We start from the raw sequence: 57,671 nt of genomic DNA, 5'->3' as shown, positions 1-57,671 counted from the left end.
TAAGAACAGCAAACACTTTTTCAACATTGTTGAATTGCATTTGTTTATCTGCTTTTGGATCGATATTTAAACGAGAAATAGCAATTTTACCAATTATAGCAACGACAACTGCTACAGCTATTGCTAAGGCGTACCCTTCGGCTGCACCTAAATCAACACCAACATGCTTTAAGCCTTTTTTAATTGTAACCAAGGCCATTATAAAACCTGCTAAACCCATATAAAGTGGTACATAGCGTTTAGCATTTTTTAGTGGTGCATCTGTATTAAAAATAAGTTTTTGTGCACTCATAAATATTAAGTATGCAATAAAGCCTGATATGGCGGGCGTTATAATCCAACTACCAACAATACCACCTACTTTATCCCATTGAATCGCCTCAGTACCAACAGCAACTAACGCAAAACCAATGATTGCACCAATGATTGAGTGAGTCGTTGATACTGGCCAACCCAAGAACGAGGCCATTAATAACCAAGCACCCGCTGCAAATAAAGACGAAATCATACCCAGAACCATAAGTTCAGGAATGTCTGCAAATGGTGCGGCATCGATAATTCCTTTACGAATTGTTGATGTAACCTCACCACCTGCTAAGTAAGCGCCTGCAAATTCAAAAATCATCGCTATAAAAATAGCTTGTTTGATTGTTAGCGCTTTTGAACCTACAGATGTGCCCATGGCGTTCGCTACGTCGTTCGCGCCAATACCATAAGCCATAAAAAAGCCGACTGCTGCGGCAATTAAAATTAATACCGTGCCGTAAGATGCAATGATATCCATTGTAAAACCTTAATCTTTCGTGTTTGAACTGATTTTAAATTAACGAGCTAACATCAGCTCAAGACGTGATCCTACGCGCTCTGCAATATCTGCAAGCTCGCCAACCCATTCAATGATTTTGTACAAAAACATAACATCAATTGGATTTAACTCACCCTCTACATCACGTAGCTGGCGGCGTACTTTTATCTGCATTTCGTCCGTGTCTTGTTCTATGGCATCCAATTCAACTAACATTTTTTCTACTAAGGTGACTTCTCGACCTTTAAAACCCGTTTCTAGCAATTCTTCTAATTCGTTAATTGCTTTAGATGCTTGTTTAGTCGCATCTACACAACGGGTTAAGTAAGCTAAGAAATCAGCTTGCATAACTTTTGGAATGGTCATTTCACGACCAATCACTCGCCCTGCAATATCTTTTGCTTTATTGGCAATTTTATCTTGTTGAGTTACTAGTTCGAGAAGATCTGTACGCTCTACCGGCATGAATAAACCACGCGGTAATTGTAAACGTATATCTCTTTTCATATCATCAGCTTCACGTTCTAAATTGCGAATAGTGATGCGAAGCTCTTCTGCTTGTACCCACTCTTCTTTAAATACGTGATTAAAAAAAGGTATCAAAGCTTTACTTGCTTGATGAACCTTCTTGATGTGTTCTTCCATTGGTTTGATAGGAGATTTTGCAAATACTCCTAAAAACGCGTTTGTAGGCATAACTGACCCTTTAATCAAATTGATATGCTTTGCAGCATGAATTTTACAGTATTAACCAAGATTGTGAACGCTTTTTATTACTTCACTAAAGCTTGCAATACACAAAGCGACACTAAGCCGCTTTAATAGAAAAGCATGATGGGTAAAAAATCATAGTGATTTTTCTATATCTTCTTGAGATGTATGGCGAATATCTTTGCCATTAACAAAATAAATAATGTATTCAGCAATGTTCTGACAGCGATCACCAATACGCTCTAATGAGCGAACAGACCAGACTAAGTCCATGATTTTAGGTATTGAGCGTGGATCTTCCATCATGTAAGTCATTATTTGACGTGTGATGGCTTCATATTCGCGGTCAACTTTTGCATCTTCTTTATGTACTTGAAATGCACGTTGCACATCCATACGCGCAAATGCATCTAGTACGTCGTGTAGCATTTTTAAAACCTGGCGGCCCATGTTTTCAATATTTACTAATAAATCTTGCTGATCTTTGGTAAATGAGTCTAGTGCAACTTTAGCAATTCGCTCAGCTTCATCGCCAATACGTTCTAAATCAGCAATTGTTTTAGCAATTGCAATCACTAAACGCAGGTCACTTGCTGCAGGCTGACGACGAGCAATAATACGCGTACACTCTTCATCAATGCTTACTTCCATTGCATTCACTTTATAATCGTTCTGACGTACCTTTTGAGCAAGCTCTGCATCGTTACGACTCACCGCATCAAGCGCACTGTTTAACTGCTGCTCAACTAAGCCACCCATACTTAATACATGATTACGTACATTTTCTAGTTCTTGGTTAAAACGCCCAGAAATATGTTTATTAATATTATGTTCCATAGTTACCTTCTCTCTTAATCTTGCACAACACGCTACAACGGGCTAATTAACCGTAACGACCGGTAATATAATCTTCGGTCTTTTTCTTCGTTGGTGTAGTAAATAAGGTATTTGTGTCTGAGTACTCAATCAATTCGCCCATATACATAAAGGCTGTTTGATCAGATACACGTGCTGCTTGTTGCATGTTATGTGTAACAATAACAACGGTAAATTGGTTTTTTAAATCGTTTATTAGCTCTTCGATTACCAAAGTAGAAATAGGGTCAAGTGCTGATGTAGGTTCATCTAATAAAAGAACTTCTGGCTCAATTGCAATTGAGCGAGCAATCACTAAACGCTGTTGCTGACCACCCGATAAGCCAAACGCGCTATCGTGTAATCTATCTTTTACTTCATCCCATAAAGCAGCACCACGAAGTGATTGCTCTACCACTTCGTCTAACTTACGCTTCTCTTTAATGCCTTGTAAGCGTAGGCCATAAACCACATTTTCATAAATTGATTTAGGAAATGGGTTAGGACGCTGAAACACCATACCTACATTACGACGAAGTGCTGCTACATCTACGCTCTTATCGTAAATATTTTGACCGTGAAGTAATATTTCACCTTCAATACGACAAATATCTACCAAATCGTTCATGCGGTTAATACAACGTAATAGAGTTGATTTACCACAGCCCGATGGTCCTATAAACGCAGTTACTTGGCCTTTTGGAATGTTCATATTTACTTTATTAAGCGCTTGCTTATCACCGTAGTAAAGATCGAGATCTTTAATCTCTAGCGCTTTTTGGTCATCCGTTAAATTTTCTAGGTCTAACTTCTGGCCTATATTAGCTTGGTTTACTTTTGGAGCGACTGTAATCATTTTTGTTACCTATAAAATCTTTACTAATTAGTGTTCAAGCGATCTGTACTTTTCACGTAAATGGTTACGTATACCAATGGCCGTTATGTTTAGGGTAATAATCACCGACACCAATAAAAAGGCCGTTGCGTATACCAGCGGGCGTGCCGCTTCAACATTAGGGCTTTGGAAGCCAACATCGTATATATGAAAGCCTAAGTGCATGAACTTTCTATCTAAGTGAAAATACGGGAAGTTGCCATCAAGTGGTAATGTAGGGGCCATTTTTACAACGCCTACTAGCATTAACGGTGCAACTTCACCTGCAGCACGTGCAACTGCCAGTATTAAACCTGTCATAATTGCAGGGCTTGCCATTGGAATAATTATGCGCCATAACGTTTCAACTTTTGTTGCGCCAAGCGCTAGTGAACCATCACGTACGGTACTTGGAATACGAGATAAACCTTCTTCAGTCGATACAATAACAACTGGCAGCGTTAGTATGGCGAGCGTTAATGCAGACCACATTACACCTGGCGTACCAAATACTGGCGTTGGCGACGATTCTGGATAAAATAATTGGTCTAAGCTACCACCTAACATGTATACAAAAAAGCCGAGGCCAAATACACCGTATACAATTGAAGGAACACCGGCCAAGTTAATCACTGCGATACGAATCATTTTAGTGATTGCATTTTTTGCGGCGTACTCGTGTAAGTAAATTGCAGCAACAACGCCAAACGGCGTCACAATTACAGCCATCAGCATAACCATAAATACAGTACCAAATATAGCAGGGAAAACACCGCCTTCTGTATTTGCTTCACGTGGATCATCGGATACAAACTTACCTAGTTGCACAAAGTAGTGGCCTAGCTTTGCAAAAAAGCCCATATCGTTTGGAAACCAAACATCAAGTACTTGATACATAGGAATTGTAACAACTTCACCGCGCATATCTTTTACAGTTACGTGGTCACGTTTAGCTTGTTTGCGTAGTGCAAATAAATCTTTTTCAAGTACACCATACTCTGCACGTAATTCAGCACGTGCTTGAGCAAGCCCAGCAACACGTTCATCAGTGAGAGCGTTATCAAGTAAGTAGCCTTTTTCTTTTAAACGTAAGCGTTCAAGTGCGTAGTTAATATGCCCAATGTCGCCATTTTGTAAATCAAGTGCTTCGTCGTTCAAATCAACCGCACGCTCAACAAGCTCATGTAGTGCTTCTATTTTGTCGCCATTAACCGGTTGACCGTCTTTAATAACGTTTTGCACATAACCATAAAAGTTACCGTTTTTACTACGCTCAAATACTGCAAGCGCCGCTGGTGCTGTTTTATTTGTTATGTCGGTTTCTAATATCCAACGAAAATCTAAATCTACATATTCGCGGTTACCTGTTTTAATAAGTAAGCGCTCTATTTCTTCTTTTTCAAACCCGCTAACATCAATACCTGTCGCGGCTAAACGTGTTTTTGGTACTAATTCACGGTCGTAAACTTCGCCAATAACGGTTTGCTTTGCAATCGACCCTTCAAGTTCAAACTGTACAACTTCTGAAGGCCAGAAAAAGCTTAACCCTTTCCAGGCTATCATTGCTAATAAGCCTAAAACTGAAATCAAACTGATGCTCACTGCACCACCGGTCATCCAAATCCAAGGAGAACCAGACTTAAACCACTGCTTTACCATGTCATGTCTCTCCGCTTACATTGAGCTGTATTTTTCACGCAGTTGCTGGCGAACAAACTCAGCGACTGTGTTAAAAATGAATGTGAATATGAATAATACAAAGGCTGCTAAGAATAATATTCTATAGTGCGAACTACCTACTTCTGACTCTGGCATTTCAACTGCAATATTTGCTGCAAGCGTACGCATACCTTGGAAAATGCTCCAATCCATAATCGGTGTATTACCGGTTGCCATAAGTACAATCATGGTTTCACCAACTGCTCGGCCAAGTCCCATCATTACCGCAGAGAAAATACCTGGGCTTGCTGTTAGTAATACAACACGTATTAGTGTTTGCCACTGCGTTGCACCTAATGCTAATGAGCCATTTGATAAATGCTTTGGAACACTAAATACCGCGTCTTCTGCAATTGAGAATATAGTAGGAATAACCGCAAAACCCATCGCAATACCAACAACAAGCGAGTTACGTTGATCGAATGTCATACCTAGCTCATTTGTTAAATACTGACGTACATTGCCGTCAAACATCCAAAGTTCAACAAATTCGCTCATAGCAAACGAAAACCAACCAATAAGTAAAACGACCGGAATAAGGATGATTGAATGCGAACCATCAGGAATTCTATGGCGTATTTTTGTTGGTAATTTAGTCCAGGCTAAACCTGTCGCTAACATACCTAAAGGTAATAATATGAGTAACCCAACAATGGCAGGTAAGTGCTCTTCTATTAATGGGGCTAACCAAAGACCCGCTAAAAAACCTAAAATAACGGTTGGTAATGCTTCCATTATTTCAACGGTAGGCTTAACCACTTTACGTAATTTGCTCGACATAAAGTATGCCGTGTAAATAGCCGCCGAAAGCGCGATTGGTACAGCAAACAACATCGCATAAAGTGCTGCTTTTAATGTACCGAACGAAATTGGCACAAGTGAAAACTTAGATTCAAAGTCGTCACTGGCTGATGTTGACTGCCAAATATAACCTGGCTCTGGGTAACCTTCGTACCACACTTCTTGCCAAAGTGCTGACCACGTAACTTCTGGGTGCTCGTTATGAATGTCTAATACTGTTAGCTTATTATCCGCTAAAATTAACGCAGCATTTGAACGTGGTGCAATTGCAAAGTTTTCTATTGCGCCTTCACTTACTTTCCCCTGCCAAAGTTTTGCTTCGCTGGTTGTGTAGTACACACCTAGCTCACCATTATTGCCGGTAGTAAAAAAAGTACGACGGTAAAACTCAGTAAATACATTTAATTTACTTTGCTTAGTTGTTTCAAATGAGCGAATTTTTTGATATTCACGGCCTGTGTCAGTGTTTACTTCAAACCACTGCGAAACCTCACCGTTATCATTAGCAAGCATGAGTGAGTTTGCGCCCGCTAGCAGTTGTGCAGATACAATATTTGCATTTTCTTCGTTAGCCGAAAGCAACTGAATTTGCTCTACATCACTTGGGTCACGCGTATCGTATACATACACTTGATTAGCAGAACGTACAAAAGTACGTGTTGTATCTGGCGACATTAATAATTCGTCTACACGTCCATTAACATCAAGTTCTGTACGCTCAACAACCCACTCTACTTCACCGGTAAACATATTCTCTTCAGCAATAAAGCTGCTAAATAATACACGCTTATCTTCTGTAAGAGCTACAACCGCTGTTTTGTCTTCATAGTGACTAAATGCAAAGCGTTTAATAGCTGCACCTTGTTCATCTACTTCTAAAGCCATTTCCCCTAGAGGAAAACCTAAGCGAGGTGTTAATTTACGCTCGTTGTTTGGAAAGGTAACTAAAAATTTAGGTGCAACAACCATTACGGTGCCATCTTCTAAACCAAACGCATAATGCCCTTGAAAAGGCGCGCTTGTTGCAAAGCTTGTTGCATCACTTGGTAAATCTGCATTAAGTGTTTTGAGTTTTTTACCAAAACTACCTGACTCAACACTGTAAAAATCAACCTGACCTTGCTGACTTAGTAAATAAGCAACTTCAGTTTGCTCTTCTACACCTAAGCCTGCTACTTGCTGTGAATTAGCAACATGAAAGCTATCGCGTTTTTCTACTTTTGCTGATTCAAAAATTGGCTGTACTACATAAAGAAGGTAAAAGAATATTAATAGCAGTGCTACCAATACCATTATCCCACCTGCGGTTATGCCAAACTTGGCAAACCGATCTTTAAATAGACGGCTTCGATCCGTATTAAAAGTCGGCTTATTCGGATTTGAAGTCATCAAAACACCCTTAAATCTTAACGTTGCATAAATTATATTTCATCAAGATGACAGTAATGTTACAGCAGTAATAATAAGCACTCCAAAACAGCTTTAAATAAAACTAACGAGGGAAAAGTCTAAATTAGCTTCAAATAGGTGATTTATAAGTGAACTAAATTATAAAATAATTGGACAAAGTATTTATCGAGGTCAATACTAAAAGAGTACTTAGTAAATAATAATGACTATTAATACTGCGTATAGTCAACACAACTATATTCATTTTTTTAATTTATAATCAAAGATTTATAAAAAAGTGCAACAACACACAATTTAAATTAGACAACATACTTAATGCCTATGCATTTACTTTCTTTGGGCTTAAAAAGAGAATTATTTATGAAGCAGTTGGTTATAACTATTTTAGGGAAAGATCGCCCTGGTTTAGTAGAGAGCATCTCATCAGTCGTATTACAGAATCATGGCAACTGGCTAAGCAGTAACTTAAGCCATTTATTAGGTCATTTTGCAGGTATTATTCAACTTGAAGTTGCTGAGGAGCATTTTCAATCATTACAAAGTGCTTTAAATAAGTTACCTAAGTTAGACGTTCGTATTGAAACCGGAAACACAGAGATTGAACCATCAACACTAGAGCAAATTAATCTAGTTATAACAGGTAACGACCGTCCTGGTATTGTTCAAGAACTGGCAAGTGTAATACGTCATAAAGGCGCGAATATTACTCACTTAAATTCAAGACAACAAAGTGCACCTAATTGGGGAGTGCCTATTTTTAGCGCTGTTGCTACCGTTACTTTGCCAAATGGTATGGATAAAGACGAAGTTATTGAAGCATTGGAATCAATTACAAGTGATTTAATTGTAGATACGGAAGAAGTTTAACCTCCATTTATGCGTGCCATACAACTGACACGCATACCATTTTAGTCCATCAAAATGCTCTGCAGATTATTTAACGCAGACATAAAATAAGCCGATGCAAGCATCAGCTATTTTAAATAATCACCTTAAAGCTAATAAGAGCGAGATAAACTCAGTAATCCCGCTCTTTTGTAAAGCTACATATCCATATGACGATTAGTACTTTGCATCATTTGCTTTATACCTTGCTTTTCAAGCTCCAGTATTTGCTGAAGCTTTTCTTGCCCACTTTGAGTTTCGGCGCGTTCAAGTAAGTATTCATATAACTCAACCACTTTTTGATGTTGCTGTGCTAAATAGCCTTGAATGACTTCTTCATCGAATTGCTGATCTTTACTAATGTCTTCAAAAGTAATTAGCTCGGGATTTTTAGCAAAGTATTCATAACTGTACGTATCGAGCGTATTTATTTCAGTTATCGCTTTAAACCCGACTAAATCTTCGGCGAGTTTTTTTTCGTAATTTAGGTAGTAGTCCACCAGCATTGCATTATGTTCATCGAGTAAATCCTTTACGCTATAAAAATTAGCCGCCATTTGCGTATGAAACAAAACGGTCCAATCGTATACCTCTTTAATTGTTTTAACTTGCATGTGCATTCCTTACTTAGTTGACTGTATAGGTAATACACTGCGTAAAGCGTGCCAATTAAAAAGCCATTTAAAAACAGTTAGTTAATTTAAATATGAGTAATAACTAGCTATTTAATAGAACAACTTACAAATTATAGGTAATTTTTATAGAGCAATGCGTGAGTAGTAACAGCATTGCTCTATCGTCTTGTTGTTTTATATTATTTAAGTCCTTGTTTGCGCCACAGCAAGTAAACAGCAGGAATAACAAGTAAGGTGAGTACAATTGCACTGCCCATACCGCCAACCATAGGCGCTGCTATTCGGCTCATTACTTCGCTTCCGGTGCCTGTACCATAAAGTACAGGTAATAAACCGATAATAATTGTCGCGACAGTCATCATAACCGGGCGTACTCGAAGCCCTGCTCCTTCAATAATAGCTTGCTGTAATTGCACTAAGCTAAGCGGTTTTCCGGCTTGCTCTGCTTCGAGGCATTTTTCTTGATAGGCTTGGTTTAAATACACCAACATAATGACCCCTATTTCTACCGCAACACCGGCTAAGGCAATAAAGCCCACACCTACTGCAACTGAAAAGTTAAAGCCCTCTAAATACATTAGCCATACGCCACCAATCATTGCCAGTGGCAACGTAGCCATAATAATAGTGACCTCAGCAAAGCTTCTAAAATTAAGGTAAAGCAATACAATAATAATCGCTAATGTAAGAGGTAATACATAAGTCAGTTTGTCTTTAGCGCGCTGCATGTATTCATACTGCCCAGCCCACGTAATTGAGTAGCCAGCAGGTAGTATTAGGTCTTTATCGAGCACTTGCTGAGCGTGCTCAACGTAAGTACCAATATCAACGCCATCTATATCAATAAAACTCCAACCGTTTAAACGTGCATTTTCGCTTTTTATACCAGGCGGTCCATCTTCAATAAATACATCGGCTACATCACCAAGTGCTATACGCTGCCCTGTAGGCGTTACAATAGGTAACAACATTAACTCTTCTGGCGAGTCTCTGTATGCTTGCGGATAACGTAAATTAACAGGGTAACGCTCTTGCCCTTCTACCGTTTGTGTTACGTTTGTACCACCTATTGCTGTAGATACAACCTGCTGTACGTCGCTAATGTTTAAACTATAACGCGCAGCTTTTTCACGATTTATATCTACTTTTATATAACGTCCACCGGCTACTCGCTCTGAGTAAACCGATGCGGTGCCTTGAACATCTTTTAAAAGCACTTCTATTTGTTGACCAATTTTTTGAATTTCACTCAACTTTGGTCCCGCAACTTTAATGCCCACGGGAGTTTTAATACCGGTTGCGAGCATATCAATACGCGTTTTAATTGGCATTACCCACGCATTTGTAAGCCCAGGAAACTTAACCAAACCGTCGAGTTCTTTTTTAAGCTTTTCAAGAGTCATACCCTCGCGCCATTCGTCTTTTGGCTTTAGCTGAATAAATGTCTCTATCATTGTAAGAGGTGCAGGATCTGTTGCAGTTTCTGCTCGCCCAACTTTACCAAATACTGTTTTAACCTCGGGTACTGTGGCAATTAACTTGTCGGTTTGCTGTAGTATTTCGCGCGCTTTACCTACCGATAAACCAGGATACGTTGTGGGCATATACATTAAATCGCCCTCATCGAGTGGCGGAATAAATTCACTGCCTATTTTATTTACCGGGTAAAAGCCAATAACAGAAACAACCACCGCGAGTACCAATGTCATTTTTGGAAATTTAAGCACCCAGTTAAGTAGTGGACGATACGCTGCGACGAGAAATCGGTTAACTGGATTTTTTTGCTCCGAAATGACCTTACCTCTAATAAAGTAACCCATCAATACCGGCACTAAGGTAATCGCAAGCCCAGCAGACGCTGCCATAGCATAGGTTTTAGTGTAAGCCAGTGGCGCAAACATACGTCCTTCTTGCGCTTCTAAAATAAATACCGGCATAAAGCTGACGGTAATAATTAATAAACTAAAAAATAATGCAGGACCCACTTCACTCGCCGATTTAGCCACAACTTCCCAGCGGTTTTCGTTGGTAAGGGGGGTTTTTTCCATATGTTTATGCATATTTTCAATCATGACGATAGCACCGTCAGTCATTGCGCCTATCGCTATTGCAATTCCTCCTAAAGACATAATATTGGCGTTAATCCCCTGCCAATACATAATTATAAATGCCGTTAAAATTCCAAGCGGTAATGTAATAATCGCCACCAGCGATGAGCGCACATGAAACAAAAACACCACACACACTAAGGCAACTACAATAAGCTCTTCAATTAGCTTACTTGTTAAATTATCTACCGCGTTATTTATTAAGTTGGAGCGATCGTACACAGGGACTATTTCAACGCCCTCTGGCAATCCCTTTTTAAGCGATTCTAATTTTGCTTTTACGAGCTCAATGGTTTTTTGTGCATTTTCGCCATAGCGCATAATAACAATACCGCCGGTTACCTCGCCTTCACCATTTAGCTCTGCAATACCACGGCGCATTTGCGGCCCGACTCTAATATCGGCTACATCACGCAATTGCAGCGCAGTACCGTTGGCGTTTACACCAAGCGGAATAGCTTCCAGGTCGGCAACACTCTTAATGTAGCCTGTGCTTGTTACCATGTATTCTGCTTCAGCCATTTCAACTACTGAGGCGCCCATCTCTTGGTTGCCTTGTTGAATAGCGGTTTGAATGAGGCTAAGCGGAATACCATATGCACGTAATTTATCGGGCTCTACATTGACTTGGTATTGCTTAACCATGCCACCAACAGCAGCCACTTCAGATACACCGGGCACAGTTTGTAGCTCAAACTTTAAAAACCAATCTTGTAAGCTTCGTAGCTGACTAATATCGTGTTTATTTGTTTTATCAATTAGTGCGTATAAGTAAATCCAACCTACGCCTGTTGCATCAGGACCAAGCTCTGGCGTAGCGCTATCGGGTAATCTACTCGCTACTTGGCTTAGGTATTCTTGTACTCGGCTACGCGCCCAATACAAATCGGTTTTTTCGTCAAAAATAACGTAAACGTACGAGTCACCAAAAAACGAAAAACCCCTTACAGTTTGTGCACCCGGCACAGAAAGCATTGCTGTGGTGAGCGGAAATGTAACTTGGTCTTGCACTACTTGCGGCGCTTGCCCCGGGTAAGTGGTTTTTATAATGACCTGAACATCAGATAAGTCAGGCAAGGCATCCACGGGAGTATTTTTTACAGCAAACAACCCTCCACCCAGTAAAATTAATGTAAGCAACAACACAAAAAAGCGATTGCCAACAGACCAGCGAATAATGGCAGTTATCATAATGGCTCCTAGTGAGAACTGTGTTGCATAGGTTGCATAGTAGAATGATCAATCGGCTCTGCGTTTTGCGCTTTAGTGATTACAAATTCATCATTAATAATGCTAAAAGTAAAATTAATATACTGGGCATTTTCAAACTTAGTAATATCAATATCTGGCGCTAATACAAAGTCCATTGTGGCGGGTTCTCGATTCCATTTTTCAATGGCTTCTCGGCTAATATTAATAATGCGATTTTGTATATCTATGGCATTAATAGTGCCGTTAACCGTGGCGTTTTGTGGCTGCATATCCATGTTCATATTTGAGTCTGAACCAGAATCCGAACTCATACCTGAGCTAATACTAGAACTAGGCATTTCCATTCGTTTAAAGTCGGAGCTTTTACTCGACTCAGAGTCTATTAAAAATTGCGCTGAAGTCACTACCGTGTCACCTGTCATTACACCTGACAAAATGACCGCTTCATTACTATTAATTTGCCCAACTTCAACTTCTACCGATTTAAAACGACCCTCACCTAATGCAATAACCACACGGTTTTGATGCTGTGTGCGGATTACCGCTTCTTTAGGGACTGTAAATTGCGCCTTACTCGCTTTAGCGTGAATGCTCACTTGTGCAAACATATTTGGTTTTAACCGATGATCTGCATTTTCAAACCTAAGCCTTACACGCAGAGTCCGGTTTTTAGCATCAAGCGCGGGGTAAATGTAATCAACCTTACCTTCCCACTTTTGACCTTTTAAGTAATCAAGCGTCATTGTAACGGGCAACCCAACACTCACTTGTTCTGATTGGCGCTCGAACACTTCCGCCTCTACCCAAATTTCATCAAGCTGGGCAATACTCATCATGGATGTGCCTGGTTTAACGTAAAAGCCTTCTCGTACTGTTAGCTCATCTACCACACCACTTTGCTTTGCGTAAAAAGTAATATTTTGCATTATCTTTTTATTTTTTTGTAAGCGCTCGATAAATCCATCAGACACATTTAACGACTCTAAACGCGCCTTTGCAGCGCGAATTAACACGGTATTATTACGATTAACTGCCAATAAAAGCTCTTCCTGTGCGTTCACCAATTGTGGTGAATACAATGTATATAAAGGCTCACCGGCTTTAACTTCTGCGCCTTGTGCTTTAACATATAAACTTTCAATCCAGCCTTCTACACGCGGATGAATGTGAATAAGTTGGTCTTGGTTATATTGCACATAACCCACAGTATTTATATCGCTGTGAAGTGTTTTAAGCTCTACTTTGGCAGTTCTTACACCAAAGTTATTAACGACTGCAGGCGAAATAGTTACAGCACCTGGTCCATCCTGAGCTTTGCTAGCGTTTTCATACACAGGTACTAAATCCATTCCCATTGGCGAAAGCCCTGGCGCGTCACGCCTGTAATTACTATCCATAGGGGCTACCCAATATAAGGGCTGTTTGTCAGCGATTTGTTGTTCATTCATTGCCGAGTTGCTAGGTAAAAACTGCATTACTAAGCCGCCTATTAACCCAAAGGCGCCTGCGCCAACTAAGGCGGCAACAAGTAACTTTAAATTAGTATTCATTGTGTAATTCTCCAGTTTGCTCGCTCATTACTTGGGGGTCTAAGCTACTTGCATAATAATTAAGGCGGGCGGTAATAATATGTTGATCTACTTGAATATTCAGTGCATCAATTTTGGCGTTAAGTTCACTAATACGCGCGCGCATCACGTCAGAAAAATCCCCGTCGTCGCGTGTATAAGCATTTAGTGTTGCCTGAGATTGCTCTGACATTTGCGGTAATAACGTATTTTGATAAAGCGCATCGCGTTTTTGCAAACGAGCGAGTTGGCTAAACTCCTTAAAGTACATGCCTTTGAGTTTTTGAAGCGCCACCAGCTTTTGTGTTTTAATAGCTTCTGCACTCGCAATAGCCGATTTAACTTGTTGATCTTGTCTGTTATCAGTAAACAATGGCAAATCAATGCTAAATCCTACAGAGAGTAAATCAGCTCGCGACTCACCCATCGGGGTATCATCTCGGTAACCATAACCCACATTAACGCCCATCTGAGGTTTGTAGCTTTGCTTAGCGAGTGCAACTTCGGTTTGCTTTGCCGTTACGGTTTTATCTATCGCAATAATTGCAGGATGCGCCATAAGCAACTGTATTAGCTCATTAAATTCAAGGCTCGCAAAATCAACCAGCCCTGCGGTTTTAGTAAACTCAGTATTTAAAGGCTGCATAAGCATATTTATAGGTAACCACTGTGCTAAACGGTTTTTAGCACTTTCAAATTGCTGCTCAAGCATAACCAGCTTATCTTCAAGACGGGTGAGCTCTAATTGCGCACGAATAATATCTTGCTGACGTGTTTTACCTAAGGTGCTTGCGTAGCTTGCTTCGGTAATGTCAATAAGTTGAGTAAATAGCCCTTTATCTTGCTCAATTAAAGCAATACTTCGCTGAGCACGATACGCGTTTAACCACGACTCAATCACAATTGCTTTTACTTGTGCCAAGCGATCGGTGCGCTGCCAAGGGTATTGTTGAGCAGACTGTGCTAATGCTTTTTGTCTAAGCGCTAAACTATTCCCTCGGCTAAACTTTTGGCTCAAATCAACTTTAAGCTGCGTCATCCCTTCTTGATCAAACGCATAACCGTTAGTAGGTAAGTTGAGTAAGCCAACCGTTAAAACAGGATCGGGTAAGGTGCCAGCGGCAATGCTTTGCGCTATTGCTGCATCTTCTTGGTAGCCACTCGCTTTTAGCCATGGCTCATGCGTTAGCGCATAATTAAGCGCTTGCGTTAAGCTAAGCGTTTGCTCATTACTAGTTTGCTTTAGTGTTTCGGTATTTAGGTTATTTTGATTGTTTTGCGCATTAACAGCTGTGCTAAATAACACAACACTACATAATACGACTTTAATACTTACAGCGTGGTTCATCACCTGCTCCATCTAAAAATAAAAGAAAATCTTAAATTAGGAAGCAAAAAAGGTGTTTAGGAGTTACCAATAAACGGGGTTACCGCAATTTTTACATACACCTATCCTGCTATTAAGCAGACATAGGAGGGCGGTAGAGTGAACGAGGTATATTAATTTGTGTAGTAAATACACGTACATTTACTTTTTCAGATTCAAGTAAAGTAACGCTAAATAAAGTATCAACATTAAGCATTGAGTTAGCAGCGCAGCCACTCATAGGGCATTTACAGTCATTTTGTGGCGTACTTTCGTCGTCGCAACAATCCATCTGCATCATATTTTCAGACATGCTAACGACAGCTGTTGCATCACTACTTTGTGTCATTGGCATTTGGGCATGCGTTGCTGTCTTAGTTGGCATATGTGGCATTTCGCATACCATAGCTACAGACGCAACTGCCTGACCCACAAAAGTGAGCAGTAAAGTTATCATGAGTAAACTAGAGTAAAAACGTTGCAACATTATGCCTTTTAATAAACTTTAAAATGATTGTAAGGTAACCTAACGGCAACCACAAATACTTTAATTATGTAGACTGTGGTTTAGCAGGTGTTTTAATTAAGTTACTCGCGATAATTGCAAATATACAATATGCGCTAAAATACCAAAACCCTTCACCAAATTGTGCATTCATAACAAGTAGCTCGCCACTTTTACCATGGGCGTTACCTGCTAAGTAAGTCACTATTAATGCAATAACAAATACATCAACCATGCTCCACTTACTTAATGCACAAATAACCAGACCGAGCTTTTGCTTAAACCCATTCAAAGGTAGGCAACAATAAAGCAATTGTAATAGCAGCTTTAAGCTTGGAATAACAATAGAAAACAACCCCACTAAAGCGGCTACAAATAAATTATTATTGCTAGCAAGCTCTTTAACTGTGCCTAAAATACTTTGTGTTTTGTTATAGGCGCTAATCTCACCTTCTAACTTATCAAGCCCTAGCATGTTCGAGAACATCATTAGCATACTGCGAGTTCGACCATCGCCCTCTTCAGCCAGCATTTCAATACCCGCTTGCGCTAGTTTTGATTTATCTATGTTGCCCTCTATTGTTAATACTGGTTTTGTAATACCAGGAAACAATAAACAAAGAGCAACCACTACACTTATAACCGACAACCAATTACGCATATTTATTCTACTATTGCCTCAATAATATCGTCACTGTATAAAACAGCATCCAGTAAAAAATTAAATATATCGCCAATGTGTAGCTCTGAGTTTATGTTGGCCAAATGGACCATAGCTTCATCTACATTATCTAATTCAAATTCTTTTATAAGCGATAAACAGTTTCCTAAAATGCCGCTCTCTAATAGTAACGCATCAGATATAGCTGCATCTAAGGTAAACTCTTTAACTATGTCTTTTAAATCAGCATCTAAAATAGCATCAAGCACCGAGAACAAACCCACTAGATACCCTTGCTCGGTCAGCTCTTTATTATTTTGCTCTAAAATAAGCGACATAAATTGAGCCCGCGTTAAAGCAAGCTTAGTTAATTCGGTTGGTTTTTCGACCCCCAACTCACTAATTGCTAATACACGAACAAATTGCCTTATTGTATCTTCACCTAAATAAATAACCGCTTGTGAAATAGAAGTAATAACTAAATTTGCTTTTCCTGAACGCGCGTTAGCCAGCTTTAAAACCCTGGCTGTTATGGCTACATCTCTGGCCACTCGTTGATGAACTTCTTTAAAGCAAAGTTTTTGTTTTGCTGTAAAACGCAATAGATCAAAAACAGTTAACTTTGAAGGCTCTACACCTTTATACGTAATCATTTCTGGGCGAGAGAAAAAGAACCCCTGAAATAAATCACAGCCTGCCAATTTTAATATATTAAATTGTTCATGCGTCTCTATTCGTTCAACAATTATTTTTGCATGTGGATTTGCGCGTTTTATTTTTTTAATGCGCATATTGGTTTTAATAACCGGATCATCTATCTCAATTTTTATGTAATCAACATGTGCTAATAGTGGCTCCCATTTTGGATCGCCATCGTAATCATCAAGTGCAAAAACATACCCTTCTTTTTTAAGTTCTTGCACACGCTCAGCAACCGCAGGAATATTGCCCGTGCGCTCTACTATTTCAATAACACTATTTTCTGGCAATAAAAGTTTGGGAAAGTTATCGAGAATAGTTTCTGATGACAAGTTTATAAAAGCTAAATGATGCGCGGTAAGTCTATCTAAACCTACCAACATTAATGCATTAAAAAACAGGCGGCTTGTCGCATGCACATCAGAAGTGCCCACAGGAAACGCATTGTTGACTGAGTCTCGATAAAGCAGTTCGTACGAGAAAACATTCTGGTCTATATCAAAAATAGGTTGCCGCGCGACAAACTGAGTTATTTTTTGTACCTCATCAGGTATGTTATTTAATTTCACTTGGCTCTAAACCTATAAATAAGAGATGGCAAAACAGCCAATAATATGTGTACTCTAATGCAACTCGCATAAGATAAACATAGTCGTCATTGCAAAAATGTTAAAATTACATAACACTAATATAAAAATATTAATATAAAAGGTGGAGATTTGGCTAACTTTATTCGGTTATTAGTACTGAGCCCTCTACTATTTGTATCTTTTAGCTATGCCAGCATTAACCCTACTCCCCTCAAATACAATGTTAGCGCGTCAGGTAGTCATTATCCATATTATACAAATGATCCAGAAAAGCCTGGTGTATTACCCGAAATTATTGAAAAAGCACTCGATGATGCAAATATTGCAGCTTCTCATATCGACCTACCCACAAAGCGTATTACCAAATATTTACAAGATGAAATAATCGATTTTGATGTTATTTCATTAGAATGGCTTCCAAAGGATGAGAGAAATGACTCTCGTTATGTTTTTTCAGAACCCCTTATTTATGCCACAGAAATGATTGTTACCTTGCCTCAAAATGCCCAGAACTGGCAAAGCGCTGATAGCTTAAAGGGCAAAAATATAGGAACGGTACTAGGTTACTATTACTTTAATGACAACACCTTTGAGCGTGTTGACTTTCCATCCGAGAAAGAACTTATGACCGCTCTATCAAGAAACCGTGTAGAAGCAGCGCTAATAGGTAAGTTAACTGCGCTCTATTGGGCAGAGCAGTTAGAGATAAACATTGCCTTTGGCGCACAGCATTCCCATGGTTTTTTAAGAATTCGCTTATTGAGCAAACATAAAGAATTATTGCCCCAAATAAACCTAGCAATTAAAAACCTTCACGCTCAAGGATATATAAAAAGTATTGAAGATAAGTATATGAGTAATATCCACACAAAATTAAGGGACTAATGGCGCAGAGCTCGTGTTTTGGAGTATAATAGCAGCAAATGTTAACTCGACCAGAATCAGAAAGAGCCCCATGAGTATTGAAAAAGCCTTAATCGAACGTAGTAATAATCAATGTGAATTGTGTGCAGCCACCGAGAACTTATCTGTTTATGAAGTACCACCGGTAACTGAAACCCACTCAGATAAATGTATTTACACGTGTCAAACATGTAAAGATCAAATCGAGAATAACAGCGAAATAACGCCTACACATTGGCACTGTTTAAACGATAGCATGTGGAGTCAAACTCCTGCAGTACAAGTTGTAGCTTACAGAATGCTTTCGCGTTTAGCGCCTGATAATGGCTGGGCACAAGATGCGCTAGACATGATTTACCTTGAAGAAGACACGCTAACCTGGGCTAAAAAAGCACTTGCCGAAGATGACGATTTAAAGCATGTAGATAGCAACGGTGTAGTACTTCAAGCAGGCGATACTGTTACCCTAATTAAAGACTTAGACGTTAAAGGCAGTAGCCTTACCGCTAAACGTGGAACAGCTGTTCGTAATATTGGCCTAACCAGCAACCCTGAACATATTGAAGGGCGAGTTGACGGCCAGCGCATTGTTATTTTAACTAAGTTTGTTAAAAAATAATCGTTTGTTTTTAATTATTAAAGGCGCTAATGCGCCTTTTTTTATGTTTAAAATAAGTTAAGGAATGATTAAGTAACTAGGTAATACACTAAGGACATAATATTGAGTAAGGATAACCAACATGGAAAAGCATCAAGCAGTATCTTCGCGTAAAAAGGCAGTTGCAGGGATTGGCTTATTGGCGCTTAGCGCTTTTGCAGTAACTGGCTGCGGTGAGCAAACTAAATCGACTGAAAACACAGGAATTGCAGAAGCAACAACCAGCCTAACTATCCAAGCTAGCTACAAAGATCGCAGTATGCTTCGCCCTGGCTCGCAATTAATAGTTACGCTTTCCAATGTATCTAAAATGGATGTAAAAGCCGATATAATCACACAAGAAGTGATTGATGTAACCCAAGCCCCGCCATTTACCGTTGAGCTAATTTATGATGCCAGCAAAATTAGCGATAAACATCGCTATAGCCTAAGCGCCAGAATTATAAATAAAGACAAAGTGCTTTACACAAGTACAACAAATCATGACCCGTTTGCAGAATCACAGTTAACTACCCCCTATAAAATTGAGCTTTCAAAAGTGTCGACTCAAAAACCCGATGTAACACTCACAAATACTTACTGGAAAGCAATAACAATAAATGCTCAAACTGTGAATGTTACAACTAAAGAACCATTCATTCAGTTCAATAAAGACCACCGCGTTAATGGCTTTTTAGGCTGTAATAATTTTAGCGGAAGCTATAGTACCGAGCAGCAAACAATTACACTTAGTCAGCTAGCAAGTACAAAAAAGATGTGCTCGGATAATATGAGCCAAGAAGCGGCTATGTCTGACGTACTTAGCAAAACTTCAAAGTGGGAAATAACAGGTGAATCACTAAAACTTAAAAACAGTCGCGGTAATACGCTTGCTACTTTTAGTGCGGTTTATTTTAATTAATATTTAGCTCCCTTATATATATTACCTAACACATTCGTATTGATTTTAAATAAAATGCCCAGCAAAGCTGGGCATTTTATTATTCGTTATAAGCGCTATTTAAAGTTACTCATCAACGAGTTGTTCACTTCTGTAAAAACCACTTGGCTCACTTAACAAACTAACAAGTTCAGGCATTATTGCATCCATTGTTTGCTTTAGCTTCCATGGAGGATTAATTACAATCATGCCCGATGCTGTCATACCGTGTACATCAGTATCGGCTTCAGTGCCTAATTCAAATAACTGAATGTTGCGCATTCCTGAATCAATTAAGCCCTGCTCCATATTATCAATGCGCTCTCTATCTACAACCGGATACCAAATCATGTAAGTACCTGTAGCAAAACGCTGATAAGCTTTAACTAAGGTTTTTACAACCGTTTCGTAGTCATCTTTAATTTCGTATGGAGGGTCAATTAACACACACGCTCTGCGAGATGCTGGTGGTAACAAACCAACTAAGCCTGCAAAACCATCCTCTCCACGTACACGAATAGATCGCTTACCTTGCATGTTTTCTTCAAGTAATAATAAATCGCGCGGGTGCAGTTCAAAAAACCAACCCTTATCTTGGCGGCGTAAGTAGTGCTCTGCAATTTTTGGTGAACCTGGATAAAACGCAAGTTCGTCAGTGTCGTTAAATGACTTAATTAATTCAATGTATTCATTAAGCTCAGCATGCTCACTTTTATGATGCCAAAGTTTTTCAATACCATCTTGATACTCTTGCGTTTTTTGCGCATCGGCAGCTGCAAGTTCAAAAAAGCCAGCACCTGAATGTGTGTCTATATAATCAAGCGGTTTATCTTTAATTGTTTGATAATTTAGCACTTGTGCCAGTACTAAGTGTTTAAGTACATCGGCAGGATTACCCGCATGAAATGAGTGTCTGTAACTAAGCATTATTTATTTTCGCCATACGCAATTTAATATCGTAAGTGAACCATAAGCACTAGGCTTTGGCAACTTACACCAAGATAAGAGAGTGTTTAAGTGAACCATTTCTGAATGAAAAAGCCCATATGCTGAATTATCCCTTAACGCAAAAGAAAAATCAGCTAAAACCACCGTAAATGCTGGCAAATCAACACACTTTGCTTTACATTTGCATGACATTAATTACAGTTATATGAGCGCCTTTATGAATAACACTACTCTTCAACAACTCGAACAACTGATCGATTCTTTAATCGAACGTAATAACCAATTACAAACAGATGTTGTTACTTTAAAAGAACAGAACACTAAACTAAGCGATGACAACGAATTGCTACAACTTGAAGCTTTAGAAAATGAAGAAAAGCAAAAAGATGCCAGCACTACTTTATCTGGTCTTCTTGATAAGTTACAAAGCGCACAACAGGCTAGCTAATGTCTGAGCTGCAAAACCAGCGGGTCACTGTTGAGTTGCTAGGTAAAGAGCAGCAATTTGCTTGCCCTGAAGGGCAGGAAGATGCATTAATAGCAGCAGCTAAAAATCTAAATGACTTAGTTGAGCAAATGAAGCAACGCTCAACCGTTAGAAACGATCAAAAAGCCCTACTAATGGCAGCATTAAACTTAAGCCACGAATTGCTAGAAGCAAAAACACAGGCTACAGTTGAGCAACAGCATCAAGACCAAATGATTGATAAACTCAGTCAGCATTTGGCAAATGACCCCAAACACCAAAAATAAAAAGCGCATACTGCGCTTTTTGTTTATTATTAAAGTAATTAAACATCAGCGTAGAGATAATAAATGAAGTTAAAACTTTCAAACATAGCCTCTTCATGTAAGCACTTACTATTAGCATGCACTTTATTATCAATAGTACCTAGCACCTATGCTGCCGTCACTTGGAATACAATAAACCCTCATATTCAGTTTTTAAAGCAACAAGACAAGCTTCGCTTTTACGACTCTAACCAAGTATTAATTGAAGGCGAAAAATGTGCCCTACTTGTTGATACGAGCGCCAATTTTGCTGCAGTTGAACAACTTGCTGAAGATTTAAAGAAACGCCTTAAAACACCCTTATGCTATTTAGTGGCTACCCACTACCATGACGATCACTTGCTAGGTATGGCGGTTATGCAAAATTTTTATCCTGATGCCAAGCTCATTGTTCATCAGCAGGTAAATAAAAATTTTAACCTTTATCAAACAGCATATACCGACAAGCTAGACACGTATGAAAAGAGCATTGAGCTGAGCTACCAACGATTAGCGAATGTGCCCAAAGAAGAGCAAGCTAAATGGCGAAATAAGTTAGAGCTTGCAAAAAAACGACTTTTTCGCTGGCAAGAATATCAACTTGGCGAACCAAAAATAATAATCGATAATCATAAAACTATCGACCTTGGTGGTTTTGAGATAACCATTGAGCCGCAGCAAGCCCATACTAACGGTGATTTAACTATTACTACTAATAATGGCAGTGTGCTGATTGGTGGCGATATCGTTGACTGGCTTCCTTACCCTGGGCACGGTGAACTTAAAAGTTGGCAAGCGTTGTTTAAGCAATATATTAACGACGAAAAGCTCACTATTATTTTACCTGGGCACGGCGGCACATTAACAAAAGAGCAGCTGAAACAGCCACTATCATTTTTAACAGCCATAACAGAGCACGTTAAAAACAATAAAGATCAAAGTATTGAGCAGTTAATGCTATCGTTTCCTGAATCAGTTATTGAGCCTTATAAACAAGAAGCGCTTAATATAAAATCGAGCAACTTCTTTTTACAAGCTGGCCTAAATCGCGCAAAAAGCGCAAAAAGCGCAAAAAGCGCAGAATAACTCAACACAACGGATTGTGTTAAAATAATAAAAGGAATTTACAAAAGTGATCACTATGCGCAGTTTGGTTTTATGTTGTTTGGGTATTTTGTTATTTGGTTGTCAATCAACGGAGCAAGAACCACAAGAAGCTCCACAAATATTTACTCATTTTGAGCCTGACTATTATACTTATGATATTGACGAGGAAGTAGCTCAAACGCCCCAAGTTAGTGAGCACGTTACGCCACTTCAATTCAAAAAAACAATCGTAAAAAAGCGCCCACCAAAAACCACCGATCTGTGGGTGCATATAGCCAACAATCTACACTTTACGGTTTATCAAAATCGCGCGTTAAAAAAGCGTATCAGCTGGTACGCAAAGCAACCTAACTACTTGCAAACTGTGAGTAAACGCGCAGCGCCTTACCTGTATCATATCGTAAAAAAAATTGAGCAAAAGCAACTACCTATGGAGCTCGCTTTACTACCATTTGTAGAAAGCGATTTTAGACCAACGATAGCCTCATCACAGCAAGCTGTTGGTGTTTGGCAGTTAGTTGGCGCAACGGCGCATCACTTTGGAGTTAAGTCAGACCAATGGTATGACGGGCGCCAAGACGTACTTGCTTCAACCGATGCTGCACTTGATTACTTAAGCTACTTACATAAACGCTTTGATGGTAATTGGCTACATGCTTTGGCTGCTTATAACAGCGGTGAGGGCCGCGTTAAACGAGCAATCGAAAAAAACAAAAAACGCGGTAAAAGCACCGATTACTGGTCACTCAGTCTGCCAAAAGAAACCGCCGACTACGTACCCAAGTTACTCGCTTTAAGCTATTTAGTTAAGCACCCACAAAAGGGCATAAAACGCCCAAAGCTTGCATATAAGCCATTTACAACACAGATGAATATAGGCCAGCAGTTCGATTTTTCGGTTATAGCTAAGCTCTCTGGTATAGGCTCAAAGCAGTTACACGCGATTAATCAGGGATATTTAAAAAATCAAAGCTCACCTAACGGGCCGCATACTTTACTGCTTCCTATAGGACAAGAGGCTTTATTAAAAAGTCAGTTTTTTAAATCAAACTTTGCTGGAGAGTACATCGTTAAACAAAACGACACGCTTTACGGTATTGCTAGACGTTTTAGTATGTCGGTAAAAGCTTTAAAACAACTTAATAACAAAAATAATAATTTAATAGGCGTTGGAGAAAAGTTATTAGTTGGACAACCTAAAACCCTGCCAAGCACATTAACAGTTGATTACAAAATTAGCCCTTATTTAGAACACCAAGAGATTGCGATTCCCACCATTGAAATAGATTACGAAGTTAAGTCGGGCGATAGCCTTTGGAGTATAAGTCAGCTTTACGATGTACCTCATAGCGACTTGGCAAAATGGAACAAACTCTCTGCATCAAGTATTTTAAAGCCTGGCACTCAATTAGTACTGTTTATACCACAAGCTGAAAAGCAAAAAGCAGCCCCAACAAAAAAAGATTTTCTGCTAAATTTACAAAAAACACTAAATCAGCCACGTTAAGTTTATAAACAAGTATATTTCGCGTAAAATTGCGCCCTAACATAGTTATTATTTGAAGAGACAAGCATGCAAATTAGCAAAAATTCAGCAGTTGAATTTCATTACACCCTTAGCGAAGCGGGCGAGCAAATTGAAAGTAGCACAAACGAAGCGCCACTTACTTACATTCATGGCAGCGAAGGCATGCTTCCTGGTTTAGAAAAAGCACTTGAAGGCAAAGAAGCTGGCGAAAAATTTAGTGTAACTCTAGAGCCAAGTGAATCATACGGCGAGCGTGTTGATGACTTAATTCAGCGTATCCCGCTTAAGCATCTACAAGGCGATGTTAAAGTATGGAAACCAGGTATGACAGCAATGGTTAGCTCTAACCAAGGTCGTCATCAGGTTACTATTGTTAAGGTTGGTCGTTTTAACGCAGATTGTGATTTAAACCACCCATTTGCTGGTAAAACGCTAACGTTTGACGTTGAAGTTATATCAGTACGTGAAGCAACAAGTGAAGAAGTTTCTCACGGACACGTGCACGCTGAAGGCGGCTGTGGTCACTCTCACTAGTTAGCAATAAAGGAAGTAAGTATGTCTAAAGTTGCAGTCGTTACAGGTGGTACAAAAGGTATTGGCTTAGCCGTAGTTAAGCGTTTGCTAAACAACGGCTATGAAGTACATAACCTTGATATAGAGCTGAGCGAAATCGGTATATTTCATCAGTGTGATGTAAGTGATGTATCGGCGGTACAAAGCTGTATCAACGCTATCTGTGAACAAAGCAAACGTATTGATGTACTTGTTTCTAATGCTGGAAAACACTTAAGCGCAAATATAGAAAGCACCGACGAGCAAACTCTCGATGCACTTTTTGCGCTTAATGTTAAAGGCGCTTATGCCGCAATACAAAGCGTATTGCCAAGCATGAAAGCGCAAAATGGCGGCGCTATTGTATTAGTCGCTTCCGATCAGGCAATTATAGGTAAGCAAAACTCTTTTGCGTATAACCTAACAAAACATGCCCTTGCCTCAATGGCTAAAACAACAGCGCTTGATTATGCGGGTTTTAATATTAGAGCAAATGCGGTATGCCCTGGCACAATAGAAACCCCGCTATTTCATAACGCGATAGATGCGTACTGCGCAAAAAGTGGCGCAAACAAAGCTGAAATAGTTGCCGAGGAAGCAAGTCTTCAACCGCTTAACCGATTAGGTCAAGCCGACGAAGTCGCGGCTCTTGTGAGCTTTTTAGCAAGCGATGATGCCAGCTTTATTACTGGCAGCCTACAAAGTATTGACGGTGGTTATACAGCGCAATGAATACTGCCCAATGAGTAATGTGCAATGAGCCTAAAAATTATTGACCCACACGTACACTTTTTTAATTTAGTAGAAGGTCAATACTCATGGCTACAAGGCGCTAACCCACCAGCGTGGCCAAATTTAGAAAAAATAAAACAGCCAGTAAGTGCACAGCAACTTGTTAAAAGTACTGACTTTGAGCTAGTAGGGCTTGTTCATATAGAAGCAGGGTTTGATAACACCTCTCCTATTAACGAGCTAAACTGGCTAAGCTCGCATTTAAAAAGCCTTTCATTTAAGGCTATTAGTTACACCCAAATTGACTCATCGGCTGATCAGTTTATAAACTCGTTGGAAGCTTTAGCTCATTCAAATTTATGTGGAATTAGGGATATAACCGAAGGCACTGACGCAAAGCGTTTATTAGATGCTAATAGCTTTAAAAACCTAACAACGTTATCAGATACCCAACTGCATTTTGAAGCTCAGTTTGATATTGAAAATAGCGAAATAACCAAACAAATAGCTTACTACGCTAAGCAGCTACCGCAACTTCAAATTATAATTAATCATGCAGGACTGCCAAGTAATTTAAATGATTGGCGACAAGGTGTTGAGTTACTTGCTCAGCATGACAACATAGCAATTAAATTCTCTGGTTTTGAATTACTACAGCTCACCAGTGAGCAACAAGCCGCGTGTTTTAATTTTCTTTTTAATCACTTTGGCCAGCAGCGTATTATGTTTGCTAGCAACTTCCCTGTGTGCCAAATAAATACAAGCTACAACAACCTATGGCACTGCCATAAGGCGCTATGCTCAAACGATAAGACATGGCATGACCTTAGCTATGCAAACGCTAAGCACTACTACCAAGTGTAAGTAAAACTAGTTATATTAAACTCTCTTTTTATGGTAATACGGCCAATTTATGAAAATGTACTTTTTACTAATCGTTGTATTTTCTGCGTTTTTTCTCAATGGCTGCATATCTCAAAATCCAGATCCGACACCTAAGCTGCAACATGCTCTACTGTCAAAGCCAAATAAGACAGCCGTTAGCAAAGCAATTAAAACACTTGTACATATACAAGAAACTCAATTAGCTGATAATGTATTTACTACCAGCAGCACAGTAACCCTTAGCAATGTGGATGGTAATAATATTATCGACACGCAAAGTCGCAATACACCCGATCAGTTTGAATTGATGATTAAAGGTAATCAGTGCTACATACGCCATCTCGATAGCAAAGCAACTATTGAACTTAAAGACGTAGAATGTAAAATTAACGAGTTATAACAAGCTTTACTTCCCCCTAAACAAGCAAAAGCCGGTAAGTGACTAATCACTTACCGGCTTTTTAATGCATGACCTAAAGTTAGGTTAAAAGGCTATTATTTTATTTCTACGCGTTGAGAACGCATAACAATCTCATCATTTAATTCAATACCCAACCCTGGCTCTTCTGACACTTCAAAGAAACCATTTTTAGGTTGTGGGTCTTGTAAACATAACTCGCGGTTCCACTTTTTAATCGCATAAGTGTGGTGCTCATGAATCAAAAAGTTAGGTATAGCCGTTTCTAAGTGCAGTGATGCTGCTGTTGCAACAGGCCCGCCACAGACGTGAGCTTGAATACGCACATCAAAAATATCAGCGTAATCACATACTTTTTTAGTTTCGGTAAAGCCACCACATAAACCAATATCAGGTTGTAGAACATCAATACTTTGATCTTCTAAGTACGGGCGCACACCCCAGCGATTATACAAACGCTCACCACCAGCAATTGGCACATTAACTTTATCTGCTACTTTTGCATGTAATGAATGGTTTAAATAGTTAACTGGCTCTTCAAAGTACATGCAGTCAAATTCTTCTGCAATTTCACCCAACTGAATAGCTGTTGTCACACCCGGTAAGCTGTGGCATTCAAAAATAATATCTACTTCGTCACCTACCGCTTCGCGAATAGCTTGCATACGTGCACGGTATAACTTCATTTCAGTACGTGAGATTATTTTTGTACGGTCATAATAAGTATTGCCGTCTTTATCGTACTGAATTGGATCTACTTTTACTGCATCGTAACCTTCGGCCATCGCTTTTAAAGCCGCTTCTGCATATTCTTGCGGTTGTACTAGCGCTTTAAATTCGCTATCCCAGTCAAACTGTAATTGCGAAGCGTAAGTGCGTAGTTTGTCGTTAACCTTACCGCCTAATAACTGGTATACAGGTAAACCAAGCGCTTTACCTTTTATATCCCAAAGTGCGGTATCAATTGCGCTCATTGCAGCATAAACAACAGGTCCGCCACCTAAGCCCCAAAAGCTCTCACGTAACATACGAGACCATAGTTTTTCTGTTTGAAACGGGTCGTGGCCGATTAAAAAGGCATCGGCCATTTCCTTAATCATAGCCGCTGCAGCACTGTGACCTAAATCGTATGCAAGGCCCGCTTCGCCAACACCACTAATACCTTCGTCAGTATGAATACGTACAAACACAGGTGTCCAAGAAGGTCTATCAGGACAGTGAATATCAAATACTTCAACGCGATTTACTTTCATTAAAATTCCTTATTAACCGCTATGGGTTATTTTGCAAAACTAGAGTCAAGTCGATACGCTTTACGTAACATCGCAGGCCACGCAAGTTGCCCGCCAGTGCTGCCACTGTGTACTACGTTTGCTTGATTATAAATATTGTCGATTATAGGTTGCGGTACTTCAATCACCTCTTGCGAGCTTGATTGTAGTGCTAATTGAATTTCACACGCTCGCTGTAAATCATAAAAGCGCATAAACGCATCGCCTACCGTTGGGCCTACTGTTAAGCCACCATGATTTACCAATAACATATGGTTAGTGCTGCCCAAATCATCTTGCAGCACTTTTCGCTCGTCGTCGTTTACTGCAAGCCCTTCGTAGCCATGATAAGAAAGCGATGGTAATGAAAACATTGAATATTGGCTAAGCGGTAATAAACCATTTTTTTGTGTAGCGACAGCGATTGTTTCTTTAGTATGAAGGTGAATAACACAATGAGCGTCTTCGCGTACCTCATGAATCGCACTGTGAATAGTAAAACCAGCTGGATTAATACTAAATGGCGTATCGTCAATAATGTTACCGTCTAAGTCGACCTTTACTAAATTAGACGCAGTTACTTCATCAAAGGTTAAACCAAAGGCATTCACTAAGTAATGATCGGTGCCAGGCAAACGTGCTGATAAATGCGTATAGATTAAATCCCCCCAACGAAAGTGCTCTACCAGTCTATAACACGCGGCTAAATCAATACGCAGTTGCCACTCTTGTGCCGATACTTTATTTTTTAAATCGAGTTGGGGTAAATCAAACATAATAAGCCTTTTAAAAACGTACATTATTAACCTGTACGAACAGATGTTTAGAAGTCTAAAGCAGTCTCTATTTTATAGCAAACACCAAACAAAACAGCCACACTATTGTGTGGCTGTTTATAAAACTAAAATACCAATTGCATTAAAATGGTATAGCTGCGTAAATTATTTTACGTTAGCTAGGTAATCTGCAATTGCTTCAAACTCTTCATCAGTTACCGTTGCAACCATTGCTTTCATAGCCATGGTCATACCGTTATTACGTGCACCTGATTTGATATCTTTCATTTGCGCTACTAAGTAGTCTTTGTTTTGACCGTTTAGTTTAGGGTACATACCCATAATTGGTGCTTTACCTTCAGCGCCATGACAAGTTTGACAATTCTTAGCGGTATAAAGTGCAGCGCCATCGGCAGCAGCTGCATTAAACGAGAAGCTTGCGGCTAAAGTAATACCCGCGCCTAATAGTAGTGTTTTCATCTTGCTCATTGTATTTACTCTTCTTTTTTGACGGTTAGAAAAACTGTTCTATTGATTGTAGTAAACAATCAAATAAAAAGCATACGTACGAAACGACGCTAGACGATCAACTTAACCAAAAACCGCTAACTCGTTTCTGTCTCACTTTTATATACTTTAGCAAATAAAAATGAGCTTACCCTTAATGGACTATTACCACACTATATCATCTGGTACTTCAAAGTCTGCGTACGGGTCATCTTCATCTTTTGGTTTGTTTTCTGGCTCTACATGAAAAACAATATACTTTTCGTCAACTTCAGCCACTTTGCGTGCTGGTTCGTCGTCTAATACGTAAAATTGCCCTTCTAGTACACAAATAGCTAAACGACCGCCCGATAACGCTTTTTGCGTTTTCTCGTTTACGTCGATATTTTTTACTTTATTTTGATAAGTAAAATTAAATGTGCGCTCACCACGAATAGCGTCTTGGTTGTGGTGCTCTAAAATTTGTTTAACACGCGCTTCTTGTTCACGCTGCTTTAAGCTCACTTGGCGTGTTTGGTTAAGCTCTTCAGCTTTTTTTTGCTGTTCTAGCTTGGTTTGTTGAATATGCTTTTGCAGATCACTTGGGTTGCTAGTAGCCCCTTTCTTTTGCTTTTTTTGTTGCTTACGCTTTTCTGATTTAGCAACTTTAGCATTATGCGATGTTGTTAATCCTGCTTGAAGCAATTGGTCTTGTAATGAACCCATGGCTTTGTTCCACTAAAAACTAATATTATCGCTATTTTAATCACCAACGAGTTCAAATAACAGCGCTATCGACATTAATCTAGCAAACTAGTTAAAACAAACCATGATATAGCGCAATGACTATGGTTTTAATTATGAATTAAAAGCAATTTTTAATACAATACCACGCAACCAATCAGCAAATGCACGAGCCATATAATGCGTTTACCTCATCTACTCGTTTGCTCGGTATTTATATTTTTTGTGCTTTATGCACCCCAACCCCTACTTAGCCTTTTTGCGAGCGAATTTAATGTAGCACCTGCGGTAGCTGGCAGCTTAATGACTGCAACTATGCTGCCCTTAGCCATTGCCCCGCTCGTTTATGGTTTATTTTTAGCAAAAATAAATCCACTACTTATATTACGTATTGCAATGGTGCTTTTAGGCCTTAGCTGCTTACTTTTTATTTATGTACCTAGCTTTGAGCTTTTATTATTAGTCAGATTTTTACAAGGTTTAACGCTCCCCGCAGCTTTAACAGCAATGACTAGCTATATAGGTATGAGCTATAGCGCTGATACACTTCAAAAAAACATGACCCTATATATTGGTAGCAGTATAGTTGGTGGTTACTTTGGTCGTGTGCTCGCAGCTTTGTTTAGCGACTTATGGAATTGGCAGAGCTTTTATTACGTAATTGCTTTTATGCTTATTTGCTTAGCTTTGACAATTAAGCATTCTCGCTTTACAAACCCAGCTACACCGTCGCAGCTCTCCCCTCTGGATTACATTAAACAACTTAAAGAAGGCGCTATCCTTAAAGTGTACGGTGCCGTCTTTTGTATGTTTTTTTGTTTTGCTGCACTACTTAATTACTTACCGTTTATATTACAAAACACGTTTTTAATTACCAATACTCGTGACATAGGTTTAGTTTACAGTGGTTATTTAATTGGTGCCCTCGCCTCTATTGCTGCACCTTGGTTACTTAAAAAAGTCCCTTCGCCTTGGCATTTATTAACTGCGATATTTAGTTTTTATAGTGTGAGTATTATTTTATTAATGAGCCACCAGCTTAGCTTATTTTTAATCGCATTTACTTTGTTTTGTGGTGCTATGTTTGTGATTCATTCAACTGCCGCACCACTCGTTAATAAAATAAGTAAAGCCCCGCCAAGTGTAACCAATGGCGGATATGTATCGTTTTATTACAGTGGCGGTGCATTGGGGTCGTTATTACCCGGTGTGGTATACCAACATCATGGGCAAACAGCGTTTATGTTTACGCTGCTTGCGGTTTGTTTATGTGGTTTATCGTTAATTATGTGGGCTTATTTTGAAGGTAAAAATACAACGCGCGGTTGATGCTTTGTGTGATTAAAAAATGTTTCTAAATCAGCTTTACTAAGCAACCATGTTTGGGTGTTTTCAAACGGATGACAATGAAACAAATCACCACCCCAAATATCTTGATCGACCCATAAGCTCACTTCGTTTTGCTTATCATTTAAAAGAGCCAACATAGATACACACCCAGGAGCCACTTTTAAATACGTTGCTAAGCGTTCACTCGATGCAAACCCTAAACGCGAAAGCCCTTGTTGCTTTGATAGTACCTTTAAATCGAGTTGCTTATTGTGCGCTGTAATAACTAAAAAGTGTCGCTTGCCTTCGTTATCGCGTAAAAACAGGTTTTTAAGACGAGTACCTGGGCGCTCAATCATAAACTCATCAGCCGCTAAGCTAGTATGTAGCGGCGGATGTTCTATTGCATCGTAAGTAATATCTAGGCCCGCTAAAAGCTCTGCTAACTTCGTTTTATCAGCCAACATATTACAAGCAACGCCCTCTTAGCTGTACACTCAAATCTCGCCATAAAACATCATTAACTTCATGTTTGTTATCGCAATATTTACGCTCTTTTAGCTCTTGGTTCAATAATTCAACTGCTTGGTCTTCTAGCTGTAACTTTAGAATGCTCGATTCTTCAAAATGCTCTTGTTCAATATACTGCTTAACCTCACCACGGCTTGGTCTCTTGTTAGGACCACGGTCAAGGTTAAAGTTTTCACGATGCTTAGCTTTTACCGAAACAACATAAGCAAAAAGCTTATTGCCTTGCTCATCTTGCTTTTCGTGAAACTGTTTATTATTTATTTCAAAAGGCGGCTCATCATTTGAGGCACAGCCAGCGAGTAAAACCATAAGCGCTAGAACACATTTTTTCATTGTTTTTTTATCGTTTTAGTTTTGAATTAAGCCGAGTCTAACAAAAATTGACGTAAACAGTGAAAATTTACGAAAAAATACTTGACCAAATTTATAAAAAAACTTAAAGTTCGTCCCGCTTGGAACTCAGCAGTCAAGCAGTTACATTATATGTAATTTAGGAATGTGGGGCTATAGCTCAGCTGGGAGAGCGCCTGCCTTGCACGCAGGAGGTCAGCAGTTCGATCCTGCTTAGCTCCACCACTTTCCTACTCCTTTTCAAATTCGCTCTACTCTTCTATTTTTCCATTGTTTTATTATTTTTTGATACCCTACTATTTTAATTTCTCATTCTATATAATTTTAAATTTATCCATTCAACTTGTGTCTTTACAAGTTCTTAGCTATACATAATGTCACACATTAGTACTTTAGGCTTAACATGGACAACCCTAAGCGTTCGACGCTAAAAAAGCTAGCTGCTATAGGTTTAACAGCTGGTGCAATAACACATGCGCCTTATGTTTTTGCCCGAAAAAAAGTCACATTAAGAGTGCTAGGTACGCATGTAACACTCCAAGAGGCTATCCGCAAACAAGCGATGAGTGACTTGGGTATTAATATAGAATTTACTCCCGCAGGCAGCGCTGCCGTTTTGCAAAAGGCATCAATGGACCCTAGCTCCTTTGATTTATACGAACAATGGTCAAACAGCATTAATGTGCTTTGGGATGCAGGTTCTATACAGCCAATAGAAAAAAAACGACTCACCTACTTTAACGAGATAAATCCACTTACTAAAACGGGAAAATTAACCGAAACTGCAAGTATTGGTGCAGGTGATGCTCCCTATAAATTATTAAATGTTCAACCCGATGGCACATTAAGCGCACAAGAAAGCGATCATATTAGCTTTTTACCTTATGTGCATAATGTTGACTCTTTTGGTTACAACACCGATTTTATTAAGCCCGGTATAGCATACGAAACCGAAAGCTGGAGTTGGCTGCTTGATGACGAGAACAGAGGTAAAGTAGCTATCGTAAATGCGCCTACCATTGGATTATTTGACCTAGCCCTAGCAGCGCAAAGTAAAGGGCTTATAAAATTTAAAAATATAGGTGCGATGACTCGCCCAGAACTTGATAGATTGTTTAGTATATTACTCGACTTTAAACGCCAAGGTCACTTTAGTGGCTATTGGAACTCGGTTCCTGAGTCGATTGAATTTATGAAAAGTAAACGAGCCCATATAGAAAGTATGTTTTCGCCTGCCGTGTCTGCATTAAACAGCCAAAATATTAATGTACGATTTGCCGCGCCAAAAGAAGGCTACCGAGGCTGGCATGGTGTTATGTGTTTATCGTCACAAACACAAAGTAGCGTAAAAGATGCAGCTTACGATTATATGAATTGGTGGCTTTCAGGCTGGCCTGGTGCATTTATTGCTCGCCAAGGTTATTACATTAGTAACCCACAACGCTCTAAACTACTCTTATCGCCGGCCGAATGGGATTACTGGTACGGTGGAAAAGCAACAAACATAGACTTATTAAATACAAATGGCGACGTAGCTATTAAAGCTGGTGCGCAACGTAATGGTGGTAGTTACTATAAACGCTTTAGCAATGTAGCAGTATGGAATACAGTTATGCCAACCTATGACTACAGTCTACAAAAATGGTATGAGTTGATTAGCCGATAATGATAATAAATTCAATTAAATCAAAAATAATATTAGCTTTGTGTTCGCTGATTGGATTACTTCTTTTACAAAGCTATTTGTTTAACTATTCGCAAACGTCCTTACTTAACTTGCAAAAGTCGCAGCATAACGCGCTTATTCAAAGTGAAGCTGTGAATCACTTAGAAAACGATATTATTTCCCTGCAAGGGCATGCAGTTTCATTTATTGACAATGCAAATGAAAATACGATTACCAAATTTAATTTTTATTTAAATAAGGCAAATCTAAATCTCGAGCAGCTAAAAACAAACACTCAAAACCAAACCCCTGAGTATCAAAACTCACTAATACGCCTTGGCGAGTATCTAAATAATTACCAAGATACATTTGGCCAAGTTGTCGTAAACAGACAAAAACGCGAACGCCTTTACACCACTCAGTTCAAACAACCTATTAATGACTTACAAGTAACAATTAGTGATTTAGAAGGGTCTTCGAACAATGATAATAAAGTTATTTTTAACGATGTTTTACTCACAATAAGTAATTTAAAACACGCAATTATAAGCTATCTCTATAAACCTAATTTTGATGAAGCACAAAATGTAAAACAAAACTTAAATCACTTACATAAAAAACTAACGAGCACCTCTGTAATAAATGAATCCCTCTCCAATAAAACAACAAGCTTAAAACAAGCTTATAACCAACTTGTATTACTCACCCGTAGCTACACTTTTTCTGTAAATGTAGTGCTTACAGGCATAGAAAACGAATTGCTGTATTTAACTAATGAAATTAAAAACATAGAAAAAAATAAACTAATCAAAACAGAAGAGCTACTAAGTAGCCACTTAACAAAAAATACAGAACAGGCAAATATATTTGCCGTTTTAATTATGTTAATCATTTTATTTTTAAGCTATTTTATTTTTAGATCGGTTATAAAACCAATTACTCAGCTCACTTTATTACTTAAAGATATGAATAGCGAAAAGCCAGTAACTATTTCAAATAACAGCCAAAATCAAACTGAAATAGCGTCGGTAATAAAAGCAGCTAATGCTTTATATTTAAAAAATAAGCAAACCAAAGAGCTACTCAACGAAACCCGCGTATTAAATTCCCAAATGGAAGCAATGAATGCCGACCTGACGAGTGCTATGGAGCAAACTGATAAAGCCAATAAAACAAAAATAGATTTTGTAGCCAATATGAGTCATGAACTTCGCACCCCAATGAATGGCATATTAGGTATGTTGCAACTCTTACAAAGCAGTGAGCTTCCCTCAAGGCAAAAACACTACGCAGATAAAGCTTTTTCAAGTGCTCAAAATTTATTGCAGATTTTAAATAATATTCTGGATTTTTCTAAACTAGAATCGGAAAAAGTTCAGTTAGAGCAAATCCCTTTTACCTTACATACTATAGTTTCTAACGTTCAAAATTTATTCTCAACAAATGCTAAGCAAAAAGGCTTGTTATTAAACTTTACTTTACACGTTGATGCAGGGCTTGAACTTATTGGCGACCCAATGCACTTAAGTCAAATAATAAATAACTGTGTAGGTAACGCAATTAAGTTTACTGAGCATGGTGAAATATCATTAATTATAGAAGCGACATCTCAACACGAAAAAACAATAAACCTACGCTTTAGTATAAAAGACACGGGTATTGGGATGACTGAAGAGCAATCAAAAATTATATTTCAGTCTTTCTCGCAAGGTGATTCAAGCACAACAAGAAAGTATGGTGGGACCGGTTTAGGACTCACTATAAGCAAACAATTAACTAAATTGCTGGGCGGAGATATACAAGTAAGGAGCACGATTAATCAAGGTAGCGAGTTTTTCTTTACTCTACCCTTTACTTTATCTGAGCAACAAAAGCTTAAAAAACACGCCTTATTAATTAGCCCCGATAATGAGCAAATTAAAAAATTAATGGACTTACTAAGTGATATAAATATAACGACAGAAACAACACAAGAACCATTAAGGGCCATTGCAAAAATGTCTCAGCCTAGTAGCCCATTTAGTATTGTAATAATGTCGATAGAAAAAAAAGAGCTCAACGATAACTTTATTTTACAACAACTGTACGCTCAAAATAAAAACGTTAATGAAAAATTGACACTGATTTTATTAATTACCGATGAAGAGTCTCCTGAGCCAATTGCAAGAAATGAAAATATAGACATTATAATTATTGGTAATAAAAATAGTGAAGTTGAAATTTTAAGAAAGCTTTCACCAAATAATTTTAAAGAAAAGCAATTAAAGCCTCACCCTAAATTCTCGGGTTTTAATGCATTAGTTGTTGATGATAATAGAATTAACCAAGAAATAGCCTCCGCCCTTTTAGCAAAATTAGATATGACCGTGATCATTGCTGATAATGGACATGATGCATTAGATAAAGTAGAGATAAATGACATCGATATTATTTTTATGGATGTTCAAATGCCAGTTATGGATGGGCTTGAAGCAACAAGCATATTAAGAGAGCGAGGCTACAAAACTCCCATAATTGCCATTACGGCAGCCGCAGATCCTAATGATAAAAAAGCAGCGTTTAGAGCGGGTATGGATGACTTTTTAGTAAAACCGATTATTTTTGATGCGCTTTACGAAAGTATAGAAAAGCATCTGCAAAGTAGCGAATCTCTGAGCACTATAAACCTGCCTTTAGCAAAAGAAAACCTAGAAAACAATGACGAATTGTTAGCTAAATTATTTACTCAGTTTGTCAACGATTACAATGACTTTTCGATTAAAGCTGATATATTAATCAAAAATGGAGAGTTAGAAAGCTTAATTCGACTAGTACATACACTCAAAGGCTTGGCCGGCACATTAGGCTTTGAGCTACTGCAACAAAGTGCGCAAAGTGTTGAGAAAAGCTTAATAGATAAGAAAAGTATTAATTTATCTCATTTTAATGAGCAATTAATACTTACACTTTTTGCTGTAAAACAATTTTTGATAGCTTACAGCTTTAAAAAAGAACATATACAGCAACATGAACTAGAAAACGAAGACTCGGTTATTGATAATATATACTCATTAGCATTAACGGCTCGCCCCGTACCTAGCAGTTTGATTAGACAGCTAGAAATGAATCAATATGAGAGAGGCCACTCTCTATTTAAGCTCAAAGAAGCAATTGATCATTTTAACTACGCGTTAGTAATTGAGCTTATTGATAAGTATAGAAACGATAATAAAAATTAGGCATAACCACTAACCTGAACTAGATTTAATATTGTAAAGAACGCAGAGAAGGACAGATAGTGCATTCAAATTACCTCGCAAGCAGTAATGGATTAACCACAGAACAAAAGCATAAACCTTTAATTCTTATTGTTGATGACGAACCTAGTAATTTACACGTATTAGTAGAAGGACTTTTAACTGACTACGATGTACGTATTTCTACTAGTGGTGAGCAGGCTTTGATCTTTATTGAGTCAACTCGGCCTGACTTGATTTTATTAGACATAATGATGCCTGGCATGGACGGCTACGAAGTATGTAATATACTCAAAGCGAAACAAAATACCAAAGGTATCCCCGTCATATTTGTAACTGCGCTTACCGAAGAAGAGTCTGAAGAAAAAGGCTTTGCTATGGGCGCAATTGACTACATACACAAACCTTACAAGCTAGCGCTCGTTAGAGCACGCATTCGCACTCATATTACCGCTCAAGGCATGCTAGATAGGCTTATCGAAAAAAACTTTGACCTGCACGACAAGCTACTTGAAATAGAATCACTAATACAAGAGCTAAGCCAGCGAGAAGAAGAATTAAAAGAGCTCTCATCAAAACAAAAATTATTTTATCAAGCCCTAACGGGAACCGCTGATGGCGTTGTTATTACCGACAGTAACGGAAAAATCATTGCCGTAAACCCTTCATTTTGCCGGATTACAGGTTACTCTGAATCTGACTCCCTGCAAATGCAGTTGCACGATATTAAACAAAATAACCACCCTAGTATTAGCTTTGATCAAGTATGGCATCATGCAAACCAAGCAGGATATTGGAGTGGAGAGCTAGTAACCAGACGAAAAAATGGCGAGCTTTATCCTGAGTTATTAACTCTTAGTATGGTAAGAGGCGAGCAAGATACCAACGTGCACTATATTGGTGTATTTAGTGATATTTCTAGCGTTAAGATAACGCAAGAAAGAATTCACTACCTCACATGGCATGATGAACTTACAGGTTTGCCCAACCGAAATGGTTTTTTAAAGCAGTTGGAGCAGCAACTTCAGGTTTGTAGTACCGAAAATAGTTATGCCTATATTTATATTATTGACATAGACAGCTTCCACTCAATAAATGATGGATTAGGCCTACTCGCTGGCGATAACATTTTAAAAGAATTAACTAAACGAATTCATTCTAAGGTGAATAAAAAAGATGTTATTGCTCGCTTAGGCAGTGATGAATTTGCAGTACTGTGTACAGTTGAAAAAGGCGTTGGCAGGATCAGAGCCCAAGCTATGGCTGAAAATAAAGCCCAAGAACTGATCATAAGTGTAAACCACCCCTTTGTCGTTGATGAACAAGACGTTAGCTTAACAGTAAGTATTGGCACGTATATTTTTCCTCGGGAAGATCAGTGGGAAAGTGCTATAGAAACAATCCGTAACTGTGAGGCGGCTTGTTACAAAGCAAAAGAAAAAGGCGGTAATAGAGTTACCTTTTTTGATACTTCGTTTGGCGAGCAAGCAAAACGCCGTTTTGAAATAGAACAAGATTTACGTAAAGCAATCTCAAATAATGAGTTATCCCTATATTTACAATCCCAATTTGACCGAAGCCAAACCCTTAAAGGGGCTGAGGTTTTATTAAGATGGGAGCATCCTCAAAAAGGCTTCATTAGCCCTGGTGAGTTTATATCTATAGCCGAAGAGTCAGATATAATTTATGACTTAGATTGCTGGGTAACTTCAAATGCACTTGAAATATTAACGCAACTTAGTAAAACTCACCCTGAGTTAAACCTATCAATTAATGTAAGTGGCAGGCACTTTCATGAAGCGCGTTTTTTAAGCTTTATTAGCCAACAAATAAAGCAACATAGCATTAATCCTCAGCAACTCACTATTGAGATAATTGAAGGTACATTGCTTAATCACATGGAAGCGGCTATTGAGGCTGTTCACTTTCTCAAGAAGCTAGGTATTAGGGTATCAATTGATGACTTTGGTACTGGATATTCGAGTTTAACTTATCTTAAACAATTACCCATACAAGAACTAAAAATTGACCGTTCTTTTGTATTGGAAGCACCGACTGATAATAACGATAAGTTGATTATTGATATGATTGTAAGCTTAGGCCGTTTATTTGAACTCGAGATAGTTGCCGAAGGTGTAGAGAACCAGTCCCACTTTGATTTATTGCAAGAATATCCAGAAGTTATTCTTCAAGGCTATTATTTACACAGGCCTGAACCTGCAAGCGACTGGCTTGAAAAATTAAATTAATTACAGAGTAGTCTGAAAAAACAAAAAAGCCGAGTATTTCCATACTCGGCTTTTTAATGAAATTAAGCTTTAGCGGTTACTCGCGAACTTGGCCTTCACCATTCACTAAGTACTTCTCAGTAGTCAGTGACTCAAGTCCCATAGGGCCGTATGCATGAAGCTTAGAAGTTGCTATACCAATCTCTGCGCCTAGACCCAGCTGTGAGCCATCAGAAAAGCGAGATGATGTATTAACCATCACTACAGAAGCATCGACACTACGCTGGAATAACTCTGCAGCGGCTGCGTTTTTAGTGCAAATTACTTCAGTGTGGTTTGATCCAAACTGTGCAATGTGTTCAACCGCTGCCGTAAAGTTTGGTACAACGCGAATAGCGATTTCTAGGTCTAGATATTCTTCACCAAATTCGTTATCGGCTAACACAGTTGCATTATCAAAGTATTTAGCTGCAAAGCTGTCAGCATTTATTTTTACACCTTCTTGGCGTAATACAACTGCGCACAGATTTAAAAACTCATCTGCAACATCTTGATGAACTACTAAGCCCTCAAGTGCATTACAAACACCGGTACGCTGCGTTTTACCGTTAAGTAGTAAGTTAAGCGCAATTTCTAGGTCTGCATCTTTATCTACATATAGATGACAAACGCCTTTGTAATGCTGAATTACTGGAATCGTACTGTTTTCAGTAACAAAGTTAATTAAGCCTTCACCGCCACGTGGAATTATTAAGTCAATGCTTTCACGTTGCTGCATTAATTCCATTAATAGTGCACGATCTGGATCTGGAATCACTGAAATAAGTGATACTGGTAAGTTATGCTTTTCAAGTACGCTGTGCATTACACTTGCGATAGCTTGCGAACTTTTAAGTGCTTCTTTACCGCCACGTAAAATTACGCCATTACCTGATTTAAAACATAATGCGCCAGCGTCTGCTGTTACATTTGGGCGTGCTTCGTAAATCATACATACAACGCCAAGAGGTACGCGCATTTTACGAATTTTAATGCCATTTGGACGCTCTGTAATATCACGTAGCTGACCAACAGGATCGTCCAGGCTTACGATTACTTCAATGCCTTCTGCCATTGCTTCAATACGCTCATCGTTTAGCGTTAAGCGGTCGATCATTGAAGCTGCTAAGTTATTGTCGCGTGCTGCGCTTAGATCACTTTCGTTTTCTTTGATTATAAATGCTTTTTGCTCTCTTAATGCCGCTGCCATTTCAACTAGTACTTGATTTTTAGTCTCGGTATCGAGTAAAGCAAGTGTATGGGCAGCTTTAGCTGTCTGGCGTGAAATGTCCGTAATTAAACTCATGACTTCTCCAATAATGCGATATGTTTTTCAGATATAACTGGTCCAATTGAATCCTGCATTTTTTCGCTGAATTCACTCTGTTCGTTGTCTGCAATAAAGTTTAACAAACAGCTACTATAATTTGCGGTCGCTTTAGCTAAACGTGTACCGTCTTCACTACGTACTAAAATGGTATCACCAACAGCAAATTCACCATGGACTTCCATGATTTCATCACCGCGAATACATCCACTTTCACCTTCAAGGGATTCATCAAATGATCCATCAACAACAACTTCACCTTGCTCATTTGCTGTGTGTGTCATCCAATGTACAGAATCTTGCATCGGTTTTTCGTAAGGTAAAAATACGCTACCAGGATTTTCCCCAGCTAGCAGTTTCGTAAATGTTTCTTCTTTAAAGCCGTTTATAATATAAGTCGCGATACCATGTGACGTTGCTTTTTCTGCCGCTTCTATTTTGGTTTTCATGCCACCAGTACCAACAGCACTTGTAGCACATCCTGCCATAGCATAAATAGATTCATCAATTGATTTTATTTCAGGCAGTAACACCGCATCATCATGTAAGTTAGGGTTTTTATCATATAACCCATCAACGTCTGAGAATATTAATAAAGCATCGGCATCGGCTGCTGCTGCGACCATTGCTGATAAGTTGTCGTTATCACCCACTCTTAAGTCGTCGGTAGTTACAGCATCATTTTCATTAATAATAGGAAAAACACCATGCTCAAGTAAAGTAAACACTGTTTCGCGAATACTTTGGTAACGCTCACGGTCACGTAAATCGCCGTGCGTTAATAATAGTTGCGCAGATGGAAAGTCAAAAAAGCGGTCCCACATGGCGATCATTTCTGTTTGGCCTGCTGCTGCCATTGCTTTTTTCATCACCACAGAGCGAGGTTTGTCTGATGGGAATAAATGCGCTCCAGCCGCTACAGAACCCGATGATACTAAAATCACCTCGATTCCACGGGCACGACAACGAACAATGAACTGTGCGATGGTTAATATGTAACGCGAACGGCAGCCATCTTGATCTGGTGCAATTAATGCACTACCTACTTTAAGTACGATACGTCGCCAATTTAACTTTTGCATAAATGCTCAACTTTCCATTTTATCTGCGCTCATCTTAATTAGACGAGCTAAAACTAAGTAGCTAGGTTTAAAACATAGCTTCGAATTTTTCTTTTCATTTAGGCAACACTTTTTTACACACACGCAAAAACCATATCTAAAACAAGAAGCTTAGATTTGAGGTTAAGTAAAAGTAGCAACAACCCAATAATATTGAGCAGCACTAATCAAAAAATTTAAAAGTGTTGTTTATGCATCGCTGTAAAAAGCTGTGTGTGGCTTTTTTATTAACAACATACATAGAGCCTCTAAAGTCTGATACACCAACAGATAGGGTGAAGACCAAAGGACCGAGATTTAACCGCCACGATGGGGGGCTAAATATTGAAAGTAATAGTTCAACTCAAACCTTTATTTACTTAAATAATTAAATAAACTTGTTTGGCAAAACCATACCAAGAATTCGGCAAATGATATTTTGTAATGCTCAAATACTAGAAACATCACTAACACATGATTATAAAGATTAAAAATGACGTTAAGATTAACAAGCCTGTTTTATCTTCAATAAACTTCGTTAGATGACTAATTATTAGAACACGAAGTATAATACACCAAATACCCCTTTAAAATCAAGGTTAAAATTCGAACTAAGTTAATACGAAACACTCATACCCTTTATATTGTTATTAAAATTCAATAAATTAAACAATTAATACACTTTAAAATAAGGTGGCTAAGTTCTCGCTAAATAATTTAAGCCTACTAATCTTTTATAAGCAGCTAAAATTGATTAGTAATATTTGAGTTTCCGGTGTATACCCCTGTATTAATAATTAACAAAAGTTATACTTTCTAAACATATCGTCATAAATAAGGAATTCTTAATCTATGTCAGCAATTTACATAGCCGGTATCGCACTTTGCTCTGTGCTTGCCCAATGGGTCGCGTGGGCTTTTAGAGTACCCGCTATTCTTTTTTTATTGCTTACTGGTCTTTTACTTGGACCATTTAGTGGTGTTTTAGACCCTGATGCACTTTTAGGTGATTTACTGTTTCCAGTAGTATCACTAAGCGTTGCCATCATTTTATTTGAAGGTTCCTTAACTCTGCATTTCAGAGAATTAAAAGGGATAGGAAAAGTTGTAAGGAATCTCTGCTCAATCGGTATGCTTACTACCTGCATTATTATTAGCTTAAGCGCCTACTGGTTGCTTGAGCTCAATTGGCGTGTTGCTGCGGTACTAGGCGCAGTACTCGTTGTTACTGGCCCTACAGTTATAGCACCGCTATTAAACTCAATGCGTCCAACACAAGATATAGACCGCATACTTCGCTGGGAAGGTATTGTAATAGACCCAATTGGCGCATTATTTGCTGTATTGGTATTTGAAGCTGTAATGCTTGTAGGCCAAGGCGAAGTATTTAGTCATACTATTATTGCTTTAGTTAAAACCCTAGGTGTTGGTTTAAGTATTGGTGTTGCTGCTGGTTGGCTAACAACACTATTAATGCGTCGCGAGTGGCTGCCATTTGAATTGCATAAGTTTGGAATTTTAGCACTAGTCCTTATTAGTTTTTCTGTATCAAACTATTTAAGCCATGAATCAGGCTTATTAGCAGTAACTGTATTTGGTATTTGGCTTGCGAACCAAGACGATTTAGAAATAGATTCTGTACTTGAGTTTAAAGAAGACTTGTCGATGATATTAATATCAACGCTGTTTATTTTACTTGCAGCACGTTTACAGCTTTCTGATTTGATGATGCTCGACAGCGATGTATTTATATTTTTAGCTATTGTGCTTTTTGTTGCACGCCCACTGTGTATTGCTATTTCGACCTTTGGTACTGACTTACCAATGAAGTCTCGCTTGGTACTTGCCTGGATTGCTCCACGCGGTATAGTTGCCGCAGCCGTTGGGTCGGTATTTGCACTAAGTATGATGGAAGCTGGCGTTGCTGATGCTGAAAAAATGGTGCCACTTATATTTACGGTGATCATCATTACGGTTGTGCTGCAAAGCTTAACAGCCATCCCTGTTGCCAAGCTATTAGGTGTACGCCAACCATCGCCAAACACAATATTAATTATTGGTGCAAACCATGTATCGCGTGCAATTGGACGTGGCTTACAAGAGCAGAATATTCCGGTTCATCTTTCAGACCCTGCATGGGAAAACTGCAGAATGGCACGTATGGATGGCTTAGCTTGTTATTATGGTAACCCGCAATCAGAGCATGCTGAACGCTATTTACCTCTAACAACTATTCGTAGTGTGTTGGCGCTATCGCCAAACCGTCATCATAATGCGCTAGGCGTTCAATACTTTTCGCATTTACTTAATGAAAAAAATGTATTTTCGCTTCGCTCATCAACGTCGCATGCTAAAGCAAATAAAGACAGTGCAACGTTTTTATCTAGACAAATACTGTTTGGCGACGAAGGCTCATACGCACGTTTGAGCAGTATCATAGCTAAAGGCGGTAAGGTTAGTTCAACACGTATCTCGGATGAGTTTAGCTGGGAGCAATACCTAGAAATGAACCCTGAGGCTATCCCTTTGTTTATTCTTAAAGGTGATAAAGACAGCGACGACGATACGCCAATTAAGCTAAGACCGTTTACAATCAACATGGAAAAACCGCCGCAAGAAGGCGAGCGTGTTGTTGCATTGCAGCCGCCTAAAATGTCGGTCTTAAAAGACCCGCAAACAAAGGCTAAAGAAGAAAGTTAAACACTTCTACTACCTGTAAAAACTCAAAAACCCTAACTTAAGATGTTAGGGTTTTGTTTTTTAAGAGCTATTAAAAAGGAAGACGAGCTCGCGCAACCACACTATCTGGCATTTTTTGCGCTAACTTAGTCAATGCTAGCTCAATTTTTTTATGAGTCGCTTTATCTGCCACCATAGAATTAAATAGCCAGCGGTATGCATCTTCAAAATCACGCGGGCTGCCATAGCCATCATTAAATAATTTAACTAGACGTAGTTGTGCTTTTAGATTGCCTTGCGACGATGCTTCACGCAAATACGTAATTGCCATTGCTTTATCTTGCTGAACTAAACGCCCGGTGTCGTAGTAACGCCCTAACTGCTCTAGCGCTGCCGCTAAGCCTTGTTCAGCCGCTTTTCGCATGTAATACACACCTAACTCTACATTACGATCCACGCACACGTTATAAGCCAGCATATCGCCGTATAAAAATTGATAAGACGGCAATGCCATTTTATTGGCTCGTGCTTCTATATCTTGCACTAACTGGCAATCATCTGCCTTCACCCGCGCTAAATGCGTATTTTTATTTATTAACGCAATTAGCTCAGATTCTGTATACAGCGGTACAGCAGCAGGGCTTTCTGTAGCTAAGCTGTTGGTTGCTATAAATAAAGACAGCGGAATTAATGAAAGCCTTAATACGCAATTACGGTAAAATAAACGCATGCTCACCACTTATAAAAATAAACTTATTAAAATATATACAAAGATCGTTCCAAGGTGAATTTTAGATACAAAAAAAGCTGCACTAGGCAGCTTTTTTTAATCTAATGGTAATTACGCAAACGGGTTGCGAAGTACCATAGTTTCTACGCGGTCTGGACCTGTAGAAATAATATCAATTGGAACACCCGTAATTTCTTCAATACGCTTGATGTAGTCAATCGCAGCTTTTGGTAAACCGTCAAGACTCGTTACACCAACAGTGTTTTCTGACCAACCTGGCATTTCTTCGTATACTGGCGTTACTTTATCGTAACCTTCAGCTGCTAATGGTGTTACGTTAGTAACTGTGCCATCTTCAAGCTTGTAACCAATACAGATTTTAAGCGTTTCTAAGCCATCTAAAACATCAAGCTTAGTTAAACAAAAACCTGAAATACTGTTGATTTGAACTGCACGGCGCATAGCCACTGCATCTAACCAACCCGTACGACGAAGTCGACCTGTTGTAGCGCCAAACTCATGGCCTTTATCACCTAAGTGCTTACCAACTGGATCTTGTTTCTCAAGACCGTCGTAAAGCTCTGTAGGGAAAGGACCTGAACCAACACGTGTAGTGTACGCTTTAATAATACCTAAAACGTAATCAAGGTTTAATGGACCAAAACCTGCACCAGTCGCAACGCCACCAGCTGTAGTATTTGAAGATGTTACATAAGGGTAAGTACCGTGATCGATATCAAGTAACGTACCTTGTGCACCTTCAAATAAAATGTTTTCGCCAGCTAAACGCGTTTGATCTAAAAGCTCAGTTACATCTACAACCATTGCTTTTAAGATATCAGCAACAGCCATTGCATCATCAAACGTTTTTTGGAAATCTACAGCGTCTACTTTGTAGTAGTTAACTAAAGTGAAGTTATGGTATTCAAGAACTTCTTTTAATTTAGCTGCAAATAATTCAGGATTAAATAAATCGCCTACGCGTAAACCACGGCGAGCCACTTTATCTTCGTACGCAGGACCGATACCACGGCCAGTTGTACCAATTGGCTTATCGCCACGAGCAGTTTCGCGGGCTACATCTAATGCAACATGGAAAGGCAAGATTAGCGGACATGCTTCACTTATTAAAAGACGCTCACGTACTGGTACGCCGCGTTCTTCAAGCATGCCAATTTCTCTCATTAGCGCTTCTGGTGATAAAACTACACCATTACCAATCACACATTTAACATTGTCACGTAATACACCCGATGGAATAAGGTGTAGAACCGTCTTTTCACCTTCGATAACTAAAGTATGACCCGCATTGTGGCCACCTTGATAACGAACTACTAAAGATGCTTTGTCTGTAAGGAGATCAACTACCTTACCCTTTCCTTCGTCACCCCATTGGGTGCCTAATACAACAACGTTTTTACCCATCGTAAATTCACTTAGAGAAAATTAGGACGAGATTTTACCAGAAAACTAAAGTAAAGATCACCCCTGTTCAGCTTATTTTTTCTGCGCGCATTTGTTATATCCAAATATTAGCTAATAACCACATAAATAACAGTGATTTAAAGCACTAGACTGTGTTTAACAAAAAGCCCCGCAAATGCGAGGCTTTTTAACTTCTAAATAATTAACGTAAAACCTATTGAGCTTTAGCGCCTTTCATATATTGGAAGAAGTCGCTATCAGGTGAAAGCACCATAACGTCTTGCTTATTTTTAAAAGTCTTTTTGTAAGCCTCAAGCGAACGCACAAAACTAAAGAACTCAGGGTCTTTGTTATACGCGCTTGCATAGATGCCTGCGGCATCAGCATCGCCTTGACCACGTACAGAACGCGCATTACGCTCTGCATCGGCAAGCATTACTGTTACACGACGGTCAACACCCGCACGAATAGTCTCGGCTTTTTCCTGACCTTCAGAACGATGCTCTTTTGCAACAGCAGTACGCTCAGCGCGCATACGTTGGTAAATAGAGCTACTCACTTCTTGTGGTAGGTTAATTTGCTTAACACGTACGTCTAGCACCTCAATACCAAGCTCACGTGCACTTTCAGAAGCTTGTACTAACGCTTCTTCCATCAACTCGCTACGCTCACCCGATACAATTTCGCGAATTGTACGTGTACCAAAGTTTGTACGAAGACCATTATTTACTTTTTGTTTAAGTAGCGTTTCAGCATATTGCTTATCGCCACGGGCACGTAAGTAAAAAGCACTAAAATCATTAACGCGCCATTTTACAAACGAATCAACAATTAAGTCTTTTTTCTCGCTAGTAACAAAGCGATCTGGCGCACCATCTAGCGTTTGAATACGTGCATCAATACGGCGTACTTGGCTAAAAAATGGTACTTTAAATTGTAGGCCTGGGCCATATACAATCGCTTTATCGTCGCTATCTTTTTGTACTTTACTAAATAACATTACAATTGCTTTTTGCCCTTCAGGTACAACAAATACCGATGAGAAAGACATAACAATGGCAGCTAATAGTATTACTAAACTAAAGTTTTTCATTATGATTATCTCCCATCATTGAAGCGGTCGTTGTTAAAGCGGTCATTACCACTATTAACAGAGCTATTGCGCGACGTATTTACTTTATTGCGTAAATCTTGAATATCACTAGAGCTTGGAAGTGCAACACGTGTTGCTGTCCCTTGCTTATCCATGATCTTATCAAGTGGTAAATAAAGCATGTTATTACCGCCTTTAACATCAACCAATATTTTAGAACTACTCCCTAACACTTCTTCCATTGCATCAATGTATAAGCGCTCACGAGTAACTTCTTTAGCTGCTTGATATTCAGGTAATAGCTTTTCAAAACGAGCTACTTCACCTTGTGCTTCTAATGTAATACGCTCTTGGTAACCTTCCGCTTCTTGAGTCATACGCGTTACTTGACCACGAGCACGCGGTTCAATTTCACGAGCATATGCTTCTGCTTCACGAATGAAACGTTCTTCATCTTCTTGTGCAGCAATCGCATCATCAAATGCATCTTTAACTTCAGTTGGCGGACGAGAGTCTTTGAAGTTCACGTCAGTAACAATTAAACCTAAGTTATATGGTTCGATAATCTTATTAAGCTCATCCCATGTATTTTGACGAACAACCTCACGGCCATTAGTTAATACTTGGTCCATTTTTGCATGGCCCACAACGTAACGTAGTGCACTATCTAGTGCTTCTTCTAAGCTACTATCAGCGTTAGTTACGCTAAATTCATAAAGGTATGGGTCAATAACACGGTATTGCACCTGAAACTCAACGCTCACTACGTTTTCGTCTTCAGTAAGCATAAAACCAGAAGCCGATAATGAACGAACTGCTTCAATATCTACTGGGATTACCGTTTCAATAAACGTCATTTTCCAACGCAGACCAGGATCAGCAATTCGGTCATATTTACCAAATTGAAGAACCACACCACGCTCGGCTTCTTTAACCGTATAAATACCACTTAACGCCCATACAATAACGGCGATAATAAGTATGAATGAAATACCGGCTCCGCCAAGTCCACCGCCGCTACCATTGCCGGATTTTTTCCCGCCAAATAAGCCGCCGAACTTGTTACTAAACTTGCGGAACACCTCGTCTAAATCAGGTGGGCCTTGATCACGTCCGCCTTTATTATTCCACGGATCTTTGTCATTGCCATTATTACCCGGTTCATTCCAGGCCATAGCTATACTCCATTGTTATCTAAATAAATTAGGAAATTGTGTTAAATCTAACAAATCTACCGCGTTTCTCATACAAAAACCGACATTAAAACGTCAATTTTTAATTACGGTTGATAAAACCAGCAATTTCAGGACCAAATTCTTTAATTAAACGATTCCACTCAACCATTGGCATTCTAACATCTAACAGCCAATTACCTTGCTCATCAAAGCGTTCTTCATGTACTGCATTTAAACTAAACAATGCAGCCCTTAGGCGACCATACAATGGCGTAAGAAATAATGTTTCGTTAAACATCTTCTTAGCAAGCAGTTCACTAATAGCCTCACTAAGTAATTCACACCCTTCACCAGTCTGAGCGCTAAGCCATACTCTTATAGGTTGGCCTTCGTCATCTCGATCAATACGTGGGCTTACGTTATCCAGCGCATCAATTTTATTATAAATTAATAGCTGTGGTACTTCATCGGCTTCAATTTCTTTAAGCACCGATTGTACTTGTTCAATATTTTCTTGAAGACGAGAGTCTGCTGCGTCAATTACATGTAACTGTAAATCAGCTTCACGAGTTTCAGTTAGCGTTGCTTTAAAAGCAGCAACTAAGTCGTGCGGTAAATGACGAATAAAGCCCACTGTATCAGCTAAGATAACAGGACCAACATCACCTAATTCAAGCTTACGTAGAGTCGGGTCAAGCGTTGCAAACAACTGATCGGCCGCGTATACATCTGAATTCGTAATTCGATTAAATAATGTAGATTTACCCGCATTGGTATAGCCAACTAACGATACCGTAGGTATTTCGTTACGAGTGCGAGCTCGCCTACCTTGTTCGCGTTGCACTGCTACTTTAGCTAAACGCGCACGGATATTTTGAATTCGGGCACGAAGTAATCGTCTATCTGTTTCAAGTTGGGTTTCACCAGGTCCACGTAAACCAATCCCGCCTTTTTGGCGTTCAAGGTGAGTCCAGCCTCGAATTAATCGAGTCGACATATGGCGAAGTTGAGCCAATTCAACTTGCAGTTTACCCTCGTGGGTACGTGCGCGTTGGGCAAAAATATCAAGAATTAGCGTCGTTCTATCAAGCACACGACATTGACAAACGCGCTCTAAATTACGCTCTTGTGATGGCCTGAGTTGATGATTAAAAATTACGACATCTGCTTTGTGGATTTTGACAATCTCAGCTATTTCTTCTGCTTTACCGGTACCGACGAATAGTTTCGGATGTGGTGCTTGACGGCTGCCTTGCACAACCGCCAAACTACTAACACCAGCAGAAGATACCAACATTTCTAATTCGTGAAGATCTTCACGATCTCCTTCTTTAGGCAAGTCGATATGAACTAAAATTGCCTGTTCGCCGGATTCATAGCGGTCAAACAAACATTATGCTCCTAATTAAAAGTTTCCAGCTTCTGCCTCTTCAGTGTCATCACTTCCTTGAACTGCTTGGAAGTTAACTGCGCGAGCAGGGACAACTGTAGAAATTGCATGCTTATAAACCATTTGATTTACGGTGTTCTCTAGTAAAATAACAAATTGGTCAAATGACTGAATTTTGCCTTGTAATTTTATGCCATTTACCAAAAAGATTGATACTGGAATGCGCTCACGTCGTAGTGCATTCAAAAATGGGTCTTGTAACGATTGGCCTTTTGCCATGTTATTGTTCCTTCGTTCTAGGTGTTATTATAATTAAGTGGCTGAACTTATTTGATAAAAAACAATATTCAACTACTACTAGCTTAGCGAACTTACTACACGATGCAAGTTTTCTTCGTCGCCTGTTGTTAACCAAGTAACATCAGGCCAACTACGAAGCCACGTTAACTGCCGTTTTGCCAGCTGACGTGTTGCTGCGATGCCACGAAAAACCATTTCATCATGGTTTGTTTCACCCGCAAGGTAATCCCACATTTGTCTATAACCAACACAACGAATAGAAGGCATATTGGGGTGTAAATCCTTACGTAGATATAGGGTCGAAACTTCATTTTCAAACCCCTGATCAATCATTATTTTAAACCTTTCTTCAATTCGGCGGTGTAATTCACTGCGTTCTTGCGGTGCAATCGCAAATTGATGAAAAGTATAAGGTAAAGCCGGCTGTTTTTGCATTTGCAACTCAGTCATGGTCTTACCAGTTAACCTGTAAACCTCTAAAGCCCGATTAATTCTTTGTGAATCATTTTCACTTATTTTTTCGGCTGCTTGTGGGTCAACTTTAACTAATTCTTTATATAAATGAGGCCAGCCAAATTCTTTAGCTTGCGCTTCTAGCTCTGCTCTTATCTCTGTATCTGCTTCAGGTAAAGGCGATAAACCATCAATTAAAGATTTGAAGTACAGCATTGTACCTCCAACCAATACAGGTACTTTACCTTGTCTGTGAAATTCGTCAATTTTTTGCACTGCATCGCGCCTAAAATCTGCAACTGAATACGTTTCACTCGGGTCAAGTAGATCAATTAAATGATGCGGAGCTTTGGCTAATTCTTCGGCATCAGGTTTTGCTGTACCAATGTCCATACCTTTATACACTAGCGCTGAATCTACGCTGATTATTTCTGTATTTAAATGCTCGCACAGCGAGATTGCCAATGCTGTTTTACCTGCTGCAGTTGGACCCATTAAAAATATAACTGGTAAATTACTCAACACTGATACCTTAATCTAATTGCGTTAAATAGTGATTTAGCTCTATTTTAACTGCTTTTTTACGCAAGCGTTCAATAGTTTGTGGATTATTTTGTAAGCGCATTTGTTGCGCTAAAAATACATTGCTTAAATAAAATCGGGTCGGCACGCATTTCATTTGCCATTCTAACCAATTCTCTATATTTTCAAGTTTTGCTTTACACGCATCAAGTAGCTCACCTAACGCTGCACTTACGTCAAGTAAATATAAACACGCTGGCAATTTTTTAACCATTACAAATTGTTTTTCTATTACAAGTTCAAAACCAAGTAAGGTAAACCACGATTGCTGGGATTCTATAAGTAAGCAATCTTCTTTTTCTAAGTTTACTCGCACTGGTAACAAAAGGGCTTTCCCTTCTAAACTTCCGAACTCTTTAATTTGATTATGCCAATCATCAATTAATGCATATTTAAAATGTGAGCAATACAATTGCTGCTCTTCACTAAAGACACACACTCCTTCACTAACACTTATAATAGAAACAGCTTTTAAGACATTATCCACAGATACGGACTGGTGTGGTGCAGCAGATATATTGGCTGCATTATCAAAATGCGCGGCGTGTTGCTCACTCACTCCTTGATAAAACGCATTTACGTCATGATGGCTCGTACTTGGTGCTGCACGGTATGCACCGCCAACACTTCTAGTACCTGAGGACAAACTTGAGCTACCAGTACTTCCAGAGTAAGAGGGCTGTAATTGCGATTTAGGGTAATCAAACACTCCTTCGCTTTCTATATTATTAGCACTGCTATGCGTTGACTCAATGAACGCTGGCGTGAATTCTGCTTCTGTGCTCGCTGATTCGTTAGTGAATTCGCCTTGCAATGGCACGACTACCTGCTTAATAGCTTGCAATATAAAATCATGAATTAATCGCCCTTGATGAAAACGCACTTCATGCTTAGCAGGGTGAACATTTACATCAACCTGTCGTGGGTCAATATCAATATAAATAACAAACCCTGGTAGCTCTTGCGTCCCACTTACCTCTTCAAACGCTTGGCGTATCGCATGCAAAATAAGCTTATCGCGCATCATGCGATTATTCACATAAGTGTACTGAGTCGTATTAGCTGAGCCGACAGGCAGCACCCAACCATGCAACTGTAAACCGCCTTCTCCTGATTGAATATGCAAACCTTGCTCGGCAAAGGCCTTACCTGCAACTTGTGCTACGCGTGTTATAGCCTGAGAGGGATCAGTTTTGGCACGATACTGCCTTACTACTTTTTCGTTGTGAGTTAGTGTAATAGAGACATCAAAGCGACTAAGCGCAATACGCTTTATCAACTCATCAATATGGCTAAATTCAGTTTTTTCGGTGCGTAAAAATTTACGACGTGCTGGAGTATTAAAAAATAAATCTTTTACTTCAATGGTTGTGCCATCGGGATGCGCTACAGGTTTTACTTGAACGGCCATGTCGCGGCCTTCTGCAAAAGCTTGCCAAGCTGCTTCTTGCTCTTTTGGTTTTGAGCTCAGCGTTAAACGCGACACAGAACTAATTGACGCAAGTGCTTCCCCTCTAAAGCCAAGTGAGCAAATGTTTTCAAGGTCATCAAGTGATTTTAATTTACTTGTCGCGTGGCGAGAAAGTGCGAGCGTTAGCTCATCTTTACTTATCCCTGCGCCATTATCACGAATACGAATAAGTTTGTGGCCGCCGCGCTCAATATCAATTTGAATACGCGTTGCGCCAGCATCTAAGCTATTTTCAACAAGCTCTTTTACTACCGACGCTGGGCGCTCAACCACTTCGCCTGCGGCAATTTGGTTGGCTAAACGCGCGGGTAATATTTCAATATTCATGAGACTTCCTAGCAAACATTGCGCTAATAATAATGACTAACTTTGAGGTATATCGAGCTCTTGCCCAATAAATAAGGTATTAGAACTAAGCTTATTAACTTGTTTTAATTTATTGACTGTAACGCCATAGCGACTCGCTAACATACTTAAAGATTCACCGGGGCGTACTTTATGCTTTGTTGGATATTGCGACTTTAATTTAGCAAATAAAGAATCATCCGGCGGATTTTTCAAATAATAATTTTTAATTGAAGTAAATATAGCTTTAGCTAAACGCTCTTGATGATTAGGACTTTTAAGTAGCTTTTCTTCTCGCGGGTTAGATATAAACCCTGTTTCTACCAAAATAGATGGAATATCTGGTGATTTTAGTACTGCAAGGCTCGCATGCTGGGGATCTTTTTTATGCAGTTTGGCAACCTTACGAAGCTCTTTAACCACTTCGTCAGCTACATTTAAGCCAGTTTTCATTGAGTGGTCCATCGACATATCAAGCAACGCTTGTGCTAGATATTTTTCATTGGCGGCATCTTTCATTACATCAGCAGCGCCACCTAAAAGCTCGGAGTGTTTTTCTTTATCTTCTATCCATTTACCTATTTCTGAATTAGCACGTCTTAATGATAAAACCCACACAGAGGCACCATTTGGCCCAGGGCTTGTAAATGCATCAGCATGAATAGAAACAAAAAAATCTGCCTTTTTTTCACGGGCCCGATTAGTACGGGTATTTAATTTTACAAAATAGTCACCGCTTCGTACCATGCGCGAAATCATGCCACGTTCGCCATCAATCATGCGCTCTAAACGCTTCGCAATTTGCAGTGTAACTGTTTTTTCGTAGGTGCCTGATGGCCCAATTGAACCAGGGTCTTCGCCGCCATGCCCCGCATCAATCGCAATAACAATGTCGCGCTCTTGGCTTAGTTGACGGTTTTTAGCGGCTGTTTGAGCGGGAGAAAAAACTGTAGTAGCTTTGCTTTTATTGTATAAATCAACAACGAGTCTATTTTTATAAGGGCCTGTAGGTGCGAGGGCAAATACCACTGGCTTTATTGGCGCACTTAATTCAAATACTAAACGTACGCTTTGTTTATTTTTAGGTTTTGAGTAACGTAATTTGCTTACTATTTGATGTTTCGGGGGCACACCTGGCAATGTTTTTAACTCGCTAGTATTTTCTAAATCAATCACTAGGCGGCTAGGGTTTTTAAGCATGAAATAGCTAAAGTCGGGCTTATCATTTAAATCAAATACCACGCGCGTACTATCTGGAGACGGCCATACACGCACACTATTGATTGTGTTTTTAGCCCATAACGGCAAGCTTATGGTGATAACCATAAGATAAATAAAAAGTTTAACTACACCTCGGCTCATTGGATAATTACTGCCTTAACTATATTATTATTGATTATTTAGTTTTTCGACAATTGCTATACCGCGCTCACTCGCACTATTTATAACAATTTTACGTTCGTTACCCACATAGCTTAGAGTAATATCTAAATCAGGCACAGGAATAAATTCACCACCCTTTTCAGGCCATTCAACAACACAAATTGCGTCTGCTGAGAAATAATCGCGTATTCCCATGTATTCGAGTTCTTCAGGATCACCTAAGCGGTATAAGTCAAAATGATAAACATTTGCACGCTCAAGCTCATAAGGTTCTACTAGTGTATAGGTCGGGCTTTTAACCTTACCTGTATGGCCAAAGCCTTGCACTACACCTCGTGTAAACGTTGTTTTACCAGCACCTAAATCACCATGTAAATAAATAACCGCACCTTGCTCTATAATATCAGCAACGCGATTACCCATTGCAACCGTGGCAATCTCATCAGTTAAATGAAATTCAAAACTACGCGTCATTATTACCTCAAAAATTCATTCAAAAGCGCATATTTGCTAATCATACCAGAATATTCATTTAAGGCGATAAATTGAGGTTTTAGACATAAAAAAACCAGATAAGCTAATGATAGAAGTTGTGTATGGATGTCTATTTTCGATACTTTGAAGCTGTATCATTGTAATAAAATAAGGTAAGTGAGTTCTCAGACTAAAAGATAGTAAAAGAAAAGTAACACCACGAATTAGATGACCCCATGTTGGCATTAAATTAACTGAGATATGTAAGTTTATTATCTAACTTCTTCTGATTCAGCAGATGGTTCTGCTAGCAAAAAAGTAACTGGTAAATGAAACTCTCAACTGTAAGCGTCTAGCTAACGACACCTAGCCTTTCTTAATGTTCCAAGGTAACAGCGCCTCAAGGTTATCAGGCTGCTCAGCTAGGTGCTGTAAGCAACTAGAAATATAGTCATGCACCACAAGGTCATTTGCCTTCGCCGTTTCAACAAGGCTATAAAGTACCGCACTGGCATGTGCACCCTTGCTGGTATTTGAGAACAACCAGTTTTTTCGCCCTATCACGAAGGGTTTTATGGCTCGCTCTGCGCGGTTGTTATCTATTTTAAGTCTGCCATCATCAAGGTACCGCCGGAATTTTTCAAATTGATTTATCGCGTAGTTAATGGCTTTACCTAGCGCCATTTTGGGCGGGATTTTATCTTTGTGTTTGAGCAGCCATTGGTATAACTCGTCAACAATGGGTTTGGCTTTTTGTTGTCTAACAGTGTACTTCTCTGTGGCTGATTTATCTTTGATAGCTTGCTCAATACCGTAGAGCTTACCAATGAGGTTGAGCGCTACATCCGCTTTGCCTGTTTTCTTATTATTGCCTTTCGCTTCGATGAATTTACGACGCATATGAGCAAGGCATGCAACCAGTGTTGCCTGAGTTTGCTCATAAGCCTTGTAACCATCAACGTGCATGTAGCCTTGGTAACCATCAAGAAAATCAACCGCACATTGGCCCGCACGGCTGTTATGATAATCGAACAGGACAATATTAGTGCTTTTACCCGGTTTATCATCACCGCAACAATACAGCCACATATAGCTTGTCGCTTTATCTGCGTTGATGACGTTTAACGGGGTTTCATCGCCATGGATAACTGCTTGCGATAACAACACCTCTTTTAAGCGTTGATACAGGGGTGACAACAATTGTGCACAACGTAGCATCCAGCTCGACATGGTTTGCCTGCTTAATTCTATACCAATATCGCCTAACATTGTTTCTTGGCGATAAAGCGGTAAGCCAAACTGGTATTTACACGTGATTATTTGACTCAGCAAGCTGGCCGTTGCGATACTTTTTGGAATGGGTGATGCGGGCATCGGGGCGGATTTCACCACACAATCAATACCTTCTTGCTCACAGTGACGGCATGTATATTTCGGGCGAATCGTTTTAATCACTTTGATATGTGCTGGCACAAACTCTAATGCTTCACTGCTGCTTTCACCCATTTTATGTAAGGTGCTTTGACAGCAATCACATACTTTTTCACCCTCATTGAGGTCAACAATCACGTCTACTCGTGGTAATTGCGCCGGCAGTGGGCGGCGTTTCGGTTTGGCTTTTTCTTTCTTTACTGAGGGCGATGTGGCCAATTGCGATTTATCATACTCATCAAGCGTTTCTTCTGCTTCATTGAATACTTCACCCGCCCCCGGCATTTTTTCTGATTTCTTAGCGTACTCTTTGGCAAGTTTCGCATTATAAGCTTGCAGCAATTCGTGAATTTGCGCATCCTTTTTAGCTAACTCTTCATCTTTTTTAGCGACGACATGTTGCAACTCAAGCAGCATGCGCTTGAGTTGTTCTGGGTCATCAGGAAGTGAGTGTGCATCAAGTTTCATCCCTGCAATTTAACAAAGTTTTATGCACTTTTCTCGTTTGCAGGGCAAATAAAAACGGATGTGTGGCAATGATCGTTTACTGTTAATTAGATCATAGATTGATACTGCAATTCTTCATGGCCAAGCACATCATATCCCGACAACAACCAATCCAGTTGCCCAGAGCTGAGTTCAAATTCTTGCAAAGTGGCTTTATTTGGCCATTTGAACTTTTGTTTTTCGAGTCGCTTATACCACAAAGCAAACCCTGTTTTATCCCAGTACACTAATTTGAGTTTATCTTTCGCTTTGCTGCAAAACAAAAATAGCGCGCCAGTGTAGGCATCACGTTCAAGCTCGCCTTCAACGATGGCGACCAGACCA

General features: G+C 39.3%; 51 protein-coding genes and 1 tRNA gene (1 of these 52 running past the window's edge). 18 read left to right on the top strand and 34 right to left on the bottom strand.

Going from position 1 to position 57,671, the window contains the following annotated elements:
• The 6 genes from GQR45_RS03165 to GQR45_RS03140 all read right to left on the bottom strand — a co-directional run.
• On the bottom strand, positions 1 to 784 hold the 5' portion of the coding sequence (locus GQR45_RS03165) for an inorganic phosphate transporter (RefSeq protein WP_007586466.1). The gene continues 485 nt to the left of window position 1, outside the view; 784 of the gene's 1,269 nt are visible here — the first part of the coding sequence; its start codon is at positions 782 to 784; its stop codon lies off the left edge, out of view.
• Between the two features lie 39 nt (positions 785 to 823).
• The gene (locus GQR45_RS03160) at positions 824 to 1,501 is read right to left on the bottom strand and encodes a TIGR00153 family protein (RefSeq protein WP_002957838.1); all 678 of its coding nucleotides are present in this window, start codon (positions 1,499 to 1,501) and stop codon (positions 824 to 826) included.
• Positions 1,502 to 1,651: 150 nt separating this feature from the next.
• Positions 1,652 to 2,353 carry a phosphate signaling complex protein PhoU gene (gene phoU, locus GQR45_RS03155; RefSeq protein WP_007586465.1) on the bottom strand — a complete coding sequence of 234 codons (702 nt, stop codon included), beginning with the start codon at positions 2,351 to 2,353 and terminating at the stop codon, positions 1,652 to 1,654.
• Positions 2,354 to 2,399: 46 nt separating this feature from the next.
• Positions 2,400 to 3,227 carry a phosphate ABC transporter ATP-binding protein PstB gene (gene pstB / locus GQR45_RS03150; RefSeq protein ID WP_007586464.1) on the bottom strand — a complete coding sequence of 276 codons (828 nt, stop codon included), beginning with the start codon at positions 3,225 to 3,227 and terminating at the stop codon, positions 2,400 to 2,402.
• Between the two features lie 27 nt (positions 3,228 to 3,254).
• Complete coding sequence (pstA, locus tag GQR45_RS03145; RefSeq protein WP_165725119.1) at positions 3,255 to 4,904, bottom strand: phosphate ABC transporter permease PstA; 1,650 nt, start codon at positions 4,902 to 4,904, stop codon at positions 3,255 to 3,257.
• A gap of 15 nt (positions 4,905 to 4,919) precedes the next feature.
• Positions 4,920 to 7,154, bottom strand: coding sequence for an ABC transporter permease subunit (locus tag GQR45_RS03140; RefSeq protein ID WP_165725118.1), 2,235 nt, complete (start codon positions 7,152 to 7,154; stop codon positions 4,920 to 4,922).
• A gap of 381 nt (positions 7,155 to 7,535) precedes the next feature.
• Here GQR45_RS03140 and GQR45_RS03135 point away from each other — a divergent pair, with 381 nt between their 5' ends.
• A complete protein-coding gene (locus GQR45_RS03135; RefSeq protein WP_007586460.1) occupies positions 7,536 to 8,042 on the top strand; it encodes an ACT domain-containing protein in 507 nt (168 codons plus the stop codon).
• 176 nt (positions 8,043 to 8,218) lie between these two features.
• On the opposite strand, the gene GQR45_RS03130 is transcribed toward GQR45_RS03135, so the two are convergent.
• The 7 genes from GQR45_RS03130 to GQR45_RS03100 form a co-directional block, all read right to left on the bottom strand.
• Positions 8,219 to 8,674, bottom strand: a complete 456-nt coding sequence (locus GQR45_RS03130; protein WP_165725117.1) for a hypothetical protein — start codon at positions 8,672 to 8,674, stop codon at positions 8,219 to 8,221.
• 200 nt (positions 8,675 to 8,874) lie between these two features.
• Positions 8,875 to 11,994: an efflux RND transporter permease subunit gene (locus GQR45_RS03125; RefSeq protein WP_165725116.1), complete on the bottom strand. Its 3,120-nt coding sequence runs from the start codon at positions 11,992 to 11,994 to the stop codon at positions 8,875 to 8,877.
• Between the two features lie 8 nt (positions 11,995 to 12,002).
• Positions 12,003 to 13,565 (bottom strand): efflux RND transporter periplasmic adaptor subunit, encoded by a 1,563-nt coding sequence (locus GQR45_RS03120; RefSeq protein ID WP_165725115.1) that lies wholly within the window; start codon positions 13,563 to 13,565, stop codon positions 12,003 to 12,005.
• Positions 13,555 to 14,931, bottom strand: a complete 1,377-nt coding sequence (locus tag GQR45_RS03115) for a TolC family protein (protein ID WP_165725114.1) — start codon at positions 14,929 to 14,931, stop codon at positions 13,555 to 13,557. The genes GQR45_RS03120 and GQR45_RS03115 overlap by 11 nt, the downstream gene beginning before the upstream one ends.
• Positions 14,932 to 15,043: 112 nt before the next feature.
• Positions 15,044 to 15,406, bottom strand: a complete 363-nt coding sequence (locus GQR45_RS03110; protein WP_225913250.1) for a hypothetical protein — start codon at positions 15,404 to 15,406, stop codon at positions 15,044 to 15,046.
• A gap of 94 nt (positions 15,407 to 15,500) precedes the next feature.
• Positions 15,501 to 16,115: a paraquat-inducible protein A gene (locus tag GQR45_RS03105; RefSeq protein ID WP_007586454.1), complete on the bottom strand. Its 615-nt coding sequence runs from the start codon at positions 16,113 to 16,115 to the stop codon at positions 15,501 to 15,503.
• Between the two features lie 2 nt (positions 16,116 to 16,117).
• Positions 16,118 to 17,383, bottom strand: coding sequence for an HDOD domain-containing protein (locus tag GQR45_RS03100; protein ID WP_165725113.1), 1,266 nt, complete (start codon positions 17,381 to 17,383; stop codon positions 16,118 to 16,120).
• Between the two features lie 150 nt (positions 17,384 to 17,533).
• On the opposite strand from GQR45_RS03100, the gene GQR45_RS03095 reads away from it, so the two are divergent.
• The 3 genes from GQR45_RS03095 to GQR45_RS03085 all read left to right on the top strand — a co-directional run bounded on the left by GQR45_RS03095 (position 17,534) and on the right by GQR45_RS03085 (position 19,866).
• Positions 17,534 to 18,289, top strand: a complete 756-nt coding sequence (locus tag GQR45_RS03095) for a transporter substrate-binding domain-containing protein (protein ID WP_165725112.1) — start codon at positions 17,534 to 17,536, stop codon at positions 18,287 to 18,289.
• 70 nt (positions 18,290 to 18,359) lie between these two features.
• Complete coding sequence (locus GQR45_RS03090; protein WP_007586451.1) at positions 18,360 to 18,926, top strand: PhnA domain-containing protein; 567 nt, start codon at positions 18,360 to 18,362, stop codon at positions 18,924 to 18,926.
• 121 nt (positions 18,927 to 19,047) lie between these two features.
• Positions 19,048 to 19,866, top strand: a complete 819-nt coding sequence (locus GQR45_RS03085; protein ID WP_165725111.1) for an META domain-containing protein — start codon at positions 19,048 to 19,050, stop codon at positions 19,864 to 19,866.
• A 105-nt stretch (positions 19,867 to 19,971) separates the two neighbouring features.
• Here GQR45_RS03085 and rlmJ read toward each other — a convergent pair whose 3' ends face one another.
• Entirely contained in the window at positions 19,972 to 20,811 is an 840-nt protein-coding gene (rlmJ, locus tag GQR45_RS03080) for a 23S rRNA (adenine(2030)-N(6))-methyltransferase RlmJ (protein WP_101217101.1), read from the bottom strand.
• A gap of 238 nt (positions 20,812 to 21,049) precedes the next feature.
• On the opposite strand from rlmJ, the gene GQR45_RS03075 reads away from it, so the two are divergent.
• The 8 genes from GQR45_RS03075 (at position 21,050) to GQR45_RS03040 (ending at position 26,807) form a co-directional block, all read left to right on the top strand.
• A complete protein-coding gene (locus tag GQR45_RS03075; protein ID WP_007586448.1) occupies positions 21,050 to 21,280 on the top strand; it encodes a hypothetical protein in 231 nt (76 codons plus the stop codon).
• Positions 21,280 to 21,585: a cell division protein ZapA gene (locus GQR45_RS03070; RefSeq protein WP_007586447.1), complete on the top strand. Its 306-nt coding sequence runs from the start codon at positions 21,280 to 21,282 to the stop codon at positions 21,583 to 21,585. Before GQR45_RS03075 ends, GQR45_RS03070 begins: the two co-directional genes overlap by 1 nt.
• A 63-nt stretch (positions 21,586 to 21,648) precedes the next feature.
• Positions 21,649 to 22,689, top strand: a complete 1,041-nt coding sequence (locus GQR45_RS03065) for an MBL fold metallo-hydrolase (protein WP_165725110.1) — start codon at positions 21,649 to 21,651, stop codon at positions 22,687 to 22,689.
• 55 nt (positions 22,690 to 22,744) lie between these two features.
• Complete coding sequence (locus GQR45_RS03060; RefSeq protein WP_010554367.1) at positions 22,745 to 24,217, top strand: LysM peptidoglycan-binding domain-containing protein; 1,473 nt, start codon at positions 22,745 to 22,747, stop codon at positions 24,215 to 24,217.
• Positions 24,218 to 24,283: 66 nt separating this feature from the next.
• Positions 24,284 to 24,772: a peptidylprolyl isomerase gene (locus tag GQR45_RS03055; RefSeq protein ID WP_007586440.1), complete on the top strand. Its 489-nt coding sequence runs from the start codon at positions 24,284 to 24,286 to the stop codon at positions 24,770 to 24,772.
• Between the two features lie 21 nt (positions 24,773 to 24,793).
• On the top strand, positions 24,794 to 25,522 hold the full coding sequence (locus GQR45_RS03050) for an SDR family oxidoreductase (RefSeq protein ID WP_165725109.1): 729 nt from the start codon (positions 24,794 to 24,796) through the stop codon (positions 25,520 to 25,522).
• Positions 25,523 to 25,546: 24 nt separating this feature from the next.
• A complete protein-coding gene (locus GQR45_RS03045; RefSeq protein ID WP_165725108.1) occupies positions 25,547 to 26,386 on the top strand; it encodes an amidohydrolase family protein in 840 nt (279 codons plus the stop codon).
• Positions 26,387 to 26,435: 49 nt separating this feature from the next.
• Positions 26,436 to 26,807 carry a hypothetical protein gene (locus tag GQR45_RS03040; RefSeq protein ID WP_165725107.1) on the top strand — a complete coding sequence of 124 codons (372 nt, stop codon included), beginning with the start codon at positions 26,436 to 26,438 and terminating at the stop codon, positions 26,805 to 26,807.
• A gap of 95 nt (positions 26,808 to 26,902) precedes the next feature.
• Here GQR45_RS03040 and GQR45_RS03035 read toward each other — a convergent pair whose 3' ends face one another.
• From GQR45_RS03035 to GQR45_RS03020, 4 genes are all read right to left on the bottom strand, one after another.
• On the bottom strand, positions 26,903 to 28,078 hold the full coding sequence (locus GQR45_RS03035; RefSeq protein ID WP_007375956.1) for a mandelate racemase/muconate lactonizing enzyme family protein: 1,176 nt from the start codon (positions 28,076 to 28,078) through the stop codon (positions 26,903 to 26,905).
• Between the two features lie 26 nt (positions 28,079 to 28,104).
• Positions 28,105 to 28,872 (bottom strand): class II aldolase/adducin family protein, encoded by a 768-nt coding sequence (locus tag GQR45_RS03030; protein ID WP_007586431.1) that lies wholly within the window; start codon positions 28,870 to 28,872, stop codon positions 28,105 to 28,107.
• Between the two features lie 165 nt (positions 28,873 to 29,037).
• Positions 29,038 to 29,361, bottom strand: a complete 324-nt coding sequence (locus tag GQR45_RS03025; RefSeq protein WP_002957866.1) for a c-type cytochrome — start codon at positions 29,359 to 29,361, stop codon at positions 29,038 to 29,040.
• 183 nt (positions 29,362 to 29,544) lie between these two features.
• A complete protein-coding gene (locus GQR45_RS03020) occupies positions 29,545 to 30,084 on the bottom strand; it encodes a DUF2058 domain-containing protein (protein WP_002957867.1) in 540 nt (179 codons plus the stop codon).
• A 198-nt stretch (positions 30,085 to 30,282) separates the two neighbouring features.
• Here GQR45_RS03020 and GQR45_RS03015 point away from each other — a divergent pair, with 198 nt between their 5' ends.
• Positions 30,283 to 31,431 carry an MFS transporter gene (locus GQR45_RS03015; RefSeq protein ID WP_165725106.1) on the top strand — a complete coding sequence of 383 codons (1,149 nt, stop codon included), beginning with the start codon at positions 30,283 to 30,285 and terminating at the stop codon, positions 31,429 to 31,431.
• Here GQR45_RS03015 and GQR45_RS03010 read toward each other — a convergent pair.
• Positions 31,398 to 31,898, bottom strand: a complete 501-nt coding sequence (locus GQR45_RS03010; protein ID WP_165725105.1) for a prolyl-tRNA synthetase associated domain-containing protein — start codon at positions 31,896 to 31,898, stop codon at positions 31,398 to 31,400. The genes GQR45_RS03015 and GQR45_RS03010 overlap by 34 nt on opposite strands.
• Position 31,899: 1 nt before the next feature.
• Entirely contained in the window at positions 31,900 to 32,295 is a 396-nt protein-coding gene (locus tag GQR45_RS03005) for a hypothetical protein (protein ID WP_033027130.1), read from the bottom strand.
• Positions 32,296 to 32,462: 167 nt separating this feature from the next.
• Here GQR45_RS03005 and GQR45_RS03000 point away from each other — a divergent pair.
• From GQR45_RS03000 to GQR45_RS02985, 4 genes are all read left to right on the top strand, one after another.
• A tRNA-Ala gene (locus GQR45_RS03000) sits at positions 32,463 to 32,538 on the top strand.
• A gap of 178 nt (positions 32,539 to 32,716) precedes the next feature.
• Positions 32,717 to 33,979, top strand: a complete 1,263-nt coding sequence (locus GQR45_RS02995; protein WP_165725104.1) for an extracellular solute-binding protein — start codon at positions 32,717 to 32,719, stop codon at positions 33,977 to 33,979.
• Positions 33,979 to 37,197 carry an ATP-binding protein gene (locus tag GQR45_RS02990; protein ID WP_165725103.1) on the top strand — a complete coding sequence of 1,073 codons (3,219 nt, stop codon included), beginning with the start codon at positions 33,979 to 33,981 and terminating at the stop codon, positions 37,195 to 37,197. The genes GQR45_RS02995 and GQR45_RS02990 overlap by 1 nt, the downstream gene beginning before the upstream one ends.
• Positions 37,198 to 37,256: 59 nt before the next feature.
• The gene (locus GQR45_RS02985; protein WP_165725102.1) at positions 37,257 to 39,464 is read left to right on the top strand and encodes an EAL domain-containing protein; all 2,208 of its coding nucleotides are present in this window, start codon (positions 37,257 to 37,259) and stop codon (positions 39,462 to 39,464) included.
• 76 nt (positions 39,465 to 39,540) lie between these two features.
• Here GQR45_RS02985 and GQR45_RS02980 read toward each other — a convergent pair whose 3' ends face one another.
• Positions 39,541 to 40,788 carry a glutamate-5-semialdehyde dehydrogenase gene (locus GQR45_RS02980; RefSeq protein WP_007586417.1) on the bottom strand — a complete coding sequence of 416 codons (1,248 nt, stop codon included), beginning with the start codon at positions 40,786 to 40,788 and terminating at the stop codon, positions 39,541 to 39,543.
• On the bottom strand, positions 40,785 to 41,891 hold the full coding sequence (gene proB, locus GQR45_RS02975; protein WP_010554355.1) for a glutamate 5-kinase: 1,107 nt from the start codon (positions 41,889 to 41,891) through the stop codon (positions 40,785 to 40,787). The genes GQR45_RS02980 and proB overlap by 4 nt, the downstream gene beginning before the upstream one ends.
• Before the next feature lie 870 nt (positions 41,892 to 42,761).
• Here proB and GQR45_RS02970 point away from each other — a divergent pair.
• The gene (locus GQR45_RS02970) at positions 42,762 to 44,609 is read left to right on the top strand and encodes a sodium:proton antiporter (protein ID WP_007586413.1); all 1,848 of its coding nucleotides are present in this window, start codon (positions 42,762 to 42,764) and stop codon (positions 44,607 to 44,609) included.
• A 70-nt stretch (positions 44,610 to 44,679) separates the two neighbouring features.
• Here the strand turns inward: GQR45_RS02970 and GQR45_RS02965 are convergent, their stop codons facing one another.
• The 12 genes from GQR45_RS02965 to tnpB form a co-directional block, all read right to left on the bottom strand.
• The gene (locus GQR45_RS02965; protein ID WP_165725101.1) at positions 44,680 to 45,318 is read right to left on the bottom strand and encodes an SEL1-like repeat protein; all 639 of its coding nucleotides are present in this window, start codon (positions 45,316 to 45,318) and stop codon (positions 44,680 to 44,682) included.
• Between the two features lie 111 nt (positions 45,319 to 45,429).
• A complete protein-coding gene (locus GQR45_RS02960; RefSeq protein ID WP_010554354.1) occupies positions 45,430 to 46,743 on the bottom strand; it encodes an adenylosuccinate synthase in 1,314 nt (437 codons plus the stop codon).
• Between the two features lie 214 nt (positions 46,744 to 46,957).
• Positions 46,958 to 47,836 carry a protease modulator HflC gene (hflC, locus tag GQR45_RS02955; protein WP_165725100.1) on the bottom strand — a complete coding sequence of 293 codons (879 nt, stop codon included), beginning with the start codon at positions 47,834 to 47,836 and terminating at the stop codon, positions 46,958 to 46,960.
• 5 nt (positions 47,837 to 47,841) lie between these two features.
• A complete protein-coding gene (gene hflK / locus GQR45_RS02950; protein ID WP_010554352.1) occupies positions 47,842 to 49,011 on the bottom strand; it encodes an FtsH protease activity modulator HflK in 1,170 nt (389 codons plus the stop codon).
• 100 nt (positions 49,012 to 49,111) lie between these two features.
• Positions 49,112 to 50,401 carry a ribosome rescue GTPase HflX gene (gene hflX / locus GQR45_RS02945; RefSeq protein WP_165725099.1) on the bottom strand — a complete coding sequence of 430 codons (1,290 nt, stop codon included), beginning with the start codon at positions 50,399 to 50,401 and terminating at the stop codon, positions 49,112 to 49,114.
• Between the two features lie 15 nt (positions 50,402 to 50,416).
• Entirely contained in the window at positions 50,417 to 50,680 is a 264-nt protein-coding gene (gene hfq / locus GQR45_RS02940; RefSeq protein ID WP_002957883.1) for an RNA chaperone Hfq, read from the bottom strand.
• Positions 50,681 to 50,758: 78 nt separating this feature from the next.
• Positions 50,759 to 51,676 (bottom strand): tRNA (adenosine(37)-N6)-dimethylallyltransferase MiaA, encoded by a 918-nt coding sequence (gene miaA, locus GQR45_RS02935; RefSeq protein WP_165725098.1) that lies wholly within the window; start codon positions 51,674 to 51,676, stop codon positions 50,759 to 50,761.
• 10 nt (positions 51,677 to 51,686) lie between these two features.
• Positions 51,687 to 53,534 carry a DNA mismatch repair endonuclease MutL gene (gene mutL / locus GQR45_RS02930; RefSeq protein WP_165725097.1) on the bottom strand — a complete coding sequence of 616 codons (1,848 nt, stop codon included), beginning with the start codon at positions 53,532 to 53,534 and terminating at the stop codon, positions 51,687 to 51,689.
• Between the two features lie 36 nt (positions 53,535 to 53,570).
• Entirely contained in the window at positions 53,571 to 54,914 is a 1,344-nt protein-coding gene (locus GQR45_RS02925) for an N-acetylmuramoyl-L-alanine amidase (protein ID WP_165725096.1), read from the bottom strand.
• Between the two features lie 27 nt (positions 54,915 to 54,941).
• Positions 54,942 to 55,409, bottom strand: a complete 468-nt coding sequence (gene tsaE, locus GQR45_RS02920; RefSeq protein ID WP_002957887.1) for a tRNA (adenosine(37)-N6)-threonylcarbamoyltransferase complex ATPase subunit type 1 TsaE — start codon at positions 55,407 to 55,409, stop codon at positions 54,942 to 54,944.
• A gap of 366 nt (positions 55,410 to 55,775) precedes the next feature.
• Positions 55,776 to 57,308 (bottom strand): IS66 family transposase, encoded by a 1,533-nt coding sequence (locus GQR45_RS02915; RefSeq protein WP_165725095.1) that lies wholly within the window; start codon positions 57,306 to 57,308, stop codon positions 55,776 to 55,778.
• 86 nt (positions 57,309 to 57,394) lie between these two features.
• The coding region (tnpB, locus tag GQR45_RS02910) for an IS66 family insertion sequence element accessory protein TnpB (RefSeq protein ID WP_165725094.1) at positions 57,395 to 57,671 on the bottom strand (277 nt) is incomplete at its 5' end.

The sequence above is a fragment of the Pseudoalteromonas sp. SA25 genome (assembly GCF_011378705.1).
GTDB classification, from domain to species: Bacteria; Pseudomonadota; Gammaproteobacteria; order Enterobacterales; family Alteromonadaceae; genus Pseudoalteromonas; species Pseudoalteromonas arctica.
This window is presented reverse-complemented; position numbering and strand designations above follow the sequence as displayed.

Coding starts and splice junctions, on each gene's coding strand:
- GQR45_RS02980 (WP_007586417.1), bottom strand. CDS start 40,788: ATGAGTTTAATTACGGACATTTCACGCCAGACAGCTAAAGCTGCCCAT.
- mutL (WP_165725097.1), bottom strand. CDS start 53,534: ATGAATATTGAAATATTACCCGCGCGTTTAGCCAACCAAATTGCCGCA.
- GQR45_RS03085 (WP_165725111.1), top strand. CDS start 19,048: ATGGAAAAGCATCAAGCAGTATCTTCGCGTAAAAAGGCAGTTGCAGGG.
- GQR45_RS03025 (WP_002957866.1), bottom strand. CDS start 29,361: ATGAGCAAGATGAAAACACTACTATTAGGCGCGGGTATTACTTTAGCC.
- GQR45_RS02965 (WP_165725101.1), bottom strand. CDS start 45,318: ATGCGTTTATTTTACCGTAATTGCGTATTAAGGCTTTCATTAATTCCG.
- GQR45_RS03005 (WP_033027130.1), bottom strand. CDS start 32,295: ATGAAAAAATGTGTTCTAGCGCTTATGGTTTTACTCGCTGGCTGTGCC.
- hfq (WP_002957883.1), bottom strand. CDS start 50,680: ATGGCAAAAGGCCAATCGTTACAAGACCCATTTTTGAATGCACTACGA.
- GQR45_RS03115 (WP_165725114.1), bottom strand. CDS start 14,931: ATGAACCACGCTGTAAGTATTAAAGTCGTATTATGTAGTGTTGTGTTA.
- GQR45_RS03075 (WP_007586448.1), top strand. CDS start 21,050: ATGAATAACACTACTCTTCAACAACTCGAACAACTGATCGATTCTTTA.
- GQR45_RS03070 (WP_007586447.1), top strand. CDS start 21,280: ATGTCTGAGCTGCAAAACCAGCGGGTCACTGTTGAGTTGCTAGGTAAA.
- GQR45_RS03160 (WP_002957838.1), bottom strand. CDS start 1,501: ATGCCTACAAACGCGTTTTTAGGAGTATTTGCAAAATCTCCTATCAAA.
- GQR45_RS02990 (WP_165725103.1), top strand. CDS start 33,979: ATGATAATAAATTCAATTAAATCAAAAATAATATTAGCTTTGTGTTCG.
- GQR45_RS03010 (WP_165725105.1), bottom strand. CDS start 31,898: ATGTTGGCTGATAAAACGAAGTTAGCAGAGCTTTTAGCGGGCCTAGAT.
- phoU (WP_007586465.1), bottom strand. CDS start 2,353: ATGGAACATAATATTAATAAACATATTTCTGGGCGTTTTAACCAAGAA.
- hflC (WP_165725100.1), bottom strand. CDS start 47,836: ATGAAAAACTTTAGTTTAGTAATACTATTAGCTGCCATTGTTATGTCT.
- GQR45_RS02970 (WP_007586413.1), top strand. CDS start 42,762: ATGTCAGCAATTTACATAGCCGGTATCGCACTTTGCTCTGTGCTTGCC.
- GQR45_RS03030 (WP_007586431.1), bottom strand. CDS start 28,872: ATGTTTGATTTACCCCAACTCGATTTAAAAAATAAAGTATCGGCACAA.
- GQR45_RS03020 (WP_002957867.1), bottom strand. CDS start 30,084: ATGGGTTCATTACAAGACCAATTGCTTCAAGCAGGATTAACAACATCG.
- GQR45_RS03040 (WP_165725107.1), top strand. CDS start 26,436: ATGAAAATGTACTTTTTACTAATCGTTGTATTTTCTGCGTTTTTTCTC.
- GQR45_RS03090 (WP_007586451.1), top strand. CDS start 18,360: ATGAGTATTGAAAAAGCCTTAATCGAACGTAGTAATAATCAATGTGAA.
- GQR45_RS03130 (WP_165725117.1), bottom strand. CDS start 8,674: ATGCAAGTTAAAACAATTAAAGAGGTATACGATTGGACCGTTTTGTTT.
- pstB (WP_007586464.1), bottom strand. CDS start 3,227: ATGATTACAGTCGCTCCAAAAGTAAACCAAGCTAATATAGGCCAGAAG.
- proB (WP_010554355.1), bottom strand. CDS start 41,891: ATGCAAAAGTTAAATTGGCGACGTATCGTACTTAAAGTAGGTAGTGCA.
- rlmJ (WP_101217101.1), bottom strand. CDS start 20,811: ATGCTTAGTTACAGACACTCATTTCATGCGGGTAATCCTGCCGATGTA.
- GQR45_RS02960 (WP_010554354.1), bottom strand. CDS start 46,743: ATGGGTAAAAACGTTGTTGTATTAGGCACCCAATGGGGTGACGAAGGA.
- hflK (WP_010554352.1), bottom strand. CDS start 49,011: ATGGCCTGGAATGAACCGGGTAATAATGGCAATGACAAAGATCCGTGG.
- GQR45_RS02925 (WP_165725096.1), bottom strand. CDS start 54,914: ATGAGCCGAGGTGTAGTTAAACTTTTTATTTATCTTATGGTTATCACC.
- GQR45_RS02995 (WP_165725104.1), top strand. CDS start 32,717: ATGGACAACCCTAAGCGTTCGACGCTAAAAAAGCTAGCTGCTATAGGT.
- GQR45_RS03140 (WP_165725118.1), bottom strand. CDS start 7,154: ATGACTTCAAATCCGAATAAGCCGACTTTTAATACGGATCGAAGCCGT.
- GQR45_RS02915 (WP_165725095.1), bottom strand. CDS start 57,308: ATGAAACTTGATGCACACTCACTTCCTGATGACCCAGAACAACTCAAG.
- GQR45_RS03125 (WP_165725116.1), bottom strand. CDS start 11,994: ATGATAACTGCCATTATTCGCTGGTCTGTTGGCAATCGCTTTTTTGTG.
- GQR45_RS03065 (WP_165725110.1), top strand. CDS start 21,649: ATGAAGTTAAAACTTTCAAACATAGCCTCTTCATGTAAGCACTTACTA.
- GQR45_RS03110 (WP_225913250.1), bottom strand. CDS start 15,406: ATGATAACTTTACTGCTCACTTTTGTGGGTCAGGCAGTTGCGTCTGTA.
- GQR45_RS03055 (WP_007586440.1), top strand. CDS start 24,284: ATGCAAATTAGCAAAAATTCAGCAGTTGAATTTCATTACACCCTTAGC.
- GQR45_RS03035 (WP_007375956.1), bottom strand. CDS start 28,078: ATGAAAGTAAATCGCGTTGAAGTATTTGATATTCACTGTCCTGATAGA.
- GQR45_RS03060 (WP_010554367.1), top strand. CDS start 22,745: ATGCGCAGTTTGGTTTTATGTTGTTTGGGTATTTTGTTATTTGGTTGT.
- pstA (WP_165725119.1), bottom strand. CDS start 4,904: ATGGTAAAGCAGTGGTTTAAGTCTGGTTCTCCTTGGATTTGGATGACC.
- GQR45_RS03105 (WP_007586454.1), bottom strand. CDS start 16,115: ATGCGTAATTGGTTGTCGGTTATAAGTGTAGTGGTTGCTCTTTGTTTA.
- GQR45_RS03120 (WP_165725115.1), bottom strand. CDS start 13,565: ATGAATACTAATTTAAAGTTACTTGTTGCCGCCTTAGTTGGCGCAGGC.
- GQR45_RS03135 (WP_007586460.1), top strand. CDS start 7,536: ATGAAGCAGTTGGTTATAACTATTTTAGGGAAAGATCGCCCTGGTTTA.
- GQR45_RS03045 (WP_165725108.1), top strand. CDS start 25,547: ATGAGCCTAAAAATTATTGACCCACACGTACACTTTTTTAATTTAGTA.
- GQR45_RS03015 (WP_165725106.1), top strand. CDS start 30,283: ATGCGTTTACCTCATCTACTCGTTTGCTCGGTATTTATATTTTTTGTG.
- tsaE (WP_002957887.1), bottom strand. CDS start 55,409: ATGACGCGTAGTTTTGAATTTCATTTAACTGATGAGATTGCCACGGTT.
- GQR45_RS03050 (WP_165725109.1), top strand. CDS start 24,794: ATGTCTAAAGTTGCAGTCGTTACAGGTGGTACAAAAGGTATTGGCTTA.